The 55785-nt window shown below is 72.3% G+C and carries 56 protein-coding genes (1 of these 56 only partly in view); 30 read left to right on the forward strand and 26 right to left on the reverse strand.

The annotated features are described in order from the left end of the window. The 3 genes from Q8R60_18985 to Q8R60_18995 form a co-directional block, all read left to right on the forward strand. A partial coding sequence (locus tag Q8R60_18985; protein MDP3714556.1) for an IS3 family transposase occupies nucleotides 1-916 on the forward strand: 916 nt, incomplete at its 5' end. Between the two features lie 23 nt (nucleotides 917-939). After that, nucleotides 940-1524, forward strand: coding sequence for a C-terminal helicase domain-containing protein (locus Q8R60_18990; protein ID MDP3714557.1), 585 nt, complete (start codon nucleotides 940-942; stop codon nucleotides 1522-1524). Between the two features lie 140 nt (nucleotides 1525-1664). Next, entirely contained in the window at nucleotides 1665-1862 is a 198-nt protein-coding gene (locus tag Q8R60_18995) for a hypothetical protein (GenBank protein ID MDP3714558.1), read from the forward strand. A 129-nt stretch (nucleotides 1863-1991) separates the two neighbouring features. On the opposite strand, the gene Q8R60_19000 is transcribed toward Q8R60_18995, so the two are convergent. Beyond that, nucleotides 1992-2864, reverse strand: coding sequence for a restriction endonuclease (locus Q8R60_19000; GenBank protein ID MDP3714559.1), 873 nt, complete (start codon nucleotides 2862-2864; stop codon nucleotides 1992-1994). Between the two features lie 144 nt (nucleotides 2865-3008). Between Q8R60_19000 and Q8R60_19005 the strand changes: the two genes are divergently transcribed. The 3 genes from Q8R60_19005 (at nucleotide 3009) to Q8R60_19015 (ending at nucleotide 7667) form a co-directional block, all read left to right on the forward strand. Beyond that, a complete protein-coding gene (locus Q8R60_19005) occupies nucleotides 3009-3863 on the forward strand; it encodes a nuclease-related domain-containing protein (protein MDP3714560.1) in 855 nt (284 codons plus the stop codon). A gap of 141 nt (nucleotides 3864-4004) precedes the next feature. Beyond that, complete coding sequence (locus tag Q8R60_19010) at nucleotides 4005-7331, forward strand: TM0106 family RecB-like putative nuclease (GenBank protein ID MDP3714561.1); 3327 nt, start codon at nucleotides 4005-4007, stop codon at nucleotides 7329-7331. 126 nt (nucleotides 7332-7457) lie between these two features. After that, nucleotides 7458-7667, forward strand: a complete 210-nt coding sequence (locus Q8R60_19015) for a YlcI/YnfO family protein (protein ID MDP3714562.1) — start codon at nucleotides 7458-7460, stop codon at nucleotides 7665-7667. Between the two features lie 44 nt (nucleotides 7668-7711). Here the strand turns inward: Q8R60_19015 and Q8R60_19020 are convergent, their stop codons facing one another. Next, on the reverse strand, nucleotides 7712-9370 hold the full coding sequence (locus tag Q8R60_19020) for an NERD domain-containing protein (GenBank protein ID MDP3714563.1): 1659 nt from the start codon (nucleotides 9368-9370) through the stop codon (nucleotides 7712-7714). Nucleotides 9371-9576: 206 nt separating this feature from the next. Here Q8R60_19020 and Q8R60_19025 point away from each other — a divergent pair, with 206 nt between their 5' ends. After that, nucleotides 9577-10317 carry a hypothetical protein gene (locus Q8R60_19025; GenBank protein MDP3714564.1) on the forward strand — a complete coding sequence of 247 codons (741 nt, stop codon included), beginning with the start codon at nucleotides 9577-9579 and terminating at the stop codon, nucleotides 10315-10317. Beyond that, nucleotides 10314-10649 (forward strand): hypothetical protein, encoded by a 336-nt coding sequence (locus tag Q8R60_19030; protein ID MDP3714565.1) that lies wholly within the window; start codon nucleotides 10314-10316, stop codon nucleotides 10647-10649. Before Q8R60_19025 ends, Q8R60_19030 begins: the two co-directional genes overlap by 4 nt. A gap of 6 nt (nucleotides 10650-10655) precedes the next feature. Here the strand turns inward: Q8R60_19030 and Q8R60_19035 are convergent, their stop codons facing one another. The 3 genes from Q8R60_19035 to Q8R60_19045 all read right to left on the reverse strand — a co-directional run bounded on the left by Q8R60_19035 (nucleotide 10656) and on the right by Q8R60_19045 (nucleotide 13091). After that, complete coding sequence (locus Q8R60_19035) at nucleotides 10656-11249, reverse strand: HAD domain-containing protein (protein ID MDP3714566.1); 594 nt, start codon at nucleotides 11247-11249, stop codon at nucleotides 10656-10658. Beyond that, entirely contained in the window at nucleotides 11246-12751 is a 1506-nt protein-coding gene (locus tag Q8R60_19040; GenBank protein ID MDP3714567.1) for a VWA domain-containing protein, read from the reverse strand. Before Q8R60_19040 ends, Q8R60_19035 begins: the two co-directional genes overlap by 4 nt. Nucleotides 12752-12857: 106 nt before the next feature. After that, a complete protein-coding gene (locus Q8R60_19045) occupies nucleotides 12858-13091 on the reverse strand; it encodes a hypothetical protein (GenBank protein MDP3714568.1) in 234 nt (77 codons plus the stop codon). Between the two features lie 273 nt (nucleotides 13092-13364). Between Q8R60_19045 and Q8R60_19050 the strand changes: the two genes are divergently transcribed. Both Q8R60_19050 and Q8R60_19055 read left to right on the forward strand, forming a co-directional pair. Continuing rightward, nucleotides 13365-13670, forward strand: a complete 306-nt coding sequence (locus Q8R60_19050; protein ID MDP3714569.1) for an Arc family DNA-binding protein — start codon at nucleotides 13365-13367, stop codon at nucleotides 13668-13670. After that, nucleotides 13667-14092 (forward strand): type II toxin-antitoxin system VapC family toxin, encoded by a 426-nt coding sequence (locus Q8R60_19055; protein MDP3714570.1) that lies wholly within the window; start codon nucleotides 13667-13669, stop codon nucleotides 14090-14092. The genes Q8R60_19050 and Q8R60_19055 overlap by 4 nt, the downstream gene beginning before the upstream one ends. Here Q8R60_19055 and Q8R60_19060 read toward each other — a convergent pair. Then, nucleotides 14076-14435, reverse strand: coding sequence for a hypothetical protein (locus Q8R60_19060; protein ID MDP3714571.1), 360 nt, complete (start codon nucleotides 14433-14435; stop codon nucleotides 14076-14078). The genes Q8R60_19055 and Q8R60_19060 overlap by 17 nt on opposite strands. Before the next feature lie 172 nt (nucleotides 14436-14607). Between Q8R60_19060 and Q8R60_19065 the strand changes: the two genes are divergently transcribed. The 3 genes from Q8R60_19065 (at nucleotide 14608) to Q8R60_19075 (ending at nucleotide 17173) form a co-directional block, all read left to right on the forward strand. Next, entirely contained in the window at nucleotides 14608-15498 is an 891-nt protein-coding gene (locus tag Q8R60_19065) for a WYL domain-containing protein (GenBank protein MDP3714572.1), read from the forward strand. Further along, nucleotides 15498-16577 (forward strand): WYL domain-containing protein, encoded by a 1080-nt coding sequence (locus Q8R60_19070; GenBank protein ID MDP3714573.1) that lies wholly within the window; start codon nucleotides 15498-15500, stop codon nucleotides 16575-16577. Before Q8R60_19065 ends, Q8R60_19070 begins: the two co-directional genes overlap by 1 nt. A gap of 338 nt (nucleotides 16578-16915) precedes the next feature. Next, a complete protein-coding gene (locus tag Q8R60_19075; protein ID MDP3714574.1) occupies nucleotides 16916-17173 on the forward strand; it encodes a hypothetical protein in 258 nt (85 codons plus the stop codon). Nucleotides 17174-17203: 30 nt separating this feature from the next. Here the strand turns inward: Q8R60_19075 and Q8R60_19080 are convergent, their stop codons facing one another. From Q8R60_19080 to Q8R60_19105, 6 genes are all read right to left on the reverse strand, one after another. Further along, nucleotides 17204-18928 (reverse strand): AAA family ATPase, encoded by a 1725-nt coding sequence (locus Q8R60_19080; protein MDP3714575.1) that lies wholly within the window; start codon nucleotides 18926-18928, stop codon nucleotides 17204-17206. Next, nucleotides 18925-19509: a nicotinamide riboside transporter PnuC gene (pnuC, locus tag Q8R60_19085; GenBank protein ID MDP3714576.1), complete on the reverse strand. Its 585-nt coding sequence runs from the start codon at nucleotides 19507-19509 to the stop codon at nucleotides 18925-18927. Before pnuC ends, Q8R60_19080 begins: the two co-directional genes overlap by 4 nt. Next, complete coding sequence (locus Q8R60_19090; protein MDP3714577.1) at nucleotides 19506-20903, reverse strand: ADP-ribosylglycohydrolase family protein; 1398 nt, start codon at nucleotides 20901-20903, stop codon at nucleotides 19506-19508. The genes pnuC and Q8R60_19090 overlap by 4 nt, the downstream gene beginning before the upstream one ends. Before the next feature lie 378 nt (nucleotides 20904-21281). Continuing rightward, nucleotides 21282-21662 carry an MmcQ/YjbR family DNA-binding protein gene (locus Q8R60_19095; GenBank protein ID MDP3714578.1) on the reverse strand — a complete coding sequence of 127 codons (381 nt, stop codon included), beginning with the start codon at nucleotides 21660-21662 and terminating at the stop codon, nucleotides 21282-21284. A 140-nt stretch (nucleotides 21663-21802) separates the two neighbouring features. Beyond that, entirely contained in the window at nucleotides 21803-22381 is a 579-nt protein-coding gene (locus Q8R60_19100) for a hypothetical protein (GenBank protein MDP3714579.1), read from the reverse strand. A 1-nt stretch (nucleotide 22382) separates the two neighbouring features. Next, nucleotides 22383-24071 carry a lamin tail domain-containing protein gene (locus Q8R60_19105; GenBank protein ID MDP3714580.1) on the reverse strand — a complete coding sequence of 563 codons (1689 nt, stop codon included), beginning with the start codon at nucleotides 24069-24071 and terminating at the stop codon, nucleotides 22383-22385. 134 nt (nucleotides 24072-24205) lie between these two features. Here Q8R60_19105 and Q8R60_19110 point away from each other — a divergent pair, with 134 nt between their 5' ends. The 3 genes from Q8R60_19110 to Q8R60_19120 all read left to right on the forward strand — a co-directional run bounded on the left by Q8R60_19110 (nucleotide 24206) and on the right by Q8R60_19120 (nucleotide 26170). Continuing rightward, nucleotides 24206-25429, forward strand: coding sequence for an MFS transporter (locus Q8R60_19110; protein MDP3714581.1), 1224 nt, complete (start codon nucleotides 24206-24208; stop codon nucleotides 25427-25429). Between the two features lie 79 nt (nucleotides 25430-25508). After that, the gene (locus Q8R60_19115) at nucleotides 25509-25754 is read left to right on the forward strand and encodes an Arc family DNA-binding protein (protein MDP3714582.1); all 246 of its coding nucleotides are present in this window, start codon (nucleotides 25509-25511) and stop codon (nucleotides 25752-25754) included. Beyond that, nucleotides 25751-26170 (forward strand): type II toxin-antitoxin system VapC family toxin, encoded by a 420-nt coding sequence (locus Q8R60_19120; GenBank protein MDP3714583.1) that lies wholly within the window; start codon nucleotides 25751-25753, stop codon nucleotides 26168-26170. The genes Q8R60_19115 and Q8R60_19120 overlap by 4 nt, the downstream gene beginning before the upstream one ends. 55 nt (nucleotides 26171-26225) lie before the next feature. Here Q8R60_19120 and Q8R60_19125 read toward each other — a convergent pair whose 3' ends face one another. Further along, nucleotides 26226-27275, reverse strand: coding sequence for a class I SAM-dependent methyltransferase (locus Q8R60_19125; protein MDP3714584.1), 1050 nt, complete (start codon nucleotides 27273-27275; stop codon nucleotides 26226-26228). 139 nt (nucleotides 27276-27414) lie between these two features. Between Q8R60_19125 and Q8R60_19130 the strand changes: the two genes are divergently transcribed. After that, nucleotides 27415-27636 (forward strand): LuxR C-terminal-related transcriptional regulator, encoded by a 222-nt coding sequence (locus Q8R60_19130; GenBank protein ID MDP3714585.1) that lies wholly within the window; start codon nucleotides 27415-27417, stop codon nucleotides 27634-27636. A 102-nt stretch (nucleotides 27637-27738) separates the two neighbouring features. Here the strand turns inward: Q8R60_19130 and Q8R60_19135 are convergent, their stop codons facing one another. After that, a complete protein-coding gene (locus Q8R60_19135; protein MDP3714586.1) occupies nucleotides 27739-28467 on the reverse strand; it encodes a hypothetical protein in 729 nt (242 codons plus the stop codon). Nucleotides 28468-28512: 45 nt separating this feature from the next. On the opposite strand from Q8R60_19135, the gene Q8R60_19140 reads away from it, so the two are divergent. Together Q8R60_19140 and Q8R60_19145 are read left to right on the forward strand one after the other, a co-directional pair. Beyond that, on the forward strand, nucleotides 28513-29655 hold the full coding sequence (locus tag Q8R60_19140; GenBank protein ID MDP3714587.1) for a histidine kinase: 1143 nt from the start codon (nucleotides 28513-28515) through the stop codon (nucleotides 29653-29655). Then, on the forward strand, nucleotides 29652-30305 hold the full coding sequence (locus Q8R60_19145; GenBank protein ID MDP3714588.1) for a response regulator transcription factor: 654 nt from the start codon (nucleotides 29652-29654) through the stop codon (nucleotides 30303-30305). Before Q8R60_19140 ends, Q8R60_19145 begins: the two co-directional genes overlap by 4 nt. Before the next feature lie 33 nt (nucleotides 30306-30338). Here the strand turns inward: Q8R60_19145 and Q8R60_19150 are convergent, their stop codons facing one another. The 3 genes from Q8R60_19150 to Q8R60_19160 form a co-directional block, all read right to left on the reverse strand. Beyond that, nucleotides 30339-30512: a hypothetical protein gene (locus Q8R60_19150; protein MDP3714589.1), complete on the reverse strand. Its 174-nt coding sequence runs from the start codon at nucleotides 30510-30512 to the stop codon at nucleotides 30339-30341. Nucleotides 30513-30576: 64 nt separating this feature from the next. After that, the gene (locus tag Q8R60_19155; GenBank protein ID MDP3714590.1) at nucleotides 30577-30846 is read right to left on the reverse strand and encodes a type II toxin-antitoxin system prevent-host-death family antitoxin; all 270 of its coding nucleotides are present in this window, start codon (nucleotides 30844-30846) and stop codon (nucleotides 30577-30579) included. A gap of 264 nt (nucleotides 30847-31110) precedes the next feature. Then, entirely contained in the window at nucleotides 31111-33048 is a 1938-nt protein-coding gene (locus Q8R60_19160) for a hypothetical protein (GenBank protein MDP3714591.1), read from the reverse strand. A gap of 194 nt (nucleotides 33049-33242) precedes the next feature. Here Q8R60_19160 and Q8R60_19165 point away from each other — a divergent pair, with 194 nt between their 5' ends. Then, complete coding sequence (locus Q8R60_19165) at nucleotides 33243-33824, forward strand: Uma2 family endonuclease (GenBank protein MDP3714592.1); 582 nt, start codon at nucleotides 33243-33245, stop codon at nucleotides 33822-33824. Between the two features lie 19 nt (nucleotides 33825-33843). Here the strand turns inward: Q8R60_19165 and Q8R60_19170 are convergent, their stop codons facing one another. Beyond that, a complete protein-coding gene (locus tag Q8R60_19170; protein ID MDP3714593.1) occupies nucleotides 33844-36276 on the reverse strand; it encodes an SEC-C domain-containing protein in 2433 nt (810 codons plus the stop codon). A gap of 109 nt (nucleotides 36277-36385) precedes the next feature. On the opposite strand from Q8R60_19170, the gene Q8R60_19175 reads away from it, so the two are divergent. From Q8R60_19175 to Q8R60_19195, 5 genes are all read left to right on the forward strand, one after another. Further along, nucleotides 36386-37675 (forward strand): FAD-dependent oxidoreductase, encoded by a 1290-nt coding sequence (locus Q8R60_19175; protein ID MDP3714594.1) that lies wholly within the window; start codon nucleotides 36386-36388, stop codon nucleotides 37673-37675. Continuing rightward, on the forward strand, nucleotides 37672-38013 hold the full coding sequence (locus Q8R60_19180; protein MDP3714595.1) for a hypothetical protein: 342 nt from the start codon (nucleotides 37672-37674) through the stop codon (nucleotides 38011-38013). The genes Q8R60_19175 and Q8R60_19180 overlap by 4 nt, the downstream gene beginning before the upstream one ends. A 71-nt stretch (nucleotides 38014-38084) precedes the next feature. Beyond that, the gene (locus Q8R60_19185) at nucleotides 38085-40706 is read left to right on the forward strand and encodes a hypothetical protein (protein MDP3714596.1); all 2622 of its coding nucleotides are present in this window, start codon (nucleotides 38085-38087) and stop codon (nucleotides 40704-40706) included. Nucleotides 40707-40843: 137 nt separating this feature from the next. Then, on the forward strand, nucleotides 40844-41284 hold the full coding sequence (locus Q8R60_19190; protein MDP3714597.1) for a DUF2384 domain-containing protein: 441 nt from the start codon (nucleotides 40844-40846) through the stop codon (nucleotides 41282-41284). After that, the gene (locus Q8R60_19195; GenBank protein ID MDP3714598.1) at nucleotides 41281-42027 is read left to right on the forward strand and encodes an RES family NAD+ phosphorylase; all 747 of its coding nucleotides are present in this window, start codon (nucleotides 41281-41283) and stop codon (nucleotides 42025-42027) included. Before Q8R60_19190 ends, Q8R60_19195 begins: the two co-directional genes overlap by 4 nt. Here the strand turns inward: Q8R60_19195 and Q8R60_19200 are convergent. Together Q8R60_19200 and Q8R60_19205 are read right to left on the reverse strand one after the other, a co-directional pair. Continuing rightward, on the reverse strand, nucleotides 42018-42875 hold the full coding sequence (locus Q8R60_19200; GenBank protein MDP3714599.1) for a thermonuclease family protein: 858 nt from the start codon (nucleotides 42873-42875) through the stop codon (nucleotides 42018-42020). The two genes, Q8R60_19195 and Q8R60_19200, sit on opposite strands and share 10 nt — an antisense overlap. 103 nt (nucleotides 42876-42978) lie before the next feature. After that, on the reverse strand, nucleotides 42979-46911 hold the full coding sequence (locus tag Q8R60_19205; GenBank protein ID MDP3714600.1) for a SpoIIE family protein phosphatase: 3933 nt from the start codon (nucleotides 46909-46911) through the stop codon (nucleotides 42979-42981). Between the two features lie 50 nt (nucleotides 46912-46961). Here Q8R60_19205 and Q8R60_19210 point away from each other — a divergent pair, with 50 nt between their 5' ends. Continuing rightward, nucleotides 46962-47690, forward strand: a complete 729-nt coding sequence (locus tag Q8R60_19210) for a M15 family metallopeptidase (protein ID MDP3714601.1) — start codon at nucleotides 46962-46964, stop codon at nucleotides 47688-47690. Nucleotides 47691-47746: 56 nt separating this feature from the next. Next, a complete protein-coding gene (locus tag Q8R60_19215) occupies nucleotides 47747-48859 on the forward strand; it encodes an NYN domain-containing protein (GenBank protein MDP3714602.1) in 1113 nt (370 codons plus the stop codon). A 25-nt stretch (nucleotides 48860-48884) separates the two neighbouring features. On the opposite strand, the gene Q8R60_19220 is transcribed toward Q8R60_19215, so the two are convergent. Continuing rightward, on the reverse strand, nucleotides 48885-49361 hold the full coding sequence (locus Q8R60_19220; protein MDP3714603.1) for a YbjN domain-containing protein: 477 nt from the start codon (nucleotides 49359-49361) through the stop codon (nucleotides 48885-48887). 34 nt (nucleotides 49362-49395) lie between these two features. Then, nucleotides 49396-50706, reverse strand: a complete 1311-nt coding sequence (locus Q8R60_19225; GenBank protein ID MDP3714604.1) for a DEAD/DEAH box helicase — start codon at nucleotides 50704-50706, stop codon at nucleotides 49396-49398. A gap of 606 nt (nucleotides 50707-51312) precedes the next feature. Here Q8R60_19225 and Q8R60_19230 point away from each other — a divergent pair. Further along, entirely contained in the window at nucleotides 51313-51807 is a 495-nt protein-coding gene (locus Q8R60_19230; protein ID MDP3714605.1) for an O-acetyl-ADP-ribose deacetylase, read from the forward strand. Nucleotides 51808-51879: 72 nt separating this feature from the next. Next, the gene (locus Q8R60_19235; GenBank protein MDP3714606.1) at nucleotides 51880-52332 is read left to right on the forward strand and encodes a hypothetical protein; all 453 of its coding nucleotides are present in this window, start codon (nucleotides 51880-51882) and stop codon (nucleotides 52330-52332) included. 73 nt (nucleotides 52333-52405) lie between these two features. On the opposite strand, the gene Q8R60_19240 is transcribed toward Q8R60_19235, so the two are convergent. From Q8R60_19240 to Q8R60_19250, 3 genes are read right to left on the reverse strand one after another with little or no spacing between them, the layout of a single operon-like run. Continuing rightward, the gene (locus Q8R60_19240; GenBank protein MDP3714607.1) at nucleotides 52406-52957 is read right to left on the reverse strand and encodes a hypothetical protein; all 552 of its coding nucleotides are present in this window, start codon (nucleotides 52955-52957) and stop codon (nucleotides 52406-52408) included. Continuing rightward, nucleotides 52954-53274: a PadR family transcriptional regulator gene (locus Q8R60_19245; protein ID MDP3714608.1), complete on the reverse strand. Its 321-nt coding sequence runs from the start codon at nucleotides 53272-53274 to the stop codon at nucleotides 52954-52956. The genes Q8R60_19240 and Q8R60_19245 overlap by 4 nt, the downstream gene beginning before the upstream one ends. 45 nt (nucleotides 53275-53319) lie before the next feature. Then, nucleotides 53320-53547 (reverse strand): type II toxin-antitoxin system prevent-host-death family antitoxin, encoded by a 228-nt coding sequence (locus Q8R60_19250; GenBank protein ID MDP3714609.1) that lies wholly within the window; start codon nucleotides 53545-53547, stop codon nucleotides 53320-53322. A 110-nt stretch (nucleotides 53548-53657) separates the two neighbouring features. Here Q8R60_19250 and Q8R60_19255 point away from each other — a divergent pair, with 110 nt between their 5' ends. After that, the gene (locus tag Q8R60_19255) at nucleotides 53658-54620 is read left to right on the forward strand and encodes an ERCC4 domain-containing protein (protein ID MDP3714610.1); all 963 of its coding nucleotides are present in this window, start codon (nucleotides 53658-53660) and stop codon (nucleotides 54618-54620) included. A 72-nt stretch (nucleotides 54621-54692) separates the two neighbouring features. Here Q8R60_19255 and Q8R60_19260 read toward each other — a convergent pair whose 3' ends face one another. Beyond that, nucleotides 54693-55785: the 3' portion of a M20/M25/M40 family metallo-hydrolase gene (locus Q8R60_19260; protein MDP3714611.1), read on the reverse strand. Its footprint extends 506 nt past the window's final position; only the last 1093 of its 1599 coding nucleotides appear in the window; its start codon lies beyond the right edge, outside the window; it ends in the stop codon at nucleotides 54693-54695.

Below are 55785 nucleotides of genomic sequence, written 5' to 3' on the forward strand. Positions count from 1 at the left end.
GCCGATCTGCGCCGCGCTGACCAAGGCGGACCTCAAGATCTCTCCGAGCACCTACTACGCGGCCAAGGGCAGGGAGCCTTCCGCGCGGGCGCTGCGCGATGACGAGCTCAAGCCGGTGATCGCGAAGGTCCACGAGGACAACTACGGCGTCTACGGGATCAGGAAGGTCCATGCTCAGCTGAACCGTGAGGCGGTCCTGGCCGGCACCGAGGCGGTCGCCCGTTGCACGACCCAGCGGCTGATGAAAGACCTTGGCCTGCGGGGGATCTCCCGCGCGAAGGGCCCTCGCACGACCGTGCCCGGAACGGGGCCGGACACGCGGCTGGACCACGTCAAACGGGCCTTCGTCGCCGACTGCCCAGACCGGCTCTGGGTCGCCGACATCACCTACGTCCGGACCTTCGCAGGGTGGGTCTACTGCGCCTTCGTCCTGGACGTGTTCAGCCGCCGGGTCGTTGGCTGGCAGGTCTCGACCTCACTGCGCACCGACCTGGCCCTGGACGCCCTGAACATGGGCCTGTGGACCCGCCAGCACGACGGCCACGACACCAGCCACCTCGTGCACCACTCAGACCGCGGCGTGCAGTACGTCGCGATCCGGTACACCGAACGCCTCGCTGAGGCCGGCGCCGTCGCGTCCGTTGGAAGCAAGGGCGATTCCTACGACAACGCCATGGCCGAGGCGTTCAACAGCCTGTTCAAGGCCGAGCTGGTCCGCAACCGCGGACCCTGGAAGAACATCGACGACCTCGAGATCGCCGTCGCCGAGTACATCGACTGGTTCAACTTCCGCAGGCTCCACGGGGAGATTGGGCTCATCCCACCCGTCGAGTACGAGACCAGCCACAGAAGCAACACCCTCACCGGAGCAACCGCTCAGCGTGAGTTGGAAGTCTCCATCAAACCCGGTACTTGACATTCCTCGGCGTCAGCTGGCGCATGCACCCGGCGATCACGTCCTACGTCTCCGACCTCGCCTACGACGGCCGGCTCGTCTCCGGCCCCGGCCGAGAGCGCCAAGCGGTCACGGCGGTCGGGCTGCCCGCGTCGGGGATCGCGGTCGTCGATGTCGCCCACGTCGGCAACTCCGCTGCTTCAACTGTCGAGGTCGAGGCGGTGGCCGAGCTGTGGCATGCGCTCGAGGGCGGCACTTTCACTGATCTCCACGGGGTGGCCCGCGCCATGACGGCTGACGACCTGCTGGTCGTTGCGCCGTACAACAACCAGGTCGGGCTCCTCAAGCGCGCTCTACCCGGGGCGCGGTTCGGGACGGTCGACAAGTTCCAAGGTCAGGAGGCGCCGGCAGTCATCTACTCGATGACCAGCTCCAGCGCAGAGGATGCCCCGCGTAGGGTGTCGTTCCTCTACGACGTACACCGTCTCAACGTCGCGGTGTCCCGGGCGCAGGCGCTGTCGATCGTGGTGATGAGCCCGCGGCTGCTGGAGGCCAACGTGCACACGCCGGAGCAGCTTCGGCAGGTCAACGCGCTCTGCCGCCTCGTCGAGCACGCGGCGCTGGTCTGAGGTCTACCCTCCGAGCCGTGGAGCGCTGCGACCTCACGGACCTGTCGGTCGATGCGTGTGGTTGTTCCAGGCACCGAGCCTCGCCGGGGTTCAACGCGAAGCACGAAGCCGGTGCTGACGCAGCGGAGGCTGCGATGCCGATGGCAGTCTCACCCGACATCCGGCTCAACCCAGCGCAGGACGGGAAGGTCCACCGGGCGGACTGCTGGAGCCTGGAGGGCATCGAGGGCTTCCAGAAGCGGGCTGACTGGAGCTCGTACCAACCCGTCGACGCTGTCTTCGTGCGTGCCCATCGGGAGCTGTGCTGCTCCAAGTGCGAGCCAGGCCGCGGGATCTAGTGCGACGACTGGCCCGAGTTCGGCGCGAAGTAGCGCAAGAGCAACAGACGGAAGGCGCCTGAGCCGGCCGACCTCGACGCGGAAGGCGGCCGCAGGATCTGGTCGGGACTCTGGGATCGGAGACGGTGGCTACGCGCTGAAGATCGCGAAGCGCTTGGCGAGTAGGTCGCGGTCGGGGTGGTCGGCGAGGTGGCTGGGGAGTTGGAGCTGCCAGCCGTGGACGGCCTGGATGCCGTGCTTGAGCATCGGGCCGTCGACCTCGGCGAGGACGTCTTCGCGCACCTGCACGACGTAGTCGGGGCGCACGCCGAGGATGCCGCGGTCGTACGCGGCGTGGTGGATCTTGCAGAGCGACAGCCCGTTCGGGACGACGGGCTGACCGCCCTCGGAGTCGCTGAGGATGTGGGCTGCGTCGAGTAGGTCCACGTGTTTGAGGCGGCAGATGGCGCAAGCGCGCTCGTAGGCCTGGAGGACCCGCGCTCGGAAGACCGGCTGATGGAGCCTCAGCTTGGTGAGCCTCTCGGCGTACGCCCGAGTGTCGCTCGTGGGTTGGGAGCCTGCCAGGAAGCGCAAGGACTCGTCGACGGCGATCTCGACGAAGCGGCCGACAGGGTCGTCCGCGACGACGTAGACCGGGAGCACGGGGACGAAGGCGCCGGCGGAGATCCCGCGGAGCAGGATCAGCGGTAGCCGGAGGTCGAAGGCACGACGCAGCTTGCGGTTGTCACCCGAGTCGGGGTCGCCGCTCCGGTAGGCGTAGCGCAGCAGACCGTCGGCGGTCTCGACGTCGTCGTACGGGCCGCGCGGCTGGCTGAGGATGGACAGCGTGGCGGCCAGCTGGCGCGGGTTGCGGATGCCGCGCGACTGGTCGATGAGCTTGATCTGCTCGCCTTCGTGGTGGAAGGCCTCGAGCTCCGGTCGGGTGATCACGCCCCCGGAGTCGGCGGCCTTCTCCGCAACGTAGGCCATCGCCGCAGCACGCACCCTGAGCTCGTCCAGCACGGTCGTAGCTTGGCACCAGCCGCTCGGCGCACGCGTATTGGCCGGGCGTGTCTGCGCGGTGACATCAGGCTCACCTCTTCGTGATCTATGGGCGAATCCTCCAGGCGACTGGTCTGCTGGGCCGACGTGGACCGGGGGGTGGGCATGAGTGACAACCAAGAGATCGTCGTACGGCCGTGGAAGCGATACGGCAAGGACCGCAGCTACGTCGGGACTGCGTCAGGGGCGACGCTGGGCTACCGCGACAACGTGACTGGACTCGTCCATGTCGACGACGAGGCGATGCGCCCTGCGGTCCTCGCGGCCCTAGGCGAGGCATCGATCCCGCAGCAGCCGGTGACAGGCCCGGTGGCGGAGTACGTCGTCACCGTGGAGCGCTGGGCCGAGGACCTCGCGGTCAACGCCCCTGGTCAGGGCGCCAAAGAGAAGGCGCAGGACCTGCGCGCACAGGCGCCGGTGAAGAGCTTCCTGGCGCGGATGCTGGGAGTGCACACGGACGAGAGGGCCTGGCGCGTCGGTGCAGCGGGCGAGCGCATCGTCGGGTCCGAGTTGGCAAAGCTCGAGCGCCGGGGCTGGCAGGTGCTCCACGACGTCCCCGTGGGCGAACGCGGGGCCAACATCGACCACGTGTTGGTCGGACCGGGCGGCGTGTGGACCGTGAACACGAAGTACCACTGGGGCGGGCGCGTCTGGGCGTCCGGCAACACGGTCAAGGTCAACAACTTCTACCAGCCCTACGTCCCGAAGGCGGTCCACGAGGCGCAGCGAGCGAGCCGGTTGCTTACGACTGCGGTGGGTCGCCCGGTCGTCGTGCGGGGCATCGTCGCGATCGTCTGCGACCACCGGGAGGTCGTGCGCCAGCCCAACGGCGGAGAGGTGCTCGTCCTCGGTCCGCGGGAGGCGAGGGAGTTTCTCGCCGGTCTGCCGGCCGTGCTCGCCGTCCACGAGGTCGACGGCATCGCCGCACACGCGCGTCGCAGCACGACGTGGACCCCCTGATCTGCGGCGCCGCGTCGCTGCCTGGCCCCATGACGAGGTCTGCTCGCGCGCTCGTGGAGCCATGACGCCGACCTGTGGCGGCCATGGTGTCCGGGGTCTGGGAGAGACTTCGCGCCACTCACCACCCACGAGGCAGGCTCCATGACCGACCGGATCATCACGCCGTCCAAGATCACGGCGTGGCTCGACTGCGCGCACTACCTGGCGATGAAGCACCAGGTGGAGGACGGGCTGCGCGAGCGACCGCATGGCGGGATGGGGGCCTTCGCGCGGCTGCTGGCTGACAAGGGGCTGCAGCACGAGCGCGACTGCCTGGACAAGCTGCGGTTGGACAAGGTCGTCCACGAGGTGCCTGAGCGGCTGCGGGGCGAGTCGTTCGCTGCGTGGACGGAGCGGATCGGGGACCCGCTGGCCCTCGATGTCGACGTGCTCTACCAGGTGCCGCTGCTGCACGACGGCATCCGGGGGATCGCGGACTTCCTCGTCCGGGTAGTGGGGCTGGACGGGTCGACCACCTGGGAGCCGGTCGATGCCAAGCTGGCCCGCAAGGAGGCGAAGCCGGGGCACGTCCTGCAGTTGTGCTTCTACGCCGACGCGATCGAAGCGCGCACCGGGCGGCGTCCGGAGCAGATGCACCTGTGGCTCGGGTCGGGGGACTATGAATCGCTCGACCTCGCGGACTTCGCGCCGTACTGGCGGCGGCTCCGGGGGCAGCTCCGCGCGCTCGTCGACGCCCCGCAGAGCGACGCGGTCACGCGGCCGGAGCCTTGCGACCACTGCGCCTTCTGCGAGTTCGCCGACGTCTGCGACGCGCAGTGGCGCGATGAGGACGCACTGCTCTACGTCGCGGGGCTGCGCGCCGCGGACCGGCAGGTGCTCGAGGCCGGGGGCGTCGCGACGCTGACAGCACTCGCCGACCGGGTCGACCCGGTTGTCGACCTGTCGGAGGAGCGGTTGGCTCGGGTGCGGACCCAGGCGGACCTGCAGCGCGCGGCGCGCGACGGTGACGGTGCGGCTCCGCCGTACGTCCTCATCCCTGCTGGGGAGGACGCGGTCTGGGGGAGGGGTCTCGAGCAGCTCCCGGAGCCGGATGACGGCGACGTGTTCCTCGACTTCGAAGGGCACCCGTTCTGGACGGCGAAGCAGGGGCTGTTCTTCCTGCTCGGGCTGATCGAGCTCGATGCGACGGGCTCGTGGGTATACCGCTGCTGGTGGGCGCACTCGCCGGAGGCGGAAGCACAAGCGGCGGGCTTGCTGATCGACTACCTCGCCGAACGACGCCACCAGCATCCGGGAATGCACGTCTACCACTACAACCACACCGAGCGGTCGTCGCTGGAGCGGCTGGCTACCGACTACGGGGTCGGTGAGGTGGTGCTCGAGCAGCTGGTGACCACCGGGGCGTTCGTCGACCTGCTGTTGGTCGCGCGCAACGCTCTGCAGGTCGGGACCGAGTCCTACGGGCTGAAGGCGCTCGAGACGCTGACGGATTACGAGCGCGGCCACGACATCGACCAGGGCGCGGGTGCGGTCGTGGAGTACGAGAACTGGATGAAGGACGGCGACGCCGCCGCGCTGTCGCGGATCGCTTCCTACAACGAGGACGACGTCCGGGCCACGCGCGCGCTGCGTGACTGGCTGGTCGGCGTGCGGGCTGAGGGTCTCGCCTGGCGGCACGCCGTCCTGGACCCGGACGACGAGCTTCCCGAGCTCGACGAGCAGGTCGCCGCGTTGCACGCGTTTGGTCCCGAGACCCCCGAACACCTGTTGGGCGACGTGCTCGGCTACTGGCGGCGGGAGTGGAAGGCGCACCTGGCACCGCTGCTCGCGCGCTGCGGCGCGTCGACGACCGACCTGTTCGAGGACCCGGAGGCACTGGCGGGGCTGCACTCCGGGGTCGTCGTCGAGCGGCTCGGTGCTCGCGGTCAGGCCGTCACGCCCGTGCTGCGCTGCGCGTTGCCTCCGCAATCGGTCGACGGCATCGAGGTGGGGGACGCGGTGCTCTTTCCCACGCCCGAGGGGCCGGTCGGCTACTCGTCCGTCGTCCGGCTGGACCCCGAGTCCGGCGAGGCCGACCTGATGTGGAGCGCGACGTGCGCCGATCTGGGGTGGCAGCCATCGGCGGTCGTCCTCAACGACTGGGTGTCGCCGAAGCCGAAGCCCGCTGCTCTGTCAGAGCTGGCCGCGTCGGTGCTGGCGGGCTCGACGTCGGGGCCGGAGTTCGCGCTTCTTCGGCGCGACCTGCCGCGCTTCGTGGCGGGTCGGGGACCAGTGGGCGGCGTCTTCGGTGACGACGTCCACGAGATGACGGCATGGGTGGCACACCTCGACTCTTCCTACGTCGCGATCCAGGGACCTCCCGGGACGGGCAAGACCTACCGCGGGGCTCATCTCGTCCGCACACTGGTCGCGGCTGGCAAGCGGGTCGGGATCACGGGCCCCAGTCACTCGGCGATCAACAACCTGCTCGAGGCGGTGCTCGACCTCTACGACGAGAACGGCGATCTCGAAGGCCTGTCCTGGATCAAGCGCGGCGGCGCGGGAGTCCGTGGGGTGCCCACGGCCGCGAACCCGAAGGCGGGCGCGAAGTCGTCGTACGCCGTCGTGGCTGGAACGCCCTGGCACTTCGCAGGTGCGGACATGGCTGCGGCGCCCGTGGACGTGCTGCTCGTCGACGAGGCTGGCCAGGTGGGGCTCGCGGACGCGTTGGCGGCCTGCCGGTCGGCCCGCAACGTCATCCTGCTCGGCGACCCGCAGCAGCTGCCTCAGGTCTCACTGGCCTCGCACCCGGGCGGTGGCGGGCTCAGCGTCCTCGAGCACGTCCTGGGCGGCGAGCGCACCGTCTCGGCGGACCGTGGTGTCTTCATCACGGAGACGCGACGGATGCACCCGGACGTGTGCGGCTTCATCTCCGACGAGATCTACGACGGGCGGCTCAGCAGTCACGAGTCCTGCGCTGGGCAGACAACGGTCTTCGGGACAGGGCTTCGCTGGCTGCGAGCCACGCACACGGGCAGGGTCACCGAGTCGGAGGAGGAGGCGGAGCTCGTCGTCGCCGAGATCGGTCGGCTGCTCGGGACGCCGTGGACCGATCAGCACGGAGTGGTGCGCCCTCTCGGTGCCGGTGACGTCCTGGTGGTGGCGCCGTACAACGACCAGGTGAACCTCCTGCGATCGCGCTTGGCGGCCGACCCGGCCATGGCCGAGGTGGCGGTCGGGACCGTGGACAAGTTCCAGGGACGGCAAGCCGCAGTGGTGCTGTTCTCGATGACGACGTCGACGGCGGCGGACATGCACCGCAGTGCGGACTTCCTCTTCTCGCGCAACCGCTTCAACGTGGCAGTCAGTCGAGCGCGGTGCCTTGCCTACCTGGTGTGCACAGAGGAACTGCTCAACAGTCGGGGGCGTGATCTCGAGGAGATGCGGCTTATCTCGACGCTGTGCGCCTTCGCGGAGCGAGCCACGTGACTGCTGCGCTCCCGTGCTGAAGACAGGCAGGTGCTGCCGGGAGCGCATGGCGGTGGTCGCATCGGGTGCCGTCACCTGATTGCCTACCGAGGGGCACTGGCCCAGACCTATCGAAAGGGATCGACGATGACGCCCGACGAGGAACACGCTTTCTACGCCGACCCTGCGAACCAGACACCGCAGGGACCAGCAACGCGACGGCTCAGCGATGCCGTTCCGGTCCGGCTGGATCCCGAGGTGCTGGCAGCCGTTCGCGAGCGGGCCCAGCGCGACGACCGGTCGATCTCCAGCTGGATCCGGCTCGCGGTCGAGCACGAGCTGTCCCGCCCTGCCTGACGCCGCCGTCACCCTGACGTGTCACTCACGTCGACCGGGAGCGCTCAGGGGCGCGGGTCCCAGAGCTCTGCCTCGTCGAGGCGCTTGCGGATGCCGCCGTCGCCGACGGAGGCGATGAGTTCGGGGTCGCCGACGACGACCAGCTGGGACCGGGCGCGTGACAGCCCGACGTACAGCATCTCCTTGGCCTTTGCCTCGTCGCTGAAGCCGTTGACGGCCAGCACCACGCAGCTACGCTCGAGTCCCTTGAACCCGCTGACCGTGCCGTAGCAAACGGACTCGCCGCTGAAGTAGTCCTCCCAGTAGGCGTCCCAGCCGCCCGGGCCCTTGATCGTCTCGTCGTGGACCGAGTGCCGGTGGTGTGTGGTGAGCAGGGCGAGCTGCCCGGGCTCCCAGGTCTCCTCGAGCAGGTCGACGGCGTCGTCGGCACGGGTGAGCGCGTCGGCGGTGTCGCAGGCGACGAGGCGCACCCGCGGGCCCTTGAGGCCCTTCGCGGTGGAGCGGACCGTCACGAGGCTGCTGAAGAAGCCGGCGATCCGCTGGGTGTTGCGCAGGTTGCGGCTGAGGATGATCGGGGGCAGGTCGATCGGGACCTCGCCCTGGCGCGGGAAGACCCGCTGGCCGCTGTCGAGGAAGACGTAGAGCCCTTCGTGGTCCGGGCCGCGCAGCGACGCGCGCACGGTCTCCCACCACTGCTCGCCGAAGTCCTGGCCCTCGTCGACGACGACGGCGTCGAATCGCTGCTCGATCGGAGCGGCGGCGGCGAGGTCGAGGACGGAGCGGGGGAGCTCCTGCTCCCAGTAGCGGTCGGCGCCGAACTCGTCCGGCGGAGGTCCGCCCCACGTGGTCCCGAGCCGGTGGAACAGACCGACGTAGGCAGGCGGCTTCGACCAGGTCGCCGCCTCCTTCTGCAGGAAGGCCGCGAGCCCGCGTGAATAGCAGACCAGCGCGACCCGCTTGCCCTGCGCGGCGAGACGGCGGGCCTGGGCCATCGCGAGCCAGGTCTTGCCGGTGCCGGCCCCGCCGATGACCATGAGCTGGGGGAACATCTGCCACTCGGCGACCCGCTCGGCGAGCTCGGCCGACAACGCATCCGACACCTGCTCGGCCACGGCGACATCGGACTGCTCAGGGTCGGTCATCAGTCTCGGCATCAGCACGTCGGTCAGCTGGTCATAGGCCTCGCGCGACAGCGGCGCATGGCCGTCGCCGTCGGTCGCTGCGGTGAGCACCCGCGCTGCCAGCTGTGCCATGTCGCCCCGGTCGACGACCTGAGTGCGCCGGAAGTCGTGCGCGTCGTAGTCCCCGACGTCGACATGGGGCAGCACGACCAGGTGCTGCGTCCGGGCGCGGGCGGCGAGGCAGCCATGCTCCTGGAGCCACTCGGTCAGCAGGTGGCGGACCTCGGAGGCCTGCTCCATCGGGTTGAGCTTGAGCTTGTGCTCCTCAGCCCCGCGCCTGCTCCAGAACGTGCCGCCCTCGTCGCGCTCGACGTGCCCGCCCTTGACCTCGATCACGACGAGGCCCTCGCCCGGCCAGGCGACGAGGAAGTCGATCTCGCGCTCGCTGCGGCCGTCGGGCAGGCGCAGCGAGTAGAAGACTGCGCAGTCGGCCGGCAGCTGCGTCGCGAGCGCGTCCCAGACGGCGCGCTCGCCCCATCGCAGGTCGCGCTCGGGGAAGTCAGGTGGGAAGAACCGCGCCATGACGCGGACTCTGCCAGCCGGTTGCGAGGTTGGCGGGCAGGCGCAGCCACTCGCGCAGGTGGAGCGGGTGACGTCTGGCAGGTCGTGACTCGCACGCACAGCGGGGACCGTCGGCGCGTACGAGCGAATGTTGTCGGATCTCCACGCCAAGATGTGCGCTGTCGACGGCAGGGGGTGCAGTGGAGAACGACCTCGATCGCACAGGGGTGACCATCACGGCGTGGAACGTGCGCGCCGGGCTCACGCCAGGGAAGTTCGAGAAGCTCGAGCGGCTGGGGGCAGACGTGATGGTCGTGTCCGAGTTGCAGTCGACGTATCAGGCACTCGAGGGCTGGAGCGTCGCGCTCCGTGCGAGCGAGGGCTCGCGAGTGCTCGGCGTGCTGGCTCGGCCAGGATGGGTCATCAGCCCCGTCGCCCACGACCCGGGTCTCCCCTGGATGCTCCCCTTGGATGTGTCCGGACCGTCGGGTCAGCGTCTTGTGCTGTTGGCGCTGTGGACGGTCGCGGGCAAGGGCCGGCCGTCCTACCCCAAGCAGACACAGCAGGCGATCGCCGCGTGGGAGTCCGCGTGCGAGGCCGCCGGTGTAGCTCCGTGGGAGCGCACCGTGCTCGCCGGCGACTTCAACGCCTCACTCCAGACCACGAACGCTGTCGGCCACCGCACGACGCTCCAACAGCTGCGTGAGCGTGGCCTCGTCAGTGCCTACCACCAGGCACACGGGTGCGAGCACGGCCAGGAACCCGAGGGCACCCTTCGCTGGGTCGGTCGCGGCAGGGTCGTCTCCGACTTCCACTGCGACTTCGTCTTCGCGAGCGAGGACCTGGCGTCTGGGCTGGGGGCGGTTGTGGGCAGCTTCGAGCAGTGGTGCGGGCCGGGGCTGAGCGATCACGTGCCCGTGACGGCGAACATCCTCTTCCCTCTGCCGGCGCAGCACGTCCGCACGTGACCACGACCGACGGCGTCGTTCTACGGGACACGTCCGATGAGACGGGGTCGCGGCATCTCGTGGCGCGGTTCGAGGCGGGCGCCATTCTCCTGGTGGGTCAGGACATCGGACCCAGCGTCGCCGCGGTCTTCGGCAGGGGGTTGAGCGAGTACGAGTGGGCGCAGAAGGTGCTCCCCGCCGACGTGCCCAGGGCGTTGGAGCTCGCGGGATCGTCAGGTCCTGTGCTCGAGGGACTTCGAGGACTCGTGGCGCGTGGTGAGGTTGACACCTGGATCGCAGCCCTGAGGGATGAAGGTCTGGTGCGACTCGAGTGGTCACATCACTCGGACTGATCTTCGTCAGTCGCACGAGCCCGACTGGACCAGGTCGTTGATGGCCGCAACGTCGATGGCGCGCAGGCCGACCCTCGGGTCCGGGCCGACGGCGAGCACGCGGTCGTGCGCGTCGGCCCACTGGCGGAAGCGGCCGGTCAGGCGGTGCAGCTCGTCGTCGACCCAGATCAGCCGGCGGTCGGTCTGGTCGAGCAGCCGACGGACGACGTCGTACTTCCACCACTCGCCCGACAGCGGGTCCGGCGCTGCGGGCGCGACGGAGGCGTGGCTGACGCCCATTCCCTGGGTGGCCCAGCCCTCGGCGCCCTCGTCCTCGTAGGTCCCGGCCACCGTCAAGTGCGGCAGTCCGAGCAGCGCACGGAGCTCGCCGTTGGCGTCGTGGCCCCACGTCGTCAGCCACTGGATCTCGACCTGACCCGCCTCGTGCCAGGCGAGCAGGCGGTCGACGACAGCGGGAGCCCAGAGGATGGGCCAGCTCGTACCGTCCGACGTCGCCGACCCGCGACGCCAGTCGGGCCAGGCGGCGCGGTGCTCGCCGTGGTCGCTCAGCGCGTTGAGGACGCCGTCGACGTCGAGCAGCAGCAGGGGTGGCGGGGTCACGCGCGCCCCACGGTGAAGCCGCCGCGACCGGCCCCGGCGCGGAAGAAGACGCGCAGCGGGTGCTCGTCGCCGAGCACGTCGGCGATCGCGTCCGCCGTCTCGGCATCGCGCAGTCGTGACGAGGACCGCAGTGCCTCGGCCAGCTCGCGGGGCAGCAGCCGACGCAGGCGCTGCACCTCCCACTCCTCGAGCAGCACCGGCGCCATCCCGGCGTCGTCGGCGAAGCGCAGGGCCAGCCGCCCACCGGTGGTCTGGCGACCGCGGTTGCGACTGCCGAGCGTCGCGCTGTACGACGAGATCTTCGCCGCGCGGCTGCTGTCGACGCGGGCCTCCTCGTCGAGGGCGTCGAAGAGGTCGGCCTCCCCGAGCAGCTCGGCGGCCATCGGCGCGGGCAGGGTCGACGCGTCGCGGCGCAGCCGCCCGCTGGTCTCCTGCAGGAGGCGCGACGCCTCGGCGAGGCGGCCCTGGCTGAGCAGCTTGCTGGACTCGCGCTTGGCCTGCTGCGTCTGCTGGAACAGCGCCTCGCTGCGCACCTGCGGGTCGGGGATGCGCCCGGCGGCCTGGTCGCCGGGGACGACGTTGACGTGGACCGGGACGGTCGTCACGTGCTGCACCAGGTCGGGCAGCGAGACGTGGGTGAACTCGAGGGTCGCGACCTGGGTGAGCCCGAGCGCGGCGATGGCCGGGATCTGCAGCTTCACGAGCAGCTTGCGGGTCTCGCCGGAGTAGAACGAACCGAGCTCGAGCATCGCGCCGTCGTCGAGGCCGACGACCGGCAGGTCGTTGAGGACCTGGATGCCCGCGACGTGCCGCGTCCACGTGACCCGCAGCGATGCGGCCTGGGCGACCTGGGTCAGCAGGCCGTCGACCTCGCCGCTGATGAGGGCGACCGCGGTGTCGGCCTCCTCGGCGAACAGCTCGTTGCCCGCCCCACCGCGGGCCAGCGCGGACAGGAGCGTCTCGTCGTACCCGAGTCCGAAGCCCAGGGTCGAGGTCGTGACGCGGTGGGACTGCGCCTCGACCGCGACCTTGCCGAGCTGGTCGGGGTCGGTGACGCCGGCGTTGGCGTGGCCGTCGCTGACGATGAGCACGGTGGCGCCGGCCGGGCCCGCGACGCGGCGGGCCTCCTGCAGACCGCGGAGGTAACCGGCCGACAGGTCGGTGTTGCCGCGCGCGTCGACCGCGGCGATGGCGGCCTTCACGCGCTCCTTGTCCTTGAGCGCGCCAGCAGGGACGACGACCTCGACGTGGCCGTCGAACGCGACCAGGCCGAAGTTGTCGCTCGGGTCGAGCCGGTCGACGAGGCTGAGCAGCGCGGTCTTGGCGCCCTTGAGCCGATCGCCGGCCATCGAGCCGCTTCGGTCGAGGACGACCTGCAGGGTGGCGGGCTGGCGCACCTCGGTCGTCGCGGGAGTGGGGGCGGTGAGCTCGACCAGCAGGGTCAGCTCGTCGGCGGTCTCGACGGCGACGAGGTCGCAGTCGAGGCGGGTGGACAGGTGCATGGGCACTCCAGGTGAATCGGATCGGGCAGGGCTCAGGGGCTCGACGGGCGTGGCGTTCGAGCGGGGTGGTGCTGTGGCGGGGCGGCACCAGCAGTGCCGAGCGGCGCTAGCAGGCCGTGCGGCGGCGGCGCTCGAGGACCCGCTGACGGCTGGCGCCGGACACGGCCGGCCGACCGGCGCGGTGCAGTCGGCGGTGGCACTTCTTGTGAATCCACTCGACCTGGCCGTCGTGGCCGTGGTGGCCACCGAGCTTGCCGCCGTCGTGGCACACGACGCAAGAGGCCGGCGCGGTGGTGGCCGCGCTCGCTGTGGCGGCGGTCCTGGTCAGCGTGTTGGTCATGTCGTCCCCCTGGGTGTCGTGGCTCGTCGTATGGCCCCAGTGTGCGGAGGGGGTGCGACAACACCTCGCCGGGCGTGACACCGGCCCAGGACGACCAGTGTTCTCGCCTGAGGTGAACTCGATCGAGTGCAGCTGCTCACGATCAGGTGCACCTGCACCCGATCGAGTGCAGGTCCCGAGCGCAGTCACGCCGCTGGAGCACGAGCACGTCCACGGCCCGCCGCCTGTGCCAACAGGCCAGCCGACTGCAGGCATGCCTGCTAGCGTGAAGGCATGGCGCAGATGACCTGGCGGACCAGTGAAGAACTGCTGGAGCGGGTCCGGTCGCAGGCGGAGCGACACGGCCGCAGCCTCAACGACTGGGTCTCGACGGTGATGGCCGCGGCCAGCGACCCGTCCCACGCCGGAGGCGACGCTGACCGGGTGCGCGAGCGACTGGCCCACGCCGGCCTGCTCGAGACGACAGCGGCCCTGCCGACGTCGGCCCGGCGGCCGGCCAGCCGGCGGCTCGCGGCAGCGCGCGCGGCGGCAGGGCGCGGAACGCCGTTGTCGGACCTGGTGACCGAAGCCCGTCGGTGACCGTCTTCGCGGACTCCTCAGCGCTCGTCAAGCTCTACGCCGACGAGACCGGCGCTGACCTCGTCCGCGCTCACCCGCTGTTCGTGGTCTCGGCCGTGGCTCGGGTGGAGGTGCCAGCGGCCATCTGGCGCAAGCACCGCGTCGGCGAGCTGTCCGCCGACGACGCAGGAGTCCTGGCGCGGGCCTTCGCCGCCGACTGGCACGACGAGCGAGGGCCCTTCGTGCCCGTCGCCCTCGGACCTGCCCTGCTGGGTGGGGCTGCGGAGCTGGTGGCCACGCACGGGCTTCGGGCGTACGACGGAGTGCAGTTGGCCTGCGCGACAGCTGCCCGCGCCGCGGACCCCGACGTGGACACGTTGCTCTGCTTCGACGCGGAGCTCAGCGAGGCGGCGGCTCGGGAGGGCTTCAGCCTCGCTGTCTGATGCGGTCGTCCTGCAATGCGGCAGAGCGGGCGTGGGTCGGGTCAGGTGGAGCAGGGGTCCAGCCCTGCCGAACGAGGCGTACGACGTCGAGGGGGTGCGCCTCGCGCCAGCTCTGCAGGGCGGCGTGCTCGTCCGCGGCGGTGTCGGGCTCGGTGCCCGTGCGGTCGTGGTGCCAGCGCAGGGCGTCTGCGGCGTACCAGGTGTTGGCGGACGGCCCGCGGTTGATGCCCATGTGGCAGTGGGTGAGCACGACCGCGTCGGGGTCCGCGGCGAGCGCGGACTCGATCCAGGAGACCGCCTCCTCGAACCACTCGGCGGGCACCTCCTGGCCGGCGTCGTCCATGCCGTGGTGGAGGTAGCCGATGTGTGGCGCGCAGAAGCGGAAGTCGACCTGGTCGCTGTGCTCGAGGCAGACGTCGACGTGGCGGCAGGGGTGGACAGGATGTCGGGGCTCTCCGAAGCGACTGGCCCTGCGAACGGCGCATCCGTGACAGGCTCCGCGGTCGGAGGTGGCGATGAGCCGGGTCGATGACGTCGAGCGCCTGCTGCAGGTGCTGCAGGTGCTGCGCAACGCGGAGGGGTGGCCGGTCCCTCGGCCGGCGCTCATCTCGAAGGTGAGCGCCTACGCGTCGTCCACCGCTGACAACCGCTCCCTCAAGAAGATGATCCAGCGCGACGTGAAGGACCTCGTCGGGCTCGGCTTCCGCGTCGAGGAGGTTGCGGACCCAGGTGAGGACAGCCGGCTCGTCCTGCACGCGGGGACGTGGCGGGTCCCGGTCGAGCTCGACGACGCGGAGCAGGCGCTGCTGGTCTGGGTGACCGCGGTCGCCGGCGCTGCCGTGGCCGAGGACTCCGCGGGGTCCGCTGACCTCTCGGACCTGCTCGGGCGGGTGCCGCGCGAGCTCGACCTCGTGCAGTCCGCGATCGCGCGACGGCTGCGGATTCGGGTCGAGCGCGACGGTGACGAGGTCGAGTTCGAGCCGGCAGAGCTGGCGTCGCGGCTGGGTCGGTGGTTCGTGCTCGGCCGCTACGCAGGGTCGACCAAGGTGCTCGCGCCGCGCCTCGACGGCCTGGTGGTGCTGGGACTCGGCGGGCCCGTGCCGGGGCCCTTCGAGGTCGGCGACGTCGACGAGCGGCTCGACCCGACAGCCTGGGACGAGCACCCTCCGGTCGACGTCGTGCTCAGCTGCCGGACCTCGGACCTGTCATCCGTGCGCTCGTGGTTCGAGCGGGCGAGCCTGGAGCACCGGGAGGACGGGACGTCGGTGCTGCGCTTCTGGGCGACCAACGAGGCCGCGGTCGTGACGCGGGTCATCGGTCTGGCAGGGGCGGTGCAGGTGCTCGCGCCCGACTCGGTCGCGGCGGAGATCCGGCAGCGCGCCGAGGCCGTGCTGGTGGGTGCGTGATGGAGAGGTCGCTGACGAGCCTGCCCTTCGTCCCGTCGGTCGAGCCGCCGCCGCTGCTGGCCAACAACGCCAAGGCGACCGAGCAGTTCGCCCGGCTCATGGACGCGCTGCTGATCCTCGACGCCGAGCGCTCGTGCCGGGTGAGCGAACTCGCGGCCAGGGTCGGTCTGGAGCCGGGTCGGATGCGGGAGCTGCTGTCGGCGTACATGGTCGCGGGAGCCGAGGCGCTGGGACCCGACGCGCCCTTCAACCTCACCTTCGGGACGGCCGACGGGTCACTGAGCGGTGACGAGGACGACGACGCGGCGCAGGGCACCGCTGACGTCGTGCACCTGTCGGGCATGCGCGAGCGCGGGCAGTCGCTGCTCGGCGACCTCGGCCGCCGGCCGGTCATGGTCAAGGACGTCGCGCGGGTGCTGCTCGCCGGCACGTTGCTGCTGCGTGGCGACGACCTGCCAGCAGAGCGCCGGCTCGTGGTGCAGGCCCTGGTGGACAAGCTCTCGGCTGCGATGGGCGCGTCCGTCGACGCTCCCGCGGAAGCGTCGGCCGAGCAGTTGCAGCGGGCGGTGCTCGACAGGTGCCGGGTGCGTTTCCGCTACCTGCACCCGTGGACGGGGGAGTCCTCGGTCGTGGAGGTGGAGCCGTACGACGTCCACCGCCGTCGCGACCGGCTCGTGCTGGACGCGGGCGCTTCCGCGGAGGCGCCACTGGTGTCCTACGACGTCGGTGGGATCTCGGAGCTGGTCGTGCTCGCGGGTGAGGCTGTCTTCGCGGCGCGCGCCCTGCCACCGCGCGGAGAGCGGGTGCCGCGCGTCCCCGTCGTGCTCCGGGTGACGACGGAGGCGCAGGAGGACTGGGTCTGCAAGGGCTGGAAGGGCGTCGTGGTCGGGCCGTCCGGCGATGGCCGGCTCGACATCGCGATCCAGCTCGACGGCAGCGCCGACGACCCGGCTGCTGCCGAGCGGCTTGGAGCTTTCCTGCTCCAGCTGGGTCCCGGTGCCTCGGTGGTGTCGCCAGAGGGACTGCGCGACTGCGCCCGCCCGGTGGCTCTGCGGCTGCTCGCTCAACTCACGGACTGACCGGTCGGTCCGGGGTCCGGCCACGGAGAGTGGCTGTGCGTTGCTCCGGGGCGCTCTGTGTGCCACGGGGGCATGCACTCGATCCCGTGCACCTGCACCGCATCACGTGCACCTGCACTCGATCGAGTGCACGGCTCGACGGCACACGCAGCACCGGGATCGTGCGCTCGGCCGCGAGTCTTGCTCCTCGGCTGCGCGCCGGCGGCGGGGCGGGCGCCGAGGTGCCGCAGGAATGGGGCGACGTCCGCCCTCGCGAAAGGTTCGACCTTGGCTGTCCTTCTTGGCGTGGCGGGACCGGTCATCGACAACGAGCACTTCCAGGCTCGAGGGGCACCCGTATGGCCACTTCGGCAGTCGCGCTGGACATTCATGCCGACCTCCAGAACGAGGACGAGACCGGCTACGTCTGGACGTACCTGGATCGGGCCCTTCGCCCTGAGCTCATCGTCCCGGGTGCCGTCGTGATCGCTGGTAGCGGCCTCGGACGGTGCCCGGCGAGAGTGGTGGACGTGGTCGACGGGCCTGGCGGCCCGCTCGTCCACCTCGACCTCGTCGAGGGCAGCGTTGCCGAGTTCGAGCGGTCTCGACAGGCCTGAGGCGAGCCCTGCCCAATGCGGGCCGGTGGGCTAGCGCGTCGACAAGGTCGACGAGGACCCGCTCGTACCCGCTGTCCTGCACCCACAGGAGGCGTCGGGAGTCTCGGCTCGCTCGACGAGCTCGGTGACGACTGTGCGGAGGACGGCGACGATGGTGCTCTCGGGCAGGCCCTGAGCGACGGCGTCGACGACGGCTCCGTAGTACCAGCTCAGCTGGTGCGGGCAGGCGTTGAAGAGCCTCCAGAAGTCGGGGCCGAAGGCGTCGACGTCGGCGACGATGCACCGGGCGTTGTGGGTCTTGTCCGCCGCCGTCACGAGCAGGGCCTCGGGGGACTTGTGGCTCATCCCCTCGATGTAGGGGCGCTTGCGCTCGGCCCAGGTGCCTGACCGGTTGCCGTCGGCGTCGAGGCCGTCGCTGCACGCCCGCACGATGTCGGCGACCTTCTCGCCGAAGCGCTGCCTGATCGTCGCCAGCACCTCGCCCCCGGTGCCCGCCGGTGCGTCCTCGACGGAGTCGTGGAGCAGGGCTGCGATTGCCGTGTCCTCGTCGCCGCCGTGCTCGAGGACGAGTCCACTGACCGCCATGAGGTGCGAGAGGTAGGGCACCTGCGACCCCTTGCGGAGCTGGTCGCGGTGGTGGGAGGAGGCGAAGAGCAGGGCGTCGTCGTACCTGGTGGTGAGCGGTCCGGAGCCGAGCTCTTCGCGGCTGTCGAGACTCGCGGCGGGCTGAGGACGGTGAGTGTTTGCGTCGTGGTGCAAGGGACCTCCAGGGGTCGTGGGGAGAGCGAGGGTCGTGAGGACAGCGGCCACGCGGTCGGCGACGGAGCCGCGGACCTCGAGCCAGGGGGCGGGCTGCTGGCGCAGTACCTCCCGGAAGCGCTCAGTCATCCAGGGGCGGAGGTGCTCGCCGTCGCGCAGGCCGTCCTGCACGAAGGGGACGTCGTCGCTGGTGAGGACGTAAAGAGCCGGCGGCCGGCTCGCGGCCAGCGCCTCCACGGACCGGCTCCGGATGCCGAGGTAGCGCTCGTGCCAGACGGCGGTGGCGAGCGCGTCGGTGTCGGCGATGAGCCAAGGGACAGGCGTTTCGCGGGCCAGGACATCCTCTTGGCGCGACTGCTCGACGGCGATGTCATCGAACTCCTGCGAAGCCCACGGGGCCTCCAGCCCACCGGGGCGGATCTCGGACCAGGTCCGGCCGTACTCCGGCACCCAGGCGCACCCGAGCTCCTGGGCCAGGGCCTGAGCGAGGGTGGTCGTGCCCGTCGACTCCGCGCCGAGCACGACGACGCGACGGACGTAGTGCGCCCGCACGGCCGGAGGCAGGTGCTGCCAGTGGGCTGCGGGATCGGCCCGCACGGCGGTGCCGCTCACCGGCACGGCGCTCCGACTCAGGTCGACCAGCTCGTGCGCGCAGCCCAGCCGACGGGCGAGCTCCTCGCCGTACTCCTCGCTCGTGAAGACGGCGTCCACGTCCTCCGGCAGGACGCTGCGGAGCGAGGCGACGTGGAGGTCCCAGGCGACCGGGTCGCCGTAGTCGGTGTCGGCGTCGTCCCAGTGGGCGCGGATCTCGACGTCGGGGTGCTCCTCCTCGAGCCAGGCCTGGCGCAGGTCGCGGTCGATCGGCTCGTCGTGGCGGGCCCCGAGCACGACGACGAGCCGGTCGCACCGGGCCGCGGCGTGGCGGATCAGGGCGCTGTGGCCGGCGTGCAGTGGTAGGAACTTCCCCCACACGAGCCCGACGGCGTAGCGGCTCATCCGACCTCGACGAGCTCGCGTGCCGGCTCGTCGACCGCCCGCCGCCACTGGACGAGGCCGGCGATGCAGAGCCCCAGGAAGCCCGCGTAGAGGACGGCGGTGAGGTGCAGGTCCTTGTAGGCGTAGAGCGCGACGTAGAGGATGTCCGCGGTGATCCAGACCCACCAGTTCTCGAGCCGCTTGCGCGTGAGCAGGTAGGTCGCCTGCAACGACAGGACGGTGGTCACCGCGTCCCAGAAGGGGACGGTGGAGTCGGTCGTGGACGCGAGGAACGCCGTGAGTCCGACGGTCGCCGCGACGCCTGCGGCACTGAGCCACAGGGCTTCGGGTCGCGGTGTCCTGCTGACGGTCAGGCGGCTCCTGTCCGGGCCGCCGTGCAGCCACCACCACCAGCCGTAGAGCGCGAGTCCGATGTAGACCACCTGCAGGCCGGCATCGGCGTAGAGGCCGACCCGCCAGAACAGCACGATGAAGAACACGTTGTTGGCGATGCCGACCGGGAAGTTGGCGATGTGCTGTCGTACGACGAGGAACACGCACAGCGCACCGGTCACGAAGCCGGCGACCTCGGTCCAGCTCATGCGAGAGCCGCCTCGAGCAGGTCGGGGTTGAGGTAGGTGACGGGCAGCGCCGCCTCCACGCGGTCGAGGGACTCACGGACGCTGTCACCGGTCACGAGCGCACCGTAGACGGCGGCCACGAGCGGCGTGCGGGAGTGCATGGCGACGCAGTGCAGCAGGACCGTCTTGCCCTCGGCGCGCAGGGCCGCGACGGTCGCGGCGGCGTCGCGCAGGACGGAACCCGGGTCGAGGTTGGCGTCGACCTCGTCGACGAGCCAGAACTCGACGTGGTCCTCGGGCGCGACACCTGCGAGCGGCACCTCGTCGCGGCCCATCCGGCAGAGGCTGACGACGGCGTCGGCGACGCCAGGGCGGACCGCGCCGATCGCACCGAGCAGCACACCCGGGTCGTCGGGGTGGACGACGACCGCGGTCGGTGTCGCGTCGTAGTGGTGGGTCGGTGCGCTCGGCCAGCCGTGGCGGGCAGGTTGGCCGCCCCGGGTGGTGAGGACGGCCAGGCGCGCCAGGTCGCGCGAGCGCATCCCGGGCCAGCCGTGGAGCAGCCGCCGGTAGCGAGCGGGGACGGCGGAGCCGCCGTAGCGGGCGCCGAGCAGCTGGCCGGCGATGGCGGCGACCGTGTCGGTGTCGCCACCTCCGGCGACAGCGGCGTGCAGACCGGCGACGAGCCCGTCGGTGCGGCTGATCGCCGACCAGGCGCCGAGCAGCGCCGCGACGACCCAGCCGTTGCTGTGGCGGTAGTGGCTCGGGTCGACGGTCTCGGCCTCGGCGAGGAGCGGGGCCCAGTAGGCCTCATCGACGTGGGGGAGGCCGACGCGGACGTCGAGCTCGCCGGTGCGGACGGCGTGGTCGATCGCCAGGCACCACAGCGCGCAGGCGTCGCCGGCGACGGGGTCGTGGTGGGTCAGGGCGCTGGTGAGGCGCGCGGCCTCGACGATCGCGTCGGTGTCACCGAGGTGGGCCAGGGCGACGGGCCCGGTGCGCATGAGGCTGCCGTTGCCGGCGGTCCGGCCGGACTGCTCGTGCAGGCGCTCGCTGAAGCCTCGCATCGCTGTGGCGCCCTGGCCGCGGCTGGCGCTCAGGACCTGGCGGGTCTGGACGCCGACATCGGGCGGGTTGTCGGCGTACCACCGCAGGAAGCCCGCGGCGATCGCCTCCTGTGCCTCGTCGGTGCGCAGGTCGGCGCCGGTTGCCGCCACGTCGGCGATGCACAACGCCATCTCGGTGTCGTCACTCCACTGCCCGGGCGCGATGCCGCCGAGGCCTCCGCCGAGCATCTGCGGCTCACCCGTAAGCGTGCGACTGCCGTACTCGTAGGGGACCCCGAGCGCGTCGCCTGCGGCCTGGCCCATGAGGACTCCGACCGCTCGGTCGGTCTGCGTGCTGTCGAGGCGCATGTGGCCTCACCCCCTCTGTCGTCACTTCGACGATAACCCACGGGTCCGACATCTACTGCGGTCGGCCAACAGGCCGGCGCGGAGTCCCTCTTGAGCGCCCGCGAGGTGCACTCGATCGAGTGCCCGTGCTCGTGATCAGCCTCACCTGCACTCGATCGAGCGCAGTGCAGGGTGAGGCAGCGGTGTCCCCTGACAGACACAGGAGATCGCCCGCTGGTGAGGCGTGAGCGTCGGCAGGCCACCTCGACGACAACGGCCGGTCACTCACGAGCGGTGAGCACCGGCCGCGGCCTCCGACAGGTACCGGGGTACTGGCCGGTGGCGACAGGCTCCTCGGCTCGATCATCGCCCGCCGACGGCCCCGGTCGCGCGACCGCATCAGCGGGCGAGGAACGCGTCGCGCAGCCGCGTGGGAGCCCGGCAGAGCCAGGCGTCGGTGATGGCCTCATCGACGTCGTCGAAGGACGCGCGCTCGACGTGCAGGAGCGCCATCGGGTGCAGGCCGTAGCCCGCCACGACGAGCCAGAGGTCCGGGCGAGCGGCGGCGAGGGCGTGGGCGACGCCGGGGTCCGCGACGCGCACGCCGAGCGCCGGCCCGCCCGGGGGGTCCGGCAGCCCCGCACGCTCGCTGGGTCGCAGGAACCGCTCCCAGCAGAAGGCCTTGCTGCCCACCCGCCACGAGGTGCTGGTAGGGCCGGGCTCCTCGACCGCGCCCGGGAGGTCCAGCGCGACCTGCCGCACGTCGTCCCAGGTGGCCACGTCGACATCGTGGCAGCGCGTCGCGGGCCGCGCACCTGTGGCCGGAGCCGCGCGACGGGCGCACGAGGTCGTCCGAGCCGTCGACCTGAGCACTGCCTCCCCACCCGCAGGTGGTGGAACCCGCCTCGCGCCGACGCGTCTCAGCCGACGGGCGGGAGGCCGCCGTGGTCGTGGGTGCGCTCCTCCTTCGGCAGGCACCGGCCGGGGCTGGGCCGGGGGGCGACCTCGGACAGCCAGGAGGCCGGCACGACGGCGACGACGTCCGGGCGGCGGACGAGCCGCACCCGGGCGCCGGACCCGACCACCTCGATGAGCTGAGCCTGCTCCCCGGCAGGCAGCACCTCGCCCGCGACCGTCGGCGCGCAGGTGGGCAGCGGCCCCACGAGGTGCACGCGCGAGCGCAGCTGCTCGTCGTCGAGCCAGCCGACCAGGCCTCCGGCGCGGACCCGGTGGGCCCTGTCCCTGACCTCGAGCAGCTCGACGAGGGTCCCGTCATGGAGTTGACCCGCGTCGCCGGTGCCGTCGGCGCGCGCCGAGAGCTGCACGACGTGGGACTGGACGAGCCCGTGGTCGTCACGGCCGGACGCCAGCAGGGCCGAGGTCGTCACCGCCTCCTCGGTCCCGCTGTCGGTCGACGCGAGGCCGGGCAGCACCGCGACACCGAGGACGAGCACCGGCGCCACGGCGCTGGCCGCGACGAGCCGCCAGGGGAGGGACACGTCAGCAGGCGGTCGGGTTGGGGGTGCCCTTGGTGGGCCCGGTGCTGATAGCCGTGCACCACGCGCCACCGTCACCGGACCGGCGGAACACCTTGTCCGACTGGGTGCTGCCGAGCGAGTAGGTGTGCACGTCGTACTCCGTGGTCTTGTCCGTGGCGAGCAGCCGCACCGACTCGCTGCCGGTGTTGTTGAGGAACCCGCTCGCGAACTCCATCACCCAGCGACCACCGGGGGCGATCGTGGTGCCGGCCGGGATCTGCTTCGGCGCGCCGCCGCCGCCCGCGACGTCGTCGATCCAGAGCCCGCCGATCGCGAGCGACGTCGAGGTCGGGTTGTAGAGCTCGACCCACTCGTTGCCGGTGGACGGCGCCATCAGGTACTCGTTCACGCGCACGCTGCTGGGTGTCCCCGGGGAGGCCGTCGACCCGGTGCTGTAGCTGCGGCTGCCCGTGTCGTGCGTGACGACGTAGCCCGCGCCGGCGCCGGTGGTCCGCAGTCGGACGTCGCCGTTGCTGTTAAACGTGCCGGTGTAGTCGATCGCGGCACCGGAGCCGTCGGTGGTGTCGCAGGGGTTGTTGGCCAGGTAGACGTCAGCGCCCGCTGCCTGGAAGGCGTCCAGCACCCGGTTGGCCGGATGGCCGTAGCTGTTGGTCCCGCAGGACACGAAGGCCGTCTCAGGATCCAGACCACCGACGTACGCCGCGCTGCTGCTGTGGCTCGAGCCGTGGTGGTTGGCGCGCGCGGTGCTCACGTCACCGAAGGCACTGACCAGGCCACGCTCGACGTCGTTGTAGGAGTAGCCGAACGACGAGGTCGAGTACTCACCGTCGGTGTCTCCGGCCGTGGCGTAGGACCAGCCGCCGTACTGCACCTTCACCGCGACGCTGTAGTCGTTCTCGCTCGGCGGCACCGGGTCGGACGTGTGGTCGCCGCTGACCGGCGTGACGCCGTCCGCCTGCAGGACGCCCTTGGCGTTGGCCTGCACGATCCGCGTCGTGACGCCGGCACCGAGGTCGAGCGACGGGAAGGCGACCGTGTTGCGCAGGGTCACGACCTTGCCCTCGATGGCGGCGCGGTCGCGCTGGCCCGCGGGACCGTAGAGCCAGCAGATCCAGCGCCTGCTGGTCTGGCTGACCGTGCCGGCGTTGTTCCAGGCGACCTCGGGTGCAGGTGCCGACGAGGTCCCGACGTCGCAGCGGTTGTCGCCGTCGGCGTCGGTCCAGGTGCCGCCGTCGCGGTCGAGCACGGTGCCGACCGTGAAGCCCAGGTGGTCCTGGTGGAGCAGTCGCCACAAGCCGTTGCCGTAGGCCGTCGTGTCGTTGGGGTTGCCGGCGTAGCCGATGTGGTCGAGGTGGTGGTGGCTCGCGAGCACGTAGTCGAGGTGGACCGGACCGCTGGTCACCCCGCAGGCGGAGCGGATCCGGGCGGCGACGGACTCGGCCTTGGTGCCGGTGGTGGCATTCCACGCCGTCTCGCCCAGGTCGACGAGCAGAGTGCGCCCGGTCGGCCCGATGACGAGCTGGCTGTCGCCCTGCTCGACGTCGAACCAGACGACGGTGACCTCGCCGGGGTTCGGTGACGTGCAGGGCGTGGCGTTGGGCACCGCCGCGGACGCGGCCTGCGGGGCCAGCGCGGTCAGGCCGCCAGCGGTGAGGGCGAAGGACAGCAGGACGAGGGGGAGTCTGCGCACAGGGCGTATCCGACCGGGGACGGGTGGCCGCCGGGTGACGAGGAGGCGTCGTGTCGCGGTCGCCCCGCCGTCCGGCAGTTCCCTGGTGGGGCGGGCCCCGCTAGGGAGTGCTCCTGCTGCGCGAAGATGGTGCGGTGAGGACCCCGGCGAGCCTGAGGGGGCTGCCGCGCGAGACCTACGTCCTCGCCCTGGTGGCCTTCTGCGTCGCGCTCGGCTTCGGGATCGTGGTGCCCGCGGTGCCGCTATTCGCGCAGCAGTTCGGCGTCGGGAGCACCGCCGCCGGCGCGGTCATCTCGGCGTTCGCCTTGATGCGCTTCGTGTCGGGGCTGAGCGGTGGGCGGCTCGTCGACCGGGTGGGGGAGCGGGCCGCGCTGCTGGTCGGGCTGCTGGTCGTCGCGGTGTCCTCTCTGCTCGCGGGCCTGGCTGTCAGCTACCCCCAGCTGCTGATCCTGCGCGGTGTCGGCGGCATCGGCTCGGCGGTCTTCACGATTGCCGCGACGAGCCTGCTGCTGCGGGTCGCGAGCGCCGCGCAGCGCGGACAGACGCAGAGCGTCTACCGGGGCGGGTTCCTCATCGGCGGGATCGCCGGCCCGGCCCTGGGTGGCGCGGTCATCGGCGTCTCGCTGCGCGCACCGTTCTTCCTCTACGCCGGGACGCTCGTGCTCGCGGCGCTCGCCGCAGCGACGTTGCTCCCGAAGCCGCCGCCGAAGCCGCCGAAGGCTGACAGGCCGCCCAAAGAGCCGACCGTCCCGCTGCGGGTGACGCTCGCCGACCCGTCGTACCAGGCTGCTCTGGCTGGGAGCTTCGCGACCGGCTTCGCGGTGTTCGGGGTGCGCAGTGCGATCGTGCCGCTGCTGGTGGTGCAGCAGCTCGACCTGGGTGCGGGGTGGATCGGTGCGTCGTTCACCGTCGGCGCGATCGTGCAGGGGGTGCTGCTCCTGCCTGCGGGCAAGGCGGTCGACAGGATCGGTCGCCGCCCGACGCTCGTCGGTGGCGGGCTGCTCGTCGCGGTGGCGCTGGCGGGGCTTGCCGCGGCGGACGGTGCTGTCGGGCTGATGGTGTCGACGGTGGTGTTCTCGTGCGGGGCCTCGCTGCTCGGGGTCGCTCCGGCTGCGCTCGTCGGTGACGTCACCGAGGGGCGCAGCGGTCGGGCCGTCGCGGTGTGGCAGATGGCCAGCGACCTGGGCGGGGTCACCGGGCCGCTGATCGCCGGGCTGCTCGTCGACTACGCGTCCTTCGGTGCGGCCCTTGTCGTGAGCGCGGTCGTCGTGGCGGTGTGCGCTCTCGTGGGCTTGCGGGTCCCGGGTGCCGGGTCTCGGGCGTCTCACGGCGTGCGTGGCTCTCGGTCCATCAGCTAACGAGCACACCGCCCGCACGCGTCGGGACGCCTACGTCGTCACGTGCTAGCATTGCTAGCACGTGGAACGGAGTGCCGTTGTGGCAGACCTGAGCATTCGCAACCTCGATGACGACGTGAGGCGGCGTCTGCGTGTGCGCGCGGCCGAGCACGGGCTTTCCATGGAGGCTGAGGTCCGGCAGATCCTCACCGAGGCCGTCGCCGACGAGGGCCTCGCAGCGCGCCCCTTCAGCGCACTGCGGGAGAGCTTCGCGGCGATCGGCGGAGTCGACCTGCAGCTACCGGCTCGTGATGAGCCTGCACGCTCTGCGACGTTCGTGACGTGATCGTCGTCGACACCAATGTCTTCTCGGAGCTGATGCGATCCGCGCCTGCTCCGCAGGTCGATGACTGGTTCGCCGCTCAGGACGAGACCAGGCTGTTCGTGACCGCAGTGACCCTGGCCGAGGTGTCTTACGGCATCGAACGACTGCCCGCCGGCGCGCGCAAGCGGACCATCCTGGCGACTGCCGAGGAGAGCTTCGGGGCGTTCGTCGGCAAGGTGCTCCCCTTTGACGAGGTCGCAGCCCGCGCCTATGGCGCGATCGCCGCCGAACGAGAAGCGCTAGGCCTTCCGATCAGCGCGATGGACGCACAGATCGCTGCGATCTGCCGCGCCAGCGGAGCACTCCTCGCCACCCGCAACACCAAGGATTTCGAGCAGACAGGTGTCTCCCTCGTCGATCCATGGAACGCGGAGTGAGGCCCTCTCGTCATCGCTCGACGAGGTCGGCTGCCGACACCGGCTGACCGGGCCGTCAGGGACGCGCTTCGAGGACCAGGTTGAACGGTGTCTCGCTGGCGCGGCGGAACCGGCTGAAGCCGGCCTCTGCGGCGATCTCCCGGAGGCGCTGCTCGCCGGCCTGCGCGCCGAGCGCCGTGCCGACCGCCTCGGAGAGGGAGGCCGGAGTGCAGATCATCGTCGAGGCGCCGTAGAAGACGCGACCGACGGGGGTGAGGTTGTCGGCGAGGTCATCGCCGGCGTAGGGCTCGACAAGCATGACCGTGCCGTCGTCGGCGAGGGCTTTGCGGGCGTGGCGGAGGGCGCCGAGCGGGTCGCCCATGTCGTGCAGGCAGTCGAAGTAGGTGATGAGGTCGTAGCCCGTGCCCGGGAAGTCGGTGGCCGACGCGACCTCGAAGCCGACCCGCTCGGCGATGCCGGCGTCGGCGATGAGCTTGTTGGCCGCGTCGATTGAGGGCTGGTGGGTGTCGAAGCCGGTGACGATGGCCTGCGGGTAGCTGTGACCGAGGATCGTCGTCGAGTGCCCGAAGCCGCAGCCAATGTCGGCGACCCGCGCGCCCGCGGCCAACTTGTCGGTGATGCCGTCCAGTGAGGGGATCCACTCCTGCGTGAGGTGGGCGAGGTAGCCGGGCCGGAAGAAGCGCGCGGTGCCGGTGAACAGGCCGGCGTCGTGCTCGCCCCAGCCGATGCCTTCCCCGCTGCGGAAGGCCTCGGCGAGCCGGGGGGTGATCCGTGAGGCGGCCGCGAACGCTTGGAACCCGCCGAGCACGCATGCCGGGCTCGTCTCGTCGGTCAGAGCCACGGCCTGCTCCGCCGGAAGGCTGAAGCGGCCCTCGCCCTCGTAGCTGAGGTAGCCCCCTGCTGCCTGGCAGGACAGCCACTCCCGCAGGTAGCGCTCGGACGTCCCTGTCTTCTTGGCCAGCTCGGCGGGGGTGACCGGGGTGCCGTCGGCCATGGCGCGATAGAGCCCGAGCTGGTCGCCGATGACGACGAGCGGCGCGTTGACGACCGCGCCGAGCTCGCCGACGACCTGGCCGACGAAGGCCATCAGTCGGTCCTCGTCCACGGGACGGGTGGGTGTGGTCGGAGATGTGCTCATGTGCCCTCCTGGGGCGGGCCCGGTGTCGGATGCCTCCTTGACACTGCGAGCGAGGAGGTCGAGCGTCCATACGCACAGGTGCGTACGCCGAGCAGTGGGGGCTGCCATGTCGACAGCACTGGCCCTTGTCAGCGTCCTGACGGCACGCGAGCGCGAGGTCCTCGAGCTCGTGGCCGAAGGGCGGACCAACCAGGCGATCGGTCATGCGCTGGCGCTGAGCCCGCGCACGGTCGCCAAGCACCTGGAGCACAGCTATCGCAAGCTCGACGTGAGCTGCCGGACCCAGGCCGTCGTCGTCGTCCTCCGGGAGCGGGCCGGCCCGGCCTGAGCGCCGCACATCGCCCAGCCTGCAGCGAACGCGGCCGACACGAGCACTCCGCGGCCGCTGCGCGCGAGCGGCGGCCCTCGATCCCACGCTGCTACCCAGGCCTCAGCCCACGCGGGCCGGCTGACGGCTCGTTGTCGCCACCGTCAGCGAGCGTCCGGCCAGGGCGAACGCCCACAGCACCGGTAGCAGCGCGGCCCCCATGGCGATCAGGCCGCTGAGCGCGAAGAACAACGGCAGCCACAGGGCCAGCAGCACTGCAGCGCCTCGCGGCTGAAAGCCCCTGCGCAGCAGGGAGATCCCGAGGACGAGCGCGCCGATCATCCCGATGAGCATGAACAGCAGGGTGACTGCGAAGAACTCGTCGAGCAGCGGCGTCCAGTAGCTGCCGGTGACACCGACTGTCATGCCCACCAGACCGGTGAGAGTCAGTCGCCACCCCCACCTCTCGGCCCCGACCGGCATGCGGGTCCGACGAACGGCCACGGCGCACAGCGCCACGACCAGCAGGATCGGCGCCCACAGCTTGCCGTAGGTCGTGTAGACGGTGTCGGCGCTGGCCCAGTCGAGCAACGGCGACAGCGCATCGGCGGAGGGCTCCGCCCACGCGCGCACCACGCCGCTCTCGAGGTCTCCCTTGCCCTCCTCGGTCGCGAACCGCGAGAGCGCCGCGAGCGGCGCGAGCACCGTTCCTGCTACTGCTGCGGCAAGAGCCGCACGAGCGATCTGCTGATCGTCGAGCTTCATGATCCCCCCGGGGTCGTCGTCGGTGACGGCGACGCTAGGGACGAGCCGACCGCCCGTCGTCGGCCTGCGGATCGGTCCTGTCTCCACCCTGAGGTTGATGCCGGGCAGTCCTCGAGCCGCTACCTTTCCGCCATGAGCGAGGACCGGAGCCTCGGCTGGCGCGATGTGCTGGTGCCGCTGCTGGTGCTCGTCATCGCGGTGGTGGAGGCGGTGTCCTACGGGCCGCCGCGGCTGCCGCTCGTGCTGGGCGTCGAGGCGTTCGCCTGCGCGCTGATGGTCGGGCGACGGCGGTGGCCTCTCGTGACCGCCGCGGCGGCGATCCTGCCGCTGCTCGGGCTGTCCCACGTCGGACCCGCGGTGGACGTTCTCGCGGCCCCGGTCCTGGTGATGGTGCTGGCGTCATTCAGCCTCGGGCGCTGGGTGGCCGACCTGCGGGGGCTCGCTGTGCTCGTCCCGGCCTACGTGCTCACGGTCGCCGGAGTCGAGCGCTCGGACGGCAACCCACCGGACATCACCGATGTCGTGTTCGTCGCGGCGCTGCTCGTCCCGCCGTACGTCTTCGGTCGCGTCATGCGCACCCTCGACGAGCGCAGCGCACGACTGGCCGCGCAGGCGGAGCTGCTCTCGCGGCTGCAGGCGACGGTCCGCGACGACGCCGTGGCCGCGGAGCGGGCGCGGATCGCGCGCGAGCTGCACGACGTGCTGGCGCACTCGATCAGCGCAATGGTGGTGCAGGCGTCGGCGGGGGAGGAGCTCGTGCGGCGCGACCCTGATCGGGCGGCGACGGCGATGGCGCAGGTCGCCGAGACCGGCCGGCGCGCGCTGGCCGAGACCGGGCGGCTGCTGTCGCTCGTCCGTGACGACCACGACGAGCTCGGGCTCGACCCCGACCCGGGGCTCGACCGGCTGGACGAGCTCGTCGACCAGTTCCGTCGTAGCGGCCTCGACGTGGAGGTGCACGTCGATGGCGACCTGGACGAGCTGTCTGCGGGGATCGACCTGTCCTCCTATCGCATCGTGCAGGAGGCGCTGACCAACGCCTTGAAGTACTCCCTCGACCGGCGCGTCGAGCTGCGTCTACGACGCACAAGCGGCTCGCTCGTCATCGAGGCGGAGAACCGCGGACGCCCCGGGCCGTCCACCGGCAGCGGGCTCGGCTTGGTGGGGATGGCCGAGCGGGTGTCGGTCTACGGCGGCACGATCGAGCACGAGTTCACCCGTGACGGCCGCTTCCGGCTCGCGGTCGTGCTGCCGGTCGAGATGGCGGACGTGTGACCTCGGTCGTCATCGCGGACGACCAGGAGCTGGTGCGCTCAGGGTTGCGGATGGTGCTCGAGGCTCGTGGGATCGAGGTGCGCGGGGAGGCGGGTGACGGCCGGGAGGCGGTCGACGTCGTCGTCCGTGAGTCGCCCGACGTCGTGCTGATGGACATCCGGATGCCGGTGCTGGACGGGATCGCCGCCACCCGCGAGCTGGTGGCGCGCGACACGGGCACCCGGGTGCTGGTCCTCACGACCTACGACCTGGACGAGTACGTCTACGGGGCCCTCCGTGCAGGCGCCGCGGGCTTCCTGCTCAAGGCCACCCCGGCGGAGCGGCTGGTCGCGGGGATCGAGACGGTGGCTGCAGGAGATGCACTGCTCGCGCCCCGGCTCACCCGGCGGCTGATCGAGGAGCACGTCTCGCGCCCCCCTCCCGTGGCTGGTGTCCCTGCGCCGCTGCGGGTGCTGACCGAGCGCGAGCTCGAGGTGCTCGTCCTCATCGCCCGTGGCCGGACCAACGACGAGATCGCGGTGGATCTCGTGGTCAGCGAGGCGACCGTGAAGACGCACGTGAACCGGATCCTCGGCAAGCTCGAGCTGCGCGGTCGGGTGCAGGCGGTGGTGCTGGCCTACGAGACAGGGCTGGTCCGGCCTGGTGGCTGACGGCCTGGTGATGCCGGTTGCAGTGCACGCCGCTCAGCAGGCGGTGTAGCCGGGGGAGCCGCCGCGCCGGCTGCAGGTGTCCAGGGTCGAGCCGGCTGCGTTGCGCAGGGTCGCCGCGTCCCCGTCGTTGTTCCAGACGTAAGCACCGCTGCCCCAGTAGCGGTGCCCACCCATCGAGCAGGGCGCGGAGCTGTGCTCGTGCGACACGGACTTCCAGCGCTTCCCCGGGTTGCGGTGGACGGACCCCCTTCGGGCCTGAGTCGCCTCGGGCCTACCTCGAGCCGTGACGCAGCTCGGCGACAAGCTCCGACACCGAGCCCGTCGGCGAGACACGCGCGACGCCCGCGGCTGGAAGTCGGGTAGCCGCGGGGCGACTGACGACGCCCTCCGCGGTCAGACGCTCGAGAGCATCGTCGGTGTCGATCCCCACGAGGCGAGCGACGGGCAGGCCGCGCTCGGTCACCACGATCTGCTCGCCGGCCCGGACTCGGGCCAGGTAGGCAGACAGGTGGGTCCGGAGTTCGGAGACCGCGACGTCCATCACTGCAGCGTATGAATCTGGCAATTCGTTTGGGCACGGCCGGCGCTACGTCCGCGGGTCGTGCGCCGGTGGGTCTCGGTCAGATGGGGTCGCCAGAGCGACCACTCTGACCCGAGACAGCCGCTGGCGTGCTGATGCGCGGTGCGTCTCGGTTGATCCTCCGCGTCAGAGCGCGGAGCCTGACCCGAGACAGCGGGCGGGGTGGCGGAGGACGGCGTGAACGGTGGGCGGCTTGGGCAACGCGGGCGGTGCAGCCCGCGACCGTCACTGGAAGGTCGGGGCTCCGGACGGCGGGAAGGGCATCAGCGCCGGGCGGACGACCTCGGAGTAGTAGCGGAGCATCCAGTGGGTCGTGAGGTAGTCGTAGCCGGGGTTGGCGTAGCGGGGGTTGTTGAAGCCGCCGTCGAGCTGTGTCGGGTCCTTCTGCCACATGAAGTCCGCCGACTTGCGCATCGCGATCGGGAGCGCGGTCAGGGCACGCCGCGAGGTGCCGGTCCCCGGCTTGACGACCTCTGTGCGGGTGCCGTCGGGCGCCGTCGTGATGACCCGCGTCTCGTCGGTGAGGACACAGGTGAGGTCGTACGGCGTACCGCTGCTCGGGTCCGTCACGGTCGAGCCGCACTTCGTGGAGTTGGTGACGAGGTGGTTGCTGGCCTCGGTCGCCCGGAAGTAGTCGATGTAGGAGCGCTGGTGGCGTACGGCCTCGGTCAGCCGCTCGGGGTCGCCCGTCATCGCGTAGGCGATGCCCTCGTAGAAGGGGTTCTGGTCGTCGCCGGTCGTGGCCTGCATCGCGCCCATGGCCTGGGCGGCGGCGGTGCGGACGACGGGGTCCGAGTCGAGGCGCCACAGGTCGAAGACGGTCATGTGGTTGAGGTGGAACTTGTAGTAGCTCGCGTGCGGCTCGGCGGCGTCGACGAGCATCGAGGCGGTGAGCTGCGGCAGCTGGCCGGCGATCTCCTGGCGGTAGATCCGCTCGAAGTCGAGCTTCTGCTCGGCGGTGCCGGCGACGGTCGAGGCGTAGCGCGCGACGGCGGCCATGTTGAGGCGGGCGGACGGCACGTAGACGAACAGCGGCGAGATGACGTGGTCGAAGTCGTGGCCGTAGGGCGACAGCGGGACGAGTACGACGGTGCCGTGCGGGCGCGGGGTGGTCCAGAGGTACTTCGCGGCGAAGCCGGTCAGCGCCATCAGGTCACCGGCGACGCGGCGGGCCAGCTCGGGGTCGGAGGGGCCGACGAGCTCGAGGGCGGTCGACAGGCCGAAGGTCGTCCCGGCGTAGGCGTCGCGGGAGGTGCCACCGAGGCAGTAGTAGTCGTGGCCGTCGTCCCAGCGCAGCGGGCCGAAGGCGCGCTCGCCGTTCTTCGCGAAGTTGAAGCCGTCGGGGTCGTCGGCGCGCGAGCAGGCTCGGAAGAGCAGCCCGGGCTCGCCGTGGATGATGCCGCCGCCGTAGTCGACGAACCCGCGCTTGGTGACGCTGCCTGGCCCGCCGGCGACGATGCCCGGGGCGTCCTGGACGAGGGCCTGCGCGCCGGCCGCGGCTTGCTGGGGGTCGCGCGGGTCGATGTCGTGGCCGTTGGCCTTCGGCGCGAACTCGTAGTCCCAGGCCTTGGAGATGTTGCTCAGGATGTGGAACTGGCGGGTCAGCACGTCGACCTTGCGCTTGGCGTCGCGCTGCTCCACCTGCCACCGGGCGATCTCGGCGTCGAGGACCTGGAGCCCGGCACCGCCGGTGCCGACCCCGTTGTTGCCGCCGTTGTCGGCCTGGGGGTTCGCGGCGAGGTAGGCGGCGCGGTCAGCGGTCAGCGCCTCGAGGCGCTTGCTCGCGAGGGCGAAGCGGTAGGCCTGACCGGCCAGGTAGTTGCCGCTGTAGAGAGCGGAGTCGCCGGCGGCGGAGGTGCCGACCTCCTGGCCGGGCACGCGGTCGGTGGTGGCGTAGACGAGGTTGTAGACCTGGCCGTGGTCGTCGGGTCCCGGTGCCTCGCGCAGCCGCGCGGTGGGGGAGAAGAAGTCGGCGATGCGGTCCTCGAAGCCGGCGGCCTCGGCGGCGTCGGCCGGGGTGTCCAGCGGACCCTGCTGCACGGGCGGGGGAGGGGGCGTCGCGGGGGCGGCAAGCGCCGTCGGCACCATCGTCGCGACGCTCAGCCCGAGGGCGAGCATCAGCGGGAAGCGGGGGCGGATCCGTCCACAGCGGGTTTGCAGCATGGTTTCACTATTCCACGCGGACCGCTTCCGCACCAGCCCCTGACGCGGCCGGAGGAGCCGGTCGGCGACTCGCCGTCATCGACCTCTGAGTCCGGCAGCCCGCGCAGCTGTCCTCATCCACAGGCACCTGAAGGCGTCCACATCCTGGCGCTCACGGTCGTCGCGATGGCGCGGCGGCCGTCAGCATCCGGGTCGTGACGACGCGGCTGGGTGGGAGGCATCATGGGCGGATGGGCGTGGGTGACCGGGCGGGTGGCTGGACGGTGGCTGCCTTGGCCGACCTTCCCGCCGACGGCCGCCGCTACGAGGTCCTCGACGGCAACCTCGTCGTGAGCCCGCCGCCCCCCGTCTGGCACCAGACGGTCGGCGCGGAGCTGATGGCGCAGCTTCGGCGGTCAGCTCCGAGCGCGTGGGTGGTCGTCTACGAGAGCCTGTTCGACTACGGCGGCGACGGTCGGGTCCCGGATCTGATGGTGGTGCGCCGGGAGGCGGCGCACGACAGGCGCGCCCTGGCCTACACGGCGGCGGACGTCGGTCTCGTCGTCGAGATCGTCAGCGCGTCGAGCCGGCGCACCGACCGCCTGTCCAAGCCTGCCGAGTACGCCGAGCAGCGGGTGCCGATGATGTGGCGGGTAGAGCTCGAGCCGGTGGTCGCGGTGCACCCGTTCGTCCTGAGCGGTGCGTCCTGGCTGGCGGCTGCGGCGGTGACGGGTCAGGGCAGGCTGCCCGTCCCGTGGGGCGAGTTGGAGATCGACCTCACCGCGCTCGACGGGTGACCCTGCGTCGGCGCAACGATCAACTCAGTCCGAGCAGAGCGCGGATCCGGGTCGGGCTCATGCCCTGGTCGTCGTCGGGCCAGTCGCCGAGCATCTGCTCGAGCAGCCGCCGGGCGGTCGGGTCGTCGAGCGCCTCGCGCGGCGTCAGGCCGCCGAGCGCAGGGATCTGCTCGCCGACCCACTCGCGCTCGTAGGCCTCGATGCGCTCGCGCACCGCGGCGAGCACGGCCGGGTCCTGCGCGAGGTCTGGCCCGCTGGGCTTGCGGCGCAGGGGCGTGACCTCGCCGGACATCAGCGCGGCCGCCGGCACGGCCTGCAGGTCGTCCTCCTCGGCCCCGGGCACCAGCCGGCGCACGAGCTGGGCGGCGGTCGCGTAGTCCTCGCGCGACATCGTGGTGACGGTCAAGGTGCTGCCCTCGATCGACAGTGTCGCGACCCCTGACTCGCCGTCCACGAGGTGGACGGCGCCGTCGTGGGCGGGGCCGAGCTCGGCCTCGAGTCGCGACAGCGCGCCGGGCGGCACGTCCCACCGCGCCTCGCACAGGACGAGCTCGTGGCCGCGCTTGGTGCGCATGTCCGGCGGGCGGTGCGCGGCGGCGTACCACTCGGCGAAGCCGACATCGGGGTCGTCGCTGCTCGCGAGGAGGTGGCGCAGCCCGGCGGCCTGCGCGCGCGGGACGCCGACGACGGCGCTCGCGATGGTGGCTCCACCGCCGTCGGGAAGCAGTCGGGTCGCCACCAGGTCGCCGGGGCTCACGCTGCGGGAGCCGGCGCGGTCGCGCACCTCGAGCTCCTCGTCGCCATCGCGCACGACCAAGCTGGTGCCGGGGCGGGTGGAGACGACCTCGACGAGGCGCAGCGGTCGGCCGTACCACTGCCGGAGCAGCTCGCGCTCGTCGTCGGGCAGCACGTCACCACGCGCGTCGTCGAAGTCCAGCACCAGGCCGTCGGCCCAGGCCGCCTGGTCGAGGGCGACCGGGTCGGTCATGGCCATCGCGACCTGCTCGTGCGGGTCGAGGTCGGGACGCAGGGTCATGGCCGCGTCGAGCACCATCTCGCGGTTCTGCGGCTCGCGGCACCACTCCGCGAGCTTCTGCCACAGCCAGCCCGCCCGGTCGGCCAACGGGTGGCGCAGCGAGCCGAGGCAGCAGGCCTTGTGCTTGCGGCCCGACCCGCAGGGGCACGGCTGGTTGCGGCCCACCGCTGTCGAGGGCGGCTCGGCGAAGCGCGCCATCCGGCGTACGTCGGGGTGGTCGTGACCCAGCCCGAGTGCTCGCAAGTGGCGAAGCGCGGAGGCGGCGTCGCCGCGGTCCGAGGCGTAGCGGGCGGCGAGCGCGTGCGCCTCGTAGTGAGTCCGGTCGGCGGCGAGGGCAGCGGCGACGAGCTCCTCGGCCTGCAGGTTGTCCCGTAGCTCCTCGGCGGCCGTGGCAGCCAGGGTGAGGCAGAGCGCGGCGGCGCTGCCACGCGTCGCAGCGGCGAGAAGCTGCCCGAGCTCGAGCATGGCTGCCGGCTCGCCGGACGTGCGGGACCAGACGAGCAGTGCCTCGCCGAGCGCCTCCTCGTCGAGGGTGGCGGCGAGCCGTCGCGCCCGCAGCTCGTCGACCCCGGTGCCCTCGCCGAGGTCGTCGGCGGCCCGGACCAGCTCGACGAGCTGCTCAGCCTGGTCGTCGGTGAGCCGCCAGCCCGCGGCGACGTCGAGCACGTCGTCGCCCAGCCGGTCCTCCCGGAAGCGGTAGCGCCCGAAGAAGGGGTCCGCCTCGGCCCAGTCGGTGCCGGCCCGACCGACCTCGTCGCGGTAGGTCTCGAAGCCGTCGCCGATCCGCTCGGACACCGGCGGGCCCGGCTCGGTGAAGGAGCGCGGGAGGGCGTCCATGACGACGTGGACCTGGTAGGCGAGCTGGGCGCTCGGCACGTCGTCGTCGTCGAAGGGCTGGAGGACCTGCTCGAGACGGGCCCGCAGGGCCGCATCGGTCATCGGCTCGGCCACGGGTCCGTCCACCCGCTGAAGGCGCAGCTCGTCGCTCACCCGGCTCACGCCCAGCAGGTCGCCGGGGGCGAGGTCGTCGAGCCAGCCCGGCGCGCCACGCAGCCGCCACAGAAACTCGTCCCCGAGCTCCACGTCGACCGGCCCGCGGTCGCTCTCCCAGGTCCAGTGCGGCCGCAGCCCCAGCGCGGACAGGTCGGGGTGGATCGGTAGCCAGCCCTGTGCGAGCTCCTCGGTCGTGACCCGGTGGGTCAGCACCCGGTCGCGCAAGAGAGTGACGGTGTCGACGAAGCGGTCCTCGCCGACGCGCAGGACCAGCGGGCTCCTGTCGATCGCGTCTTCGACGGCCTTGCGCGGCTTCTTCGCCTTCGTGGCGCCAGCCTGCACAGCCAGCTCGGTGAGGCGGTCGAGGGTGAGCGGCCCGTGCTCGGCGAGCAGCGCGGCACAGGTCTCGGCGATCGTCGGCACGAGCGACACCCTAGGAGCACCGGCGCCGACCGCCACCGCGCGGCACCGCACCCCGTGGGGTCGTGCCGCAGTCGGTGACAGGTGGCCGCGGAGCGAGCAGAGTGGCGGCGTGACGACAGCGGTGGTGGGGGCCGGACCGGTCGGGATGGTGGTCGCACTCGCGCTCGCCGAGCGCGGGGAGCAGGTGGTGCTCGTCGACCCTGACGCCGGCCCTCCCGCCGACGGCAGCTGGCCGCGCCGCGGGGTGATGCAGTTCCTGCACCCGCACTTCTTCCGCCATCACGTGCGTCGCGTCCTCGAGGAGCGGGTGCCGACGATGTGGGACGCGGTCGTCGCCGCCGGGGGAGTGGTCAACGACCCGCTGCCCGGCATGCCACCGTCCATGACCACGCTGGCATGTCGGCGCTCGACCTTCGAGGCCGCCCTCCGCCGGGCACTCGAGCACGACCGGATCAGGGTGCTCACCGGCTTCGCCGAGTCGGTGGTGGTCCAGCGCGACCGGGTCGCGGGTCTCGTCGTCGACGGCGGCGCGCTCGCGGTCGACCGCGTCGTCGCGTCGCACGGCCGGCGCGGTGACCTCGGTGAGCAGTGGCGACCACCCGTGGAGGGCGGGCCGTGCGGGCAGTCCTACGTCTCGCGGATGTACCAGACCCGGCCGGGCGTCGAGCCGCTCCGCTCCTGGCTGCCCCATGGGGCGCGGTACGACGGCTACGAGGCGATCGCCTTCCCCCAGGACGCCGGCACGATGTCGGCTCTCGTCGTACGCGCGTCCGACGACCCCCGGCTGGAAATGCTGTGGGACACCGCGGCCTTCGAGGCGGCGGTCGCCGCGATCCCCAACCTCGCGCCGTGGACCGACCCGGCGGCGTCCGTCCCGCTGACGCCGGTGATGCGCGGCGGGACCCTCACCAACACCTACCGCGGCCAAGGCACGCCTCCCGCGGGCCTGCTCTTCGTCGGCGACGCCGTCTGCACCACCAACCCGTCGGCGGGCCGCGGCGTCACGCTCGGGCTCTGGCAGGCCGAGGCGCTGCTCGACGCGCTGGAGGTCGGTGACGACCGCGACGCGTCACGGGCCTTTGACGCCTGGTGCGAGGCGCAGGTGCGGCCGTGGTTCGCCGACCACCTCGTGGAGGACGACTGGATCGTGCGGCGCTATGCCGGCGAGGACCTCGACCCCGAGGGCGTCCTGCCGTCCGGGGTCGCGGTCGACGCGGCGGCAGAGCACGACGGCCTGATGCCGGCGGTGCAGCAGTACCTCGCGATGCACGCGCCGCCGTCCTCGCTCGCCGCCGTCGAGGACGAGGTGCGCGGGCTGGTGCGCGGGGGGTGGCGACCGGGGTACGCCGAGGGCCCGGGAGTTGGAGAGATCGTCGACCTGGTCGCGGCCGCCCGGTGACGCTCGTGATCGACGCCGCCAACGTCGTGGGCTCCGTGCCGGACGGGTGGTGGAAGGACCGGGCCGGTGCGGCCCGGCGACTGGTGGAGCGGCTCGCCGACCGCGAGTGCACGGTGGTCCTCGAGGGAGCCGCGCGGGCCGGCGTGCCCGAGGGCGTGGTCGGCCTGGTCACGGTGGTGCACGCGCCGGGGTCGGGTGACGACGCCCTTGCGGCGTTGGCCGGTCCGGGCGTCACGGTCGTGACCGCCGACCGTGGGCTGGCAGAGAGGGTCCGCGCGGCCGGCGGGGACGTCGTCGGCCCCCGGTCACTGGCTCGGGAGCTGCCACCTGTCGGGTAGCCGACACCTGGTGGCCGGGTGCGGGTCCAGGGTGTCCTCTGCCCCGTCGGTGGACCACGGAAGGACCTCCCATGACTGGCACCACGCGCAAGACCGTCACGAACACGCCGGCGGAGGTGGACTCCCTCACCGGGATCTCCGCCGACCTCAGCGGGCAGGTCCTCGCCCAGGTCGCGGAGCAGGCGTCGAAGCGGCTCCGAGAGGACCCGAGCATCAGCAAGGCCGTCGGCTCCGCGGTCGAGCGGGCCGTCGAGGAGCAGGTCCTGCAGCTCGACGCGGGTGGCACCTCGATCCGGCGGGTCGCGATCGCGGGCACCATGCTTCTGCAGGACCTGCACGTGCGCGACGGGCTGTTCGCCGAGCCGGCCGGCTCGGGCAACGCGCTCTCGGACCTGCTCGGCCGGACCCACGTCCTCACCAGCTCGGCGACTCTGGCGAGCGACGGCCGGCACGCCAAGGTCGTGCTGTGCTTCGTGCACGACAAGGCCGGACTCACGCGCCGCGGCATCGAGGTGCGGCTGGTCGCCAAGGGCACCAAGGAGCTGCTCGACCGCACCCGCACCGACGACGGAGGTCTTGTGCTGCTGCGGCTGCCGACGCCGACTCCCGACAGCGCTGGCACCGTGCCCGACGTCGAGGCGACCATCCAGGTCATCGGTACGACGCTGGCGCTCGACGTCGCGGTGCCGGCGTCGTTGCAGCACGCCGTCGCCGACCTGGAGCTCGACGCGCTGCCCGCCCTGCTCACCGACGCCGCCGGCGCCGTCCTGCCGCCACCCCTCGGCGACGACCCGCTCGAGCGGCTGCCCTCGGACTTCACCCCCGCCCTGGCCGAGGCGATCGTCCGGCTCCGCGGCGCGACCCGCGACCCGATCCTCGGCAACACCGCCGCCTCCTCGACGGGCGCCGACTTCCGAGGTCGTCGTACTCCCGTCATCAAGGCGATGACGGTGGCTCGCACCGGGCCTGACGGCCGCCGCTACTTCGTGACCCTGCGCCAGGAGTGGGTCTTCCTGGGCTACACCCTGGGCGAGCTCAAGCAGGTCACCTCGCTCGACCCGGGACAGGTGCTCAGCAGCGTCTCGAGCACTCTCGAGCGCACCCGGAGCAGCGCCGAGCGGGCCGTGGACGAGGTACGACGAGAAGCGCTCTCCCTCACGCGCAGCACCCTGTCGCAGCTATCGAGCATCGACACCGTCGTCAACGTCGCGACGCGCAACTCGGTGAGCGCGACCGCGGGGGTCGGCGCCGGGCTCGGGCTGTCGAACCCGGCCGGGGGCGTCATCGGTGCGGTGGTCGGCGGCCTCGTGGCAGGTCCGGTCGGCGCGATCGTCGGGGGCCTGCTCGGGGGCGGCGCGGGGGTTTCCGCGTCGACCACGACCGGCTCGACGGTGCTGTCGAGCGCGTCGACCTCCACCGACGTCGACACCTCGCTGGTGGTCAACTCCGCGCTGCAGACCGCCCAGTCGTCGGTCAACACCGCGATCGCGACTGCCAGTCAGCTGGTGCAGGACCTCAGCTCGGAGACCCGCGAGACGGTCGACAGCATCAGCCCGCTGCTGTCGCGCGTCACCAACCTCATCCGCTGGACGATGTACGAGAACTACGCCGTCGTCAGCCGGGTCGAGGACGTCGTCGGTGTCGCCCCCTACCGGCTCGACCTCGCCGGCGACCCATCGGTCCCGGTCTTCAGCGACGAGGACATCGTCGAGCTGCGGCGGTGGTTCCAACCCGCCCTGCTCGAGCCGCGCCTCGCGCCGCACTTCGACACCCTCGCGCGGGCGGTCTCGACCCGGCTCGCGGGTGGGTTGCCCGTGACGACGGTGCACCTCGAGGTCGACTACACCAGCGCCCTGATCGGGGCGACGCTGACGCTCGACCTCGGTGAGACCCGTCGACGGATCAGCCTGCGGGCGGCGAGCGGGTCGGAGCGGATCAGCATGCACATCCCGCCGACGCTGCCTGCCGACCTCGATCTGCTCGAGCTCTCGCTACAGGCCGTCATCCCGAGTCGGGGCGGCTGGTGGGAGGGGCTCTCCGACGCGCTCTACGCCTCGGGCAGCGTGCAGGTGACCCGAATCCGGATCTGGATGAACGGTTCCACCGCAGGCCGACCTGACCTCATCGTGCGCCCGGGTGACGGCCTACCCGCTGATGGGCTCACGGCGTCTACGACGCAGCGCAGCGACACGGCGACCATCGCGCTGCCGACGAGCGCTCACCTCGTCGACACCACCCACGATCCGCTGTTCCGTCACGTCAACCGCAACCGCAACTACTACCTGTCCGTGCTGTTCGAGGCGTCCCGTCACGTCCCCTCGCTGCGGGTCGACACCCCCCAGCTGCGCGGGCTCGACACGCGGATCTGGGACCTCCCCCTGTATGGCTTCGACGGCGACGAGGTCCTCGTCCTGCAGAGCGTCGACACCCGCGACAAGAAGGGGTTCGCGAGCACGCTGGTCAAGGACATGGGGGCGGCGACGATCGTGCAGCTGGCGGCTCCCGGGGCCTACAGCGAGGCGCTCCAGGGCTTGCTGCAGCTCGAGGACGCGGCGGGTGCCCTGCACCCGCTGCTCGACCCGCCCAACCCGGTGCTGGCGCCGGTGGCGATGGTCGACCTCGACAAGAAGACCCTCGTCCCGATCCAGCAGGAGGGCACCCTGGGCGCCCTCAACGGGGTAGGCGTCCCGTAGGGGGCGCTCGCTCGGTGACAGCGGTCAGAGCGAGCAGCCTGCCCGCCGGTTGCGACGCGGTCTTCACGACCAACGCACGCTGATCGGACGCAGAGTGTCCAGATCGAGAGGAATGATACTCTGGTTCTGGAGGTCCGATGACTGGTCTGCTGATGGCTCCGGCGAGCCGCTACGAAGTGCCGCTGCTGCCCGACCTCGGTGACGCGGCCGCGCGGCGCGAGCTCACACCCGCTGCCGTCCGGGGCGTGGTCCAGCTGGCGCAGCACTGGCAGCTCACCAACGAGCAGGTGTGCCGGCTGCTCGGCGACATCCCGCCGAGCACGTGGTTCGCGTGGAAGGCCGGCCGCCCGCCGGCCGACCTCGGCACCGACCGCCTCACCCGCGTCTCGCTGCTGCTGGGCGTCTTCACGGCCCTGCGCGCGCTGCACTCGCGCGCACTCGCCGACCGCTGGGTGCGGCTGCCCAACACCAACCCGCTGCTCGCCGGGCGGACCCCCCTCGAGGTGATGCAGGCCGGCGGGATCCCGGCGATGGCCGCGGTGCGGGCGTTGCTCGACGGGCGGCGCGGCGGTCTGTGAGCCCGGCCGCGCGCGCGTCCCGGCGTACGCCGTGGCCGGTCTTCACCACGGGCGACTGGCGCGGGACCCACCGGCTGGTCCCGGCGACCTACGTCGATAGGACCGAGCCCTACCTCGCGGCGCTCGTCGACGCCGACAGCGCCGACCCCGACGGCGACATCGCGGCGCTGACGACGCTGGCCGCGGCGACCAACGACCGGCTGCGCGCGCAGGCCGACCTGCCCGGGCTCGCGCTCGGAACCCACGAGCTCGTCTACGACGTCGACTGGTCGCAGGTCGTCAACGGAGCCTTCGCCTACCCCGGGCAGGGCGGGCGCTTCCACGACCAGTCGCGAGGGGCGTGGTACGCCGGGATCGATGTCGAGACGTCACTGGAGGAGGTCACCCACCACCGTGCGGTGGCGTTGGCCGAGATCGACGTCTGGGAGGACGAGGGGGAGTGGCAGGACTTCCGCTGCGACGTCGGCGGTGACCACGTCGCCGACCTGCGCGACGGCTCGCGCCGCACCGCGCCGTGCCTCGACCCGGTCTCCTACATCGCGAGCCAGCGGCTCGCGCTCGAACTGCTGGAACAGGGAGCCGCGGGGGTCGTGTGGCCGTCCGTGCGGCATGCCGGCGGGACCTGCGTCGTGGTCTTCCGCCCGGCGTTGCTGCCCCCGGTCCGGCTCGGGTCGCGCTGGCGGCTGACCTGGTCCGGCTCCGCGCGCCCGGAGGTCACCGAGCTGGGACCGCCTCAGGCGTAGGACTCGCAGCCCAGGCCGTCGTCGTCGGAGCCGTCGAGCCGGTAGGGATCGACGCCGATCTGGCGGAGGCGCACCAGCTGGCGGATGTCGCCGCAGTCGAGGTCGTTGGCCTCACCGCTGCCTGATCCGTCGCCCTTCACCGGGATGCAGGTCGCGTAGTCGGGGTGGCAGTCGCTCGCCGGCTGCGCGGGCGGGGCAGCGGCGAAGCCCTGCGGCGAGGTCTCGGTCTGGCAGCCGCCCCACAGTCCGCGTCCGGCCCGCCTGGCCTCGGCGAAGGCCGCGTCGAGCTGGGCGGCAAGGGCTTCGTACTCGTGGCGGAACTCGGCGAGGTAGCGGTCGTCGACGAGGCCCTCCCGGGCCAGCAGGACGTTGAGGTTGCGCCCGTCGGCGAGGGCCACGAGCGAGACGCTGCGGCCGTAGCGATCGGTGGCGTAGCTGCGGGCGCGAAAGCCGCTGCGGACCAGCGCCTTGCGGCGCGCGGTCGCCTGCGCGCCGAAGCACTCGCCGGTCTCGGGGGCGTTGACGAGACCGAGGCGGTACTCCCTGCCGGACCGGTCCTTCCACGAGTCGCCGTCGCCGCCGGACGCGGCGAAGAGCAAGGGTGCGGAGGAGGGCGCACGGGTCGCGGCCGGCGACGGCGCCGCCGTCTCGGCGGGCGTCGTGTCCGTGACCGGCACGACCACCTCGGTCGTCTGCTCGACGGCCCGTGTCACGGTCGGAGTCGGGGACGAGGAGCTCGCGGCGTCGCGGCTGTCGGGCTGCTCGTCGCCCTGGCCGGCGATGCCGAGCCCGAGCAGGACGGCGATCACGGCGGCACCGGTCTTCTTCACGACTCGGGTCTTCGACATGGCACGGGCAGTGTCGCTCGCCCAGGTGCCCGGGTCTGCTACTCCGTGCGGGTGTGTCGCGACCGCCAGGTGGCCGTGGCTGTCAGAGGGGCGCTCGCGGGTCTCAGGCGGTGAGGGTCACCGCGAGCAGGGCCACGTCGTCACTTCTGCCCTCAGGACGCACGGCCGCGAGAAGCCGGTCGCAGAGCCCGACTGTCGTCTCGGCGGCCAGTCGTTCGGCGGTGGCGCGGACGAGGTCGAGGCCGCTGTCGAGGTCGGCGTCGCGGCGCTCGACGAGACCGTCGGTGTACATCAGCAGGGTCGAGCCCGGGGGCAGCAGCTCGAGGGCCGCCGCGCGCGGCTCGGCGAGCTCCACGCCGATCATCGTGGACGCGGCGCCGCTGAGGTACCGGGCCGGTCGCCCCGGGACGAGCAGCAGCGGAGGCGGGTGGCCGGCGTTGCTCCAGGACAGCTCGGCGCCGCCACCGGGCAGGGGCACGAGCCGGGCGTAGACGACGGTCGCGAGGTCGGCCATGGCGAAGCCGGACACCAGCCGGTCGAGCCGGTCGACGACCCGGGCCGGCTCGTCGCCGTCGGCGGCGCAGGTGCGCAGGACCGACCGGAGCTGTCCCATCGCGGCGGCAGCGGTGATGTCGTGGCCCATCACGTCACCGATGACCAGACCGACACTGCCGTCGGGCAGCAGGAACGCGTCGTACCAGTCACCACCGACCTTGGCCGCACTGCTCGACGGCTCGTAGACGGCGTCGAAGCCGAGTCCGTCGAGGGTCGGCAGCTCGGGGAGCAGCGAGCGCTGCAGGGTCTCGGCGACGCGGCGCTGCGCGTGGAACTGGGCCGCGTTGTCGACGATGAGGCCGGCCCGCCGGCCCAGCTCGAGCACGAGCTGCTCCTCGTCCTCGGTGTAGGGACGGGCAGCGTCCCCCGTGCGGCTGACGGTGAGCGCACCGACGACCCGGTCCCGGGCGACCAGTGGGGCGACGAGCGCGTGCCGCAGGTCGATCTCGACGTAGGCGGCGAGCTGGTCGTCGTCGACCGCGACGCTCGCGAGGTAGCCGCGGGACGCCGAGATCCGCACGATCGGCTCGCCACGCAGGACACGCGCCACCGACGACTTGGGGTTCTCGCGGCGGGGCAGCCGCTTCTCGGCCCGGCGGATCGCGTCGGCCTGGGCCTCGTCGTCGGACACGACCACCCCACGCCCCCCGTGCAGCTCCTGGTCGGCGAGGTCGACCGTGACGAGGTCGCCGAGCACCGGGATCAGCCGCTCGGCCAGCCGGGTCAGGGCCTCGTCGAGGTCGAGGGTCGCGGTCAGCGATGCACCGACGTCGTTGAGGATCCGCAGCCTTTCGAGGGCGCGGTCGCGCTCGAGCTCGGTGGCGAGGCGCTCCCCGACGTCGCCGAAGTAGACGGCGAGCCCCTCAGATCCGGGAAAGGCACGGACGTCGAACGTCGTACCCAGCGGTGCGAACTGCGCCTGGAAGCGCTGCGGCTCGCCGGTGCGGACCGCCTCGCGGTAGCGCACCTCGAAGTCCGACCCGATCGCCTCGGGGAAGCTCTCCCACAGCGAGGTGCCCACGAGGTCGCCACGGTGACGGCCGAGCATCGCCTCGGCCTGGGCGTTGACGTAGACGAACCGCCAGTCGAGGTCGAGTTGGAAGAACCCGTCGGCCATCAGCTCCAGAGTCCGTCGCGCGCGGGCGCTCTGGTCGTGCAGTGCGGTGACGTCGACCGCGACCCCGACGAGCCGCTCCGCTGTGCCGTCGGGGCCGGGCAGCGCCCGCCCGCGTCCCTCGAGCCAGCGGATCGACCCGTCGCGCAGCAGCACGCGGTACTCCACCGCGAGCTCACCCACGGTCTCGACTGCCGCCGCGATCGCCGCAGCGGTGCGCTCCGCGTCCTCGGGCAGCACCCTGGCGAAGAACGAGGCCAGGGTGCCGTCGAACGTCGCCGGGTCGATGTCGAGCATCGCGAACAGCCGGTCGTCCCACTCCAGCTCGCCGCCGGGGAGCAGCATCTCGAAGGACCCCACCTGTGCCGCGGTGAGGGCGAGCTCCAGCCGGACCGAGGTCGACACCGCCCGCGAGCCGTTCAGCGCGCTCGCGGCCCGACGGCCGACGTCCTCGGCGATGGCGACGGACTCGGGTGACAACGGGTCGTCGATGCGTCCGACGGACAGAGCACCGAGGACGACACCCCGATCGACCAGGGGTACGACGAACCCGGTGCGCACCCCGCTCGCCCGGACGCCGGCGAGCAGGTCCTCGTCGCCGGGCGCGAGCGCCCGGATCAGGTCGTCGTCGACCTCGGGGAGCTGCTGGGTGCGTCCGGTCGCGATGACGTGGCCGGCGCCATAGGGCTGGTCGGTGGTGACCTCGAAGCGCTGGAACAGCGCGTTCAGCGACGCGGTCAGCTGCGGGTCGCGATGCCGTCCGGCGACGAGTGCGATGCCGCCGGGGGGCTCCACGACGTGGACGAGCGCCCAGTCACCGAGCAGGGGCACGGCGGCGTCGAGCACCGCGTCGGTGAGACCGGCGACGCTCTGGTCGGTCGCGAGCCGCTCGCCGAGCCGGGCGAGCGCGCCGTTGCGCGCATCTGCTTCGGTGAGCTGGCGCAGGGCATCGGCGCGGGCCACGGCCTGCGCGGTCTGCGCGGCGAGCCCCTCCAGGTAGGCACGCTCGGGCTCGGTCAGCAGCCGCGGTGACGACCAGGTGAGGCGCAGCGCCCCGACGCGCACACCCGCGACCTCGAGGGGCAGCGCCGCCAGGGCCTGCACCCCGGGCTGGTGCTCGCCGAGCCCGGGGAAGAGGGCCTCGCGCTCGTCGGGGCCGATGACGAAGACTGGCGCGCCGGTCCGGAGCGCCTCCGCCGACGGTCCCGGGCGGCCAGGCACCTGCCTCAGCGCCTCGTCGGTGCCTGCTTGCAGCACCGCCTCGAGCCGGTCCGCGCGCGGCTGGGACAGGGTGCCACCCGTCGCCCCCAGTGTGGTCATTCCCTCGGTGAGCGCGATGCGGGCGATCTCCTCCAGAGAGTCGGCCGCCGCGAGCTGCGCGGTGACGTGCTGCAGCAGCGCCGCGAGCTCGGCCCGCCGCGCCCGACGGTCGATCTCCTGCAGGTCCTCGAGCAGCCGGTCCTCGAAGGTCGGCGGCTCCTGCGGGGCGAGTCCGGACGACGCCCGCCGCAGACCGTCGACGAGCGCGCGGACGTACCACTCGCGCAGGACGCGGAACGCCGCAGGAGACTCGAGGCTGAGCATCCGGCGGTCGCGGGCGTGGGCGTCGGTCTCGGCGAGGGCCCGCAGGTAGTCCTCGCCGGCGTCCGCCAGCTCGGCGGGGAGGGTGAACCGCAGCAGGATGCGACGCTCCCCGTCTGCCTGGGCCCGGGTGAGCAGCCGTCGGAGCTGGGCGCGTGCCTCCGCGAAGCGAGCCACGGCCGTGGTGATGTGCTCGACGACGTCACGGGGGAGCGCGCCACCGACGGCGCTCTCCGCCAGCGCCAGCTCGCGCAGCAGGCCGTCGAGGTGGTCCTTGGCGGAGGCCACCACCTCCGTCGGTGCCCAGCCGACCTCGACGTCGAACCCGGTGACCTGCTCGTCGTCGAAGGCGGCGAGCAGCGCGTCCACGTCGAGCTCCGGGCCGACGGTCCGCGGCTGCGCGCCGAAGCGGCACCACACCGACTTGCCCGGTCCTGTCGATGAGGGGCTCCAGCCCCAGGCCTCGCCGAGGCTCGTCACGAGGCCCAGCCCCCGGCCGGTCGTGCTCCTGTCCGATGCGAGCCGTGGGGCGGGCATCGCCGCCCCCGTGTCGGTGACCTCGAGCAGGAGCCCGTCGGGCTCGCGCGCGAGCGACACGCGCGCCGGACCCGGCGCGTGCAGGACGACGTTGGCGAGCAGCTCGCTGACGACGACCTCGACGTCGTCGGTGAGCTGCGCCCGATCCCAGTCGGCCAAGGTCTTGCGGACGCGCGCCCGGACTCCAGGCACGGCCGCAGGCGAGGCGATCACGTCCCAGGCGACTGTGCTCACGTCGTCGTCGGCCATCGTGAGAAAGCGTAATCCGACGGTCGCACGAACCGACGTAGGGTCGGCGGGTGGTCCGCCGTGGATGTGCGCTGCTCGGGCTTGCGCTCGCGGTGACGGCCTGCTCGGGTGGCCCCGTCGCGCAGTGGGTCGCCCCGACGGCAGCCGCACCCTCGAGCGCCGCACCGGCGACCACTCCCACGGCCGTGCCGACGTCCACCTCACCTCCCGTGGTCGCGGCCTTCACCGTCCGACGGGTCACCGCAGCGGACCTGCCCCGGTCGTGGCGACCCGGCTGCCCGGTCGCCCCCGCCCAGCTCCGGCGCGTGACGGTGCCCTACGCCGGCTTCGACGGACGGTCCCGTCGCGGCGACCTCGTCGTGCACCAGCGGGTCGCCGACGAGGTCGGGCGGACCTTCGTGCGACTGCGCGACGCGGGCTTCCCGATCCGGTCGATCACGCTCGTCGACGAGTTCGGTGGGTCCGACGACGAGTCGATGGCGGCCGACAACACCAGCGCCTTCAACTGCCGCGCCGTCGTCGGCGGGTCGGGCGGCTGGTCGCGGCACGCCTACGGCACCGCGATCGACATCAACCCGCGCGAGAACCCCTACGTCTACGGCGACGGCACAGTCGCTCCGCCCGAGGGTCGGGCCTATGTCGACCGCTCGCCCTACCGCCAGGGCATGGTCGTCGCCGGCGGTGCCGTCGACCGCGCCTTCGCTGCGATCGGCTGGTCGTGGGGCGGCCGCTTCCGCTCCAGCAAGGACTACCAGCACTTCTCGGAGTCCGGCCGGTGAGGGGGTCGCGCTCGCCGGCTCGGCCCGTCGGGTCCGGCTCGGGATAGCGTCCGGCGATGCGCTCCTACTGCAGCCTCTACGTCGATGCCGGCTACCTCATGTCCGCGGCGTCGACGCGGGTGACCGGCACGTCGCTGCGCTCCGCCACGGAGATGGACGTCCCGGCGCTGCTCGCCGCCCTCACCGAGCAGGTGGAGAAGCTGTGCGGTCTGCCGTTGCTGCGCATCCACTGGTACGACGCGGGGACCCGCCAGGGCGCGCCCTCAGGCAACCAGAAGGACATCGCGACGATCCCGCGGGTGAAGGTCCGGCTCGGCCGGGTCGGCTACAACGGGGAGCAGAAGGGCGTCGACCTCAAGCTCGCGCTCGACCTCATCACCCAGTCGCGCAACCGCGTCGCGGAGGTCGTCTACCTCGTCTCCGGCGACGACGACCTCAGCGAGGCCGTCGAAGAGGCCCAGCACCACGGCGTGCAGGTGATGGCGCTCGGTGTCCCTGACGCCGACGGCAACGCCATCAACGTGAGCCGCCACCTCGCGATGACCGTCGACCAGCTGCTCGTCGTCGACGCCTTCGTCATCGACGACCACGTCAAGCGCTCGGCTGCCGCGGTGCTGCGCGAGGTCCACGCCGCCGGTGTGGGGCACGACGACGAGCTGGAGACCGCCCCTGTCGCCGAGGGCGACGACCTCCGCACCGACGGCGTCGACGAGGGGCCGGTCGACACCGAGGCGGACAGCGGTCCGGTCACGGTCGAGGACGAGCCGACCGCCCCGGTGGTCGCCGAGCCCGCGACCCCGCAGGTCCCCTCACCGCTGCTCTTGTCGCAGATCCGCCCGGTCGTGCCCCGCGTCCGACCGGTCGAGCCGCGCAGCCTCCCGACCTACAGCACCAGTACCGGGCTGGGTGTCGTGCACCACCGGCCGGTCCTCGACGACCGGGTCATGGCCGCGGTCGAGGAGGTCGTCGACACCGTCTTCGTCAACTGGTGGCGTGGCGCGTCCGACCACAGCAAGACCGAGCTGCAGCGGGCCAAGCCGTCCATCCCCTCGGAGATCGACCGCACGCTGCTCAGCGACCTGTCGCGTCGGCTCGACCAGTACGACATCCCGCAGGACTGGCGGGTCGTCATGCGCGACGCCTTCTGGGACAAGCTCGACGCGCTCTGAGCCCGGGCGCGGGCACGGCCACCGGTCAGAGGTAGAGGCCGGTGCCGGGGGAGGCCGGCGGCTTGTCGTCGGCGGCCGCCTCAGCCTTCTCGTCGGCGAACGACGTCTTCCCGCCGAACTCCTTCACGAGCAGCGGACCGTAGTGGTCGGTGATCGTCGCGACCGCGCGGCAGGCGCTGTCGAACTCCTCGGGGTCGATCGTCTGACCGACGAGGTCGGACTCGACCAGCACCTGCTCGCGCACCCAGAAGACCCGCGCGAAGCGGATGAGGCTGTTGACCTCGTTGAGCTTCTCGAGCAGGGCCGGGCTCGAGGGCACGCCCGCCACAGCAGTCGCGAAGACCTGCACGACGGGATCGCTCTCGCCGATGAGGCGCACGTAGTAGAGCGCGTCCTTGTAGCGGACCGGGTAGTCGCCGTCAGTGTCCGCGACGACCTTCTCGTTGCCGGTCAGGCGCTCGAGCAGGCTCTCGACGTACGCCCTCACCATGTCGACGCGCAACGCTCGCTCCCTCGGTCCGGTGTGGCGTCGGACGCTAGCGCCCCCGGGTCGACCGCGGCTTCTGCGGCTGGCCGGCGCGCGCGGCGAGCTCGGCCCGGGTCCGGGCGGGTGCACCCCGACCCGGTGCCTTCGGGGTCGCCTTGCCCGAGGACGCGGCCCGGGCCTTGGGCTGGCGCGGAGCGCGCGTGGGCGGCGGCTCAGTCGGCTCGACCGGCTCGACACGGGGAGCGGGCGGGCCCGTGAGGTCGGTGATCGCGGCGTCGCCGGGGCGCACCATCGCGGTGACGGGCTTGATGCCGGCCTGCTTGGTGAGGGTGCGGACGTCACCGAGCTGGTCCTGCGTCGCGATGGTCACGACGGTGCCGCCGGCGCCCGCGCGGGCGGTGCGCCCGGAGCGGTGCAGGTAGGCCTTGTGCTCGGTCGGCGGGTCGACGTGGACGACCAGCGCGACGTCGTCGACGTGGATGCCTCGCGCCGCGATGTCGGTCGCGACGAGGACCCGGGTCGCGCCGCTGGTGAAGGCCTCGAGGTTGCGCTCGCGCACGCCCTGGCTGAGGTTGCCGTGCAGCTCGACCGCGGGGATGCCGGCGGCGGTGAGCTGCTTGGCGAGCTTCTTCGCGGTGTGCTTGGTGCGCAGGAAGAGCAGGCTGCGCTCGTGCCCGGACGCGAGCTCGTGCACGACCGCGGCCTTGTCGGCGGAGGCCACCGAGAAGACGTGGTGGGTCATCGTCGAGACCGGCGAGACGGCAGGGTCGACGGAGTGCGTGACGGGGGTGTGCAGGTAGCGCTTCACCAGCACGTCGACGCCGTTGTCCAGCGTCGCGGAGAACAGCATCCGCTGGCCGACCTTGGGGGTCTTGTCGAGCAGCCGCTTGACCGCGGGCAGGAAGCCGAGGTCGGCCATGTGGTCGGCCTCGTCGAGGATCGTCACCTCGACCGCGGACAGGTCGCAGAAGCCCTGCTTGATGAGGTCCTCGAGCCGACCGGGGCAGGCGATGAGGACGTCGACGCCGGGCGCGAGCGCCTTCACCTGCGGCACCTGGCCCACCCCGCCGAAGACGACGGTGCTGGTGAGGCCGGCGGCCTTCGCGAGCGGCTGCACGACGGCGAGGACCTGGTTGGCGAGCTCGCGGGTCGGGACGAGCACGAGGGCGCGCGGGCGCTTCGGGGCGCGTCGGCCGCCGATGAGCCGGGTCACGAGCGGCAGCGAGAAGGCGAGCGTCTTGCCGCTGCCGGTGCGGCCGCGGCCGAGGACGTCCTTGCCGGCCAGGGTGTCGGGCAGGGTCGCGAGCTGGATCGGGAACGGCGCCGACTTGCCCTCGGCCTCGAGGCAGGCGACGAGCACAGCGGGTACGCCGAGGTCGGCCCACGATGTGCCTGCCGCGCCCGGTGCCGCGGGCGCGGCGGGGGCGGTGGCCGAAGCGGTGGCCGGGGCGGTGGTCGGAGCAGCGGTCGGAGCGGTGCGGTCGGGAGCAGGCCGGCGGGTGACCGGCGGCGCGGCTGCGCTCGGCGCCACGGCTGCAGCTGTGTCTGTGGCTGCGGCTGTGGACGTGTCAGCGGTGCGGGTGGCCTCGCGCGCGTTGCGCCGGCCGTTGCCGCGACCGCTGCGTGACGGCGGCGTGCTCGGCTGAGTCCCCGGCTGCGACCCAGGCTCGGGAGCCGTCGCGGGTCGCGGGGCCTCGGAGGGGGTGCGCAGGACAGCGGGGCGCGCGGCGGCGGTCTCGGGGACCGGCGCGTGGCGGGGGGCCTCGGCAGGGCGGCTTCCGCGACGGTGCCTGCTCGGCGTGGACATGCTCGTGGGTGTGGACGTGCTGGACGGCACAGGGATCCTTCGTCTGGGGGTCGGCCCGGCGCATGACGGTCTCACCGTCATGGGGCGACATCGGGGACAACGCGCCAGCGTGCGTTGTTCTTCCCCTGGTGAGAGCACGCCGGGGGTACGGTCCGGCTCGTGGAGATCACGCTGGTGCGCGGGGACATCACGCTGCAGGACGTCGAGGCGGTCGTGACGGCGGCCAACACGCCGCTGGTCGGTGGCGGGGGCGTCGACGGCGCGGTGCACCGCGCGGCGGGGCCGCGGCTGCTGGAGGCGTGCCGGCCGCTGGCGCCGGTGCCCGCGGGGTCCGCCGTGGTGACGCCCGCCTTCGACCTCGCGCCGGTGCGGTGGGTCATCCACGCGGTCGGCCCGGTCTACAGCGGGCCCGCCGACGCGAGCGTGCTCGCCTCGGCGTACACCTCGTCGTTGGCTCGGGCCGACGAGGTCGGTGCGCGGACGGTGGCGTTCCCGTCGATCTCCACGGGGGTCTACGGCTATCCCGCGGACGAGGCGTCGCGGATCTCGGTGGCGGCGCTGCGGGCGGCGACCACCGACGTCGACCGGGTGCTGCTGGTGGCCTTTAGCCGGGGCATGGAAGCGCTGTGGGGAGACGCTCTGCGCGAGCCCTGAGCAGGCGGCGGATCGCCCCGAACCTGTCGCACCCTCGCGGGATGCTCGTCACCGAGAGAGGGGTGGTGCCGGATGGCGTTCGTGGACATGGCGAGGTCGCACGTCAAGGAGCTCGTCCGTGAGGGACTGGGGCTGCGGGAGGTCGTGGAGGACTGCGACGGCGACCTGCCGTTTCGGCAGGGGACCGCGGCGTGGTTCATCAGCGTCCGGTCCGACGGGCTGCGGCTGAAGGTGTGGTCGCGCGCGGTCCTGGGTCTGCGGGCGACCGCGGCGGTGCTGCGCGAGGTCAACGACGCGAACCTCACCCTCGAGGTCGCGAGGGTCGTCGTCCGCGGTGACGCCGTCTTCGTCGAGGGCGTGCTGCCGGTCGAGGACTGCACGGCGGAGCGGCTCGAGGCGCTGTGCCGCGAGGTGTCGCAGTGCGCCGACGGCCTCGGCCAGATGCTGGTCGCGGTGCACGGCGGGTCGACGTGGTTCGACGACGCGGGCGACGATGTCTGCCCGGAGTGCGGCTCGTCGGACTGACCAGCCTGCTGACTCGGTCGATCCGCCGCGCCAGAGCGCGGAGCCTGACCCGAGACAGCGGGTGGGGGCGGGTTCAGGCGGGGCGGTGGCCGCGGATGACGAACAGGCAGGCGCCCGTCGCGAGCAGCACGAGGCTGGTGAGCAGGACCCCGGCGAAGACCGCCCACGGGCCGGCCGCGAGCTCGTCACGGCCGGCCACGGAGCCCAGCGCCGCGGCCAGGCCGACGGCGCCGGCGACGAGGTACTTCCACCAGTGGGCGGCGGCGTGACCGGTGCCGTCGAGGGCGTGCGCGCGACGCCAGGCGACGACGGCGAGGCCACCGAACAGGAGAACCCCGACGACGCCGACGGGGGCCAGGCCGACGGTCCAGAGCGAGAGCGTCGCGAGGACGGCGCTGACGACGCCGAGCGCGCCGTAGACGGCGGGGGTCGAGACAGATCGGGACATGCGGGCCTCCAGGTGCTGGGGCGGGATGGTGAGGGCGAGGTCGAGCAGGGCGCGCGCCCAGACGCGGGCAGCGGGCTCGTCGCGGAGCTGGGCGTGGAGCAGGAGCGCCATGTCCTCGGCGTACTCCTCGCGGAAGTCGCGGGGGTAGAGGCGCAGCAGCGCTGCGTAGACGGTCATGTCGCCGGCAGGTAGCGGGCGACGGCGTGCACGAGCGACTGCAGTCGCCGGGTCTCGGTGGCGGCGACGTCGCGGCCGGCGGGGGTCAGGGCGTAGTAGCGGCGCCGCCCGTCGGTGTCGTTGTCTGTCCGGGTCTGGGCGATCAGCCCGTCGCCGACCAGCCGGTTGAGGGTGCCGTAGAGCGTGCCCGGCCCCATCCGCCACGCCCCGTCGGAGAGCTCCGCGACCCGGCCCATCAGGGCGTAGCCGTGCTGCTCGCCTTCGAGCAGGGCGAGCACGAGGTAGAGCGACGCACCGGGCAAAGGCTTCGGCTTCACAGTCGAACAGTGATGTATCGAAAGTCGACTGTCAACCCCTCAGCGTCACCTCTGCTCGCACAGGTCGTCGAGAGGCGCGTCGAAGTCGGCGCCGATGCGCACCGTGCCCTTCCACGCCCCCGGTGTGCGCGGGGCGGTGCGGACCGGCAGGGCGATGAGGCGGGCCCGGGGGCGACCCGACGTGGCGATAACGATTTCCTCACCCTGCGCCGCGCGCTCGACGAGCTCGGACAGGCGGGTCTGCGCGTCGTAGAGGTTCACCTGGATGGCCACGCCCGTCAGCGTGATCTGCCTGACCATGTCGGTCAATACCGGCGCGGCAGCATCCGCGCGCCGGACGGCAGTCGGCCGTCCCAGGGGCAGTTGCGTCGTACCCTGCCGTCGTGCCGGACGACTTCGTCATCGCCCGCAACCCTGATCCCGACTCGGCGCTGCCCTACCTGCTGCGGCTGCCGCTGCCGCGACCGGTGGTGCTGAAGGCGCGTGAGACCTGGCCGCGCACCAGCAAGGTCTACTGCCACCGCGCCGAGGAGTGGCCGGCCGACGCGGAGATCGTCGAGCGGGTGCCGGTGCGATCGTGCACGGCCCGCGGCCCGGCGGTCGACCTCGTCCTCGACCGCGGCCGGGAGAACCGCAGCCAGCTGGTCTTCACCCGGCTCAAGGACGGCCGCGAGGCGATCTTCTGGCAGAGCGCCCGCACCGCCAAGCAGGCCCGTCCGGGGGTGCGGACCCCGACCGCGCGGGCCAGCGGGCTGGTCGACCTCGAGCTCGTCGTCGACGGCCGCGAGCGCTACGCCTACCGCTTCAGCCACCAGCAGGCGACGCCGGTCAAGGGCTCGCTGCCCTGCGGCGACTACGGCGTACGACGGGAAGGCCGGTGGGTGGGCGTGGTCGAGCGCAAGTCGCTCGACGACCTGGCGCGCTCACTCGTCGACGGGCGGCTGGCCGGTCAGATGGCGGAGCTCGCAACGCACCCGCATGCCGCTGTCGTCGTTGAGGACCGCTGGTCGCGGGTCTTCGCGCTGGAGCACGTCAAGCCGAGCTTCGTCGCCGACCTGCTCGTGCGGGTGCAGGTGCGCTGGCCGCAGGTGCCGGTCTTCTTCGCCGAGACGCGGCCGCTCGCGGAGGAGTGGACCTACCGCTTCCTCGCCGCGGCCTACGACGAGTCGCTCGCCGACGAGCGGGTCGCCGTGCGGCTCGGCGGGCTGGCCGAGGCGCCCCCGCTCGCGCCGGCCGCGCCGTCGACCGCGGCGGTGCGGCAGTGGGCCCGAGCCCAGGGGCTACCCGTCGCCGAGAAGGGGCGGCTGCGACCCGAGGTCCTGGCGGCGTACCACTCGGCGCACTGACCGGGGACTCGAGCATGGGGACGGCGCACCGGCCGACAGGGGAAGCCCGGCCGGGGCGCCGTGGGGGGGGTGCTAGCTCGCGACGGCCTCGTGGTCGTGGTCGTCGTGCAGGCCGCCTCCGCTGCCGGTGCCCGTGCCGCTGGACGGCGGCGGCGTCGGGTCGACGAGCGGCTGCGTGGCGAAGTCGCGCTTGGCGAAGTGCAGCGTCGCGTGGGCCGCGGCGTCGCTCATCTCGCTGAGCCCCTGCAGGTCGACGTTGGCGAGGGTGTCGCAGGCGAGGTGGTAGCAGGGGTCGTAGGCGACCCCGGCCGTACCACCGAACTTCTCGGCCTGCGCCGCGGTCTTGATGCCCTCGGCGCCTGTGAACAGGCCCCCAGCGGGGATGTCGACGCCGTCGGCGATGAAGGGGCCGTAGTCGGAGCGGCCACTGAAGGGCGTCTCCTCCGACGCGAGGCCCGCGGCCGCGAAGTAGTCGCGGAAGACCCGCTCGATCTCACCCGAGCCCGCGGGACCCTTGGCCGACTCGGCGGGGGCCGGGAAGGCGGAGTTGTCACCGTCGTAGATGAAGCGCGCGTAGTTCGGCGAGCCGACCATGTCGAAGTTGAGGTTGAGTGCGATCTTGTCGCGCTCGGCCTGAGACAGCCCGGCGACGTAGGCCTTTGAGCCGAGCAGGCCGAACTCCTCGGCGCCCCACCAGACGAAGCGGAGCTTGTTCTTCGGGGTGCGTTCCTGGGCCATGTAGGTCTCGGCGATCTCGAGGATCGTCGCGGAGCCGCTGCCGTTGTCGTTGATGCCCGCGCCGCGCGACACCGAGTCGAGGTGGGCGCCGACGACGACCACGCTGTCCGGGTTGCCACCGGGGGTCTCGGCGACGATGTTGCGGGTCGTGCGCGTCTCCTGGACGCGGTCGATGCGGACGGTGGCGGTGCTGCCCGTCGCACCGCTTCGGATGCCGTTGGCCAGGTCCTGGCCGACGGCGAGGGTCGTGCCGAGGGCGGCGCCGAGACCGGCTCCGCCGAGGGTTCCGTTGACAACGCCGGTGCGGCCCGCATCGGCCCCGTCGTTGAAGACCACGGCCGCCACGGCGCCGGCGGCCTTGGCGTTGGCCGACTTCGCCCCGAAGGTGCACGTGCCACGCTGCAGGAGCGCGATCGAGCCGACGGGC

The sequence above is a fragment of the Mycobacteriales bacterium genome (genome assembly GCA_030697205.1).
Classification (GTDB): Bacteria; Actinomycetota; Actinomycetes; order Mycobacteriales; family SCTD01; genus JAUYQP01.

Excerpts from the sequence above, each read along its gene's own strand:
- Q8R60_18990 (MDP3714557.1), top strand. The coding sequence starts at position 940 with ATGCACCCGGCGATCACGTCCTACGTCTCCGACCTCGCCTACGACGGC.
- Q8R60_18995 (MDP3714558.1), top strand. The coding sequence starts at position 1,665 with ATGGCAGTCTCACCCGACATCCGGCTCAACCCAGCGCAGGACGGGAAG.
- Q8R60_19005 (MDP3714560.1), top strand. The coding sequence starts at position 3,009 with ATGAGTGACAACCAAGAGATCGTCGTACGGCCGTGGAAGCGATACGGC.
- Q8R60_19010 (MDP3714561.1), top strand. The coding sequence starts at position 4,005 with ATGACCGACCGGATCATCACGCCGTCCAAGATCACGGCGTGGCTCGAC.
- Q8R60_19015 (MDP3714562.1), top strand. The coding sequence starts at position 7,458 with ATGACGCCCGACGAGGAACACGCTTTCTACGCCGACCCTGCGAACCAG.
- Q8R60_19020 (MDP3714563.1), bottom strand. The coding sequence starts at position 9,370 with ATGGCGCGGTTCTTCCCACCTGACTTCCCCGAGCGCGACCTGCGATGG.
- Q8R60_19040 (MDP3714567.1), bottom strand. The coding sequence starts at position 12,751 with ATGCACCTGTCCACCCGCCTCGACTGCGACCTCGTCGCCGTCGAGACC.
- Q8R60_19045 (MDP3714568.1), bottom strand. The coding sequence starts at position 13,091 with ATGACCAACACGCTGACCAGGACCGCCGCCACAGCGAGCGCGGCCACC.
- Q8R60_19050 (MDP3714569.1), top strand. The coding sequence starts at position 13,365 with ATGGCGCAGATGACCTGGCGGACCAGTGAAGAACTGCTGGAGCGGGTC.
- Q8R60_19060 (MDP3714571.1), bottom strand. The coding sequence starts at position 14,435 with ATGGACGACGCCGGCCAGGAGGTGCCCGCCGAGTGGTTCGAGGAGGCG.
- Q8R60_19065 (MDP3714572.1), top strand. The coding sequence starts at position 14,608 with ATGAGCCGGGTCGATGACGTCGAGCGCCTGCTGCAGGTGCTGCAGGTG.
- Q8R60_19070 (MDP3714573.1), top strand. The coding sequence starts at position 15,498 with ATGGAGAGGTCGCTGACGAGCCTGCCCTTCGTCCCGTCGGTCGAGCCG.
- Q8R60_19075 (MDP3714574.1), top strand. The coding sequence starts at position 16,916 with ATGGCCACTTCGGCAGTCGCGCTGGACATTCATGCCGACCTCCAGAAC.
- Q8R60_19080 (MDP3714575.1), bottom strand. The coding sequence starts at position 18,928 with ATGAGCCGCTACGCCGTCGGGCTCGTGTGGGGGAAGTTCCTACCACTG.
- pnuC (MDP3714576.1), bottom strand. The coding sequence starts at position 19,509 with ATGAGCTGGACCGAGGTCGCCGGCTTCGTGACCGGTGCGCTGTGCGTG.
- Q8R60_19090 (MDP3714577.1), bottom strand. The coding sequence starts at position 20,903 with ATGCGCCTCGACAGCACGCAGACCGACCGAGCGGTCGGAGTCCTCATG.
- Q8R60_19130 (MDP3714585.1), top strand. The coding sequence starts at position 27,415 with ATGTCGACAGCACTGGCCCTTGTCAGCGTCCTGACGGCACGCGAGCGC.
- Q8R60_19140 (MDP3714587.1), top strand. The coding sequence starts at position 28,513 with ATGAGCGAGGACCGGAGCCTCGGCTGGCGCGATGTGCTGGTGCCGCTG.
- Q8R60_19155 (MDP3714590.1), bottom strand. The coding sequence starts at position 30,846 with ATGGACGTCGCGGTCTCCGAACTCCGGACCCACCTGTCTGCCTACCTG.
- Q8R60_19160 (MDP3714591.1), bottom strand. The coding sequence starts at position 33,048 with ATGCTGCAAACCCGCTGTGGACGGATCCGCCCCCGCTTCCCGCTGATG.
- Q8R60_19185 (MDP3714596.1), top strand. The coding sequence starts at position 38,085 with ATGACTGGCACCACGCGCAAGACCGTCACGAACACGCCGGCGGAGGTG.
- Q8R60_19190 (MDP3714597.1), top strand. The coding sequence starts at position 40,844 with ATGACTGGTCTGCTGATGGCTCCGGCGAGCCGCTACGAAGTGCCGCTG.
- Q8R60_19200 (MDP3714599.1), bottom strand. The coding sequence starts at position 42,875 with ATGTCGAAGACCCGAGTCGTGAAGAAGACCGGTGCCGCCGTGATCGCC.
- Q8R60_19205 (MDP3714600.1), bottom strand. The coding sequence starts at position 46,911 with ATGGCCGACGACGACGTGAGCACAGTCGCCTGGGACGTGATCGCCTCG.
- Q8R60_19215 (MDP3714602.1), top strand. The coding sequence starts at position 47,747 with ATGCGCTCCTACTGCAGCCTCTACGTCGATGCCGGCTACCTCATGTCC.
- Q8R60_19235 (MDP3714606.1), top strand. The coding sequence starts at position 51,880 with ATGGCGTTCGTGGACATGGCGAGGTCGCACGTCAAGGAGCTCGTCCGT.
- Q8R60_19240 (MDP3714607.1), bottom strand. The coding sequence starts at position 52,957 with ATGACCGTCTACGCAGCGCTGCTGCGCCTCTACCCCCGCGACTTCCGC.